This window comes from Agrococcus sp. Marseille-Q4369, assembly GCF_018308945.1.
Taxonomy (GTDB): Bacteria; Actinomycetota; Actinomycetes; order Actinomycetales; family Microbacteriaceae; genus Agrococcus.
Window position 1 is genome coordinate 611,718 of sequence record NZ_CP070501.1, and the last position, 55,405, is coordinate 667,122.

54 protein-coding genes and 1 tRNA gene (2 of these 55 only partly in view) are annotated in these 55,405 nt (G+C 71.4%); 17 read left to right on the forward strand and 38 right to left on the reverse strand.

Annotated elements, in window-relative coordinates:
- The 4 genes from JSQ78_RS03170 to JSQ78_RS03185 form a co-directional block, all read left to right on the forward strand.
- Nucleotides 1-115, forward strand: partial view of a class I SAM-dependent methyltransferase gene (locus JSQ78_RS03170; RefSeq protein WP_211449328.1) — the final stretch only. The gene continues 512 nt to the left of window position 1, outside the view; 115 of the gene's 627 nt are visible here — the last part of the coding sequence; its start codon lies beyond the left edge, outside the window; the stop codon is at nucleotides 113-115.
- 73 nt (nucleotides 116-188) lie between these two features.
- Complete coding sequence (locus tag JSQ78_RS03175) at nucleotides 189-1,034, forward strand: SMP-30/gluconolactonase/LRE family protein (RefSeq protein WP_211449330.1); 846 nt, start codon at nucleotides 189-191, stop codon at nucleotides 1,032-1,034.
- A 27-nt stretch (nucleotides 1,035-1,061) separates the two neighbouring features.
- The gene (locus JSQ78_RS03180; protein ID WP_211449332.1) at nucleotides 1,062-1,775 is read left to right on the forward strand and encodes a ZIP family metal transporter; all 714 of its coding nucleotides are present in this window, start codon (nucleotides 1,062-1,064) and stop codon (nucleotides 1,773-1,775) included.
- An 80-nt stretch (nucleotides 1,776-1,855) separates the two neighbouring features.
- Nucleotides 1,856-3,154 (forward strand): alpha-amylase family protein, encoded by a 1,299-nt coding sequence (locus JSQ78_RS03185; protein WP_211450484.1) that lies wholly within the window; start codon nucleotides 1,856-1,858, stop codon nucleotides 3,152-3,154.
- Nucleotides 3,155-3,162: 8 nt separating this feature from the next.
- Here JSQ78_RS03185 and JSQ78_RS03190 read toward each other — a convergent pair whose 3' ends face one another.
- Nucleotides 3,163-4,200 carry a zinc-dependent alcohol dehydrogenase family protein gene (locus tag JSQ78_RS03190; protein WP_211449334.1) on the reverse strand — a complete coding sequence of 346 codons (1,038 nt, stop codon included), beginning with the start codon at nucleotides 4,198-4,200 and terminating at the stop codon, nucleotides 3,163-3,165.
- Between the two features lie 53 nt (nucleotides 4,201-4,253).
- Here JSQ78_RS03190 and treS point away from each other — a divergent pair, with 53 nt between their 5' ends.
- Both treS and JSQ78_RS03200 read left to right on the forward strand, forming a co-directional pair.
- On the forward strand, nucleotides 4,254-6,476 hold the full coding sequence (gene treS / locus JSQ78_RS03195) for a maltose alpha-D-glucosyltransferase (protein WP_211449336.1): 2,223 nt from the start codon (nucleotides 4,254-4,256) through the stop codon (nucleotides 6,474-6,476).
- 93 nt (nucleotides 6,477-6,569) lie between these two features.
- On the forward strand, nucleotides 6,570-6,740 hold the full coding sequence (locus JSQ78_RS03200; RefSeq protein WP_156906033.1) for a hypothetical protein: 171 nt from the start codon (nucleotides 6,570-6,572) through the stop codon (nucleotides 6,738-6,740).
- Nucleotides 6,741-6,754: 14 nt separating this feature from the next.
- Here JSQ78_RS03200 and JSQ78_RS03205 read toward each other — a convergent pair whose 3' ends face one another.
- The 4 genes from JSQ78_RS03205 to JSQ78_RS03220 are packed head-to-tail and all read right to left on the reverse strand — an operon-like array spanning nucleotide 6,755 to nucleotide 9,366.
- On the reverse strand, nucleotides 6,755-7,219 hold the full coding sequence (locus tag JSQ78_RS03205) for a MarR family winged helix-turn-helix transcriptional regulator (protein ID WP_249295857.1): 465 nt from the start codon (nucleotides 7,217-7,219) through the stop codon (nucleotides 6,755-6,757).
- A 38-nt stretch (nucleotides 7,220-7,257) separates the two neighbouring features.
- On the reverse strand, nucleotides 7,258-7,821 hold the full coding sequence (locus JSQ78_RS03210) for a DUF7010 family protein (RefSeq protein WP_211449338.1): 564 nt from the start codon (nucleotides 7,819-7,821) through the stop codon (nucleotides 7,258-7,260).
- A 58-nt stretch (nucleotides 7,822-7,879) separates the two neighbouring features.
- The gene (locus tag JSQ78_RS03215) at nucleotides 7,880-8,734 is read right to left on the reverse strand and encodes a hypothetical protein (RefSeq protein WP_211449340.1); all 855 of its coding nucleotides are present in this window, start codon (nucleotides 8,732-8,734) and stop codon (nucleotides 7,880-7,882) included.
- Complete coding sequence (locus JSQ78_RS03220) at nucleotides 8,731-9,366, reverse strand: SatD family protein (protein ID WP_249295859.1); 636 nt, start codon at nucleotides 9,364-9,366, stop codon at nucleotides 8,731-8,733. The genes JSQ78_RS03215 and JSQ78_RS03220 overlap by 4 nt, the downstream gene beginning before the upstream one ends.
- Before the next feature lie 183 nt (nucleotides 9,367-9,549).
- Between JSQ78_RS03220 and JSQ78_RS03225 the strand changes: the two genes are divergently transcribed.
- The gene (locus JSQ78_RS03225; RefSeq protein ID WP_211449342.1) at nucleotides 9,550-10,395 is read left to right on the forward strand and encodes an alpha/beta fold hydrolase; all 846 of its coding nucleotides are present in this window, start codon (nucleotides 9,550-9,552) and stop codon (nucleotides 10,393-10,395) included.
- A gap of 7 nt (nucleotides 10,396-10,402) precedes the next feature.
- Here JSQ78_RS03225 and JSQ78_RS03230 read toward each other — a convergent pair whose 3' ends face one another.
- From JSQ78_RS03230 to JSQ78_RS03245, 4 genes are read right to left on the reverse strand one after another with little or no spacing between them, the layout of a single operon-like run.
- Nucleotides 10,403-11,479, reverse strand: coding sequence for an ABC transporter ATP-binding protein (locus JSQ78_RS03230; protein ID WP_211449344.1), 1,077 nt, complete (start codon nucleotides 11,477-11,479; stop codon nucleotides 10,403-10,405).
- 25 nt (nucleotides 11,480-11,504) lie between these two features.
- The gene (locus JSQ78_RS03235) at nucleotides 11,505-12,851 is read right to left on the reverse strand and encodes an ABC transporter substrate-binding protein (protein WP_211449346.1); all 1,347 of its coding nucleotides are present in this window, start codon (nucleotides 12,849-12,851) and stop codon (nucleotides 11,505-11,507) included.
- Between the two features lie 44 nt (nucleotides 12,852-12,895).
- Nucleotides 12,896-13,765, reverse strand: a complete 870-nt coding sequence (locus JSQ78_RS03240; protein WP_211449348.1) for a carbohydrate ABC transporter permease — start codon at nucleotides 13,763-13,765, stop codon at nucleotides 12,896-12,898.
- Nucleotides 13,762-14,661: a carbohydrate ABC transporter permease gene (locus JSQ78_RS03245; RefSeq protein WP_211449349.1), complete on the reverse strand. Its 900-nt coding sequence runs from the start codon at nucleotides 14,659-14,661 to the stop codon at nucleotides 13,762-13,764. Before JSQ78_RS03245 ends, JSQ78_RS03240 begins: the two co-directional genes overlap by 4 nt.
- A gap of 145 nt (nucleotides 14,662-14,806) precedes the next feature.
- On the opposite strand from JSQ78_RS03245, the gene JSQ78_RS03250 reads away from it, so the two are divergent.
- On the forward strand, nucleotides 14,807-15,535 hold the full coding sequence (locus JSQ78_RS03250; RefSeq protein ID WP_211449351.1) for an NYN domain-containing protein: 729 nt from the start codon (nucleotides 14,807-14,809) through the stop codon (nucleotides 15,533-15,535).
- 1,247 nt (nucleotides 15,536-16,782) lie between these two features.
- Here the strand turns inward: JSQ78_RS03250 and JSQ78_RS03255 are convergent.
- The 3 genes from JSQ78_RS03255 to JSQ78_RS03265 all read right to left on the reverse strand — a co-directional run bounded on the left by JSQ78_RS03255 (nucleotide 16,783) and on the right by JSQ78_RS03265 (nucleotide 22,036).
- Nucleotides 16,783-17,457, reverse strand: a complete 675-nt coding sequence (locus tag JSQ78_RS03255) for an HIRAN domain-containing protein (protein ID WP_211449353.1) — start codon at nucleotides 17,455-17,457, stop codon at nucleotides 16,783-16,785.
- Between the two features lie 1,025 nt (nucleotides 17,458-18,482).
- Nucleotides 18,483-21,035, reverse strand: coding sequence for a S8 family serine peptidase (locus JSQ78_RS03260; RefSeq protein WP_211449355.1), 2,553 nt, complete (start codon nucleotides 21,033-21,035; stop codon nucleotides 18,483-18,485).
- A 2-nt stretch (nucleotides 21,036-21,037) separates the two neighbouring features.
- Nucleotides 21,038-22,036, reverse strand: coding sequence for an AAA family ATPase (locus JSQ78_RS03265; RefSeq protein WP_211449357.1), 999 nt, complete (start codon nucleotides 22,034-22,036; stop codon nucleotides 21,038-21,040).
- Nucleotides 22,037-22,466: 430 nt separating this feature from the next.
- On the opposite strand from JSQ78_RS03265, the gene JSQ78_RS03270 reads away from it, so the two are divergent.
- A protein-coding gene (locus tag JSQ78_RS03270; RefSeq protein WP_211449359.1) for an IS3 family transposase occupies nucleotides 22,467-23,722 on the forward strand; the annotation gives its coding sequence in 2 pieces (ribosomal slippage) (nucleotides 22,467-22,737 and nucleotides 22,737-23,722; 1,257 coding nt in all).
- Nucleotides 23,723-23,746: 24 nt separating this feature from the next.
- On the opposite strand, the gene JSQ78_RS03275 is transcribed toward JSQ78_RS03270, so the two are convergent.
- The 3 genes from JSQ78_RS03275 to JSQ78_RS03285 form a co-directional block, all read right to left on the reverse strand.
- Nucleotides 23,747-24,424, reverse strand: coding sequence for a tyrosine-type recombinase/integrase (locus JSQ78_RS03275; protein ID WP_211449361.1), 678 nt, complete (start codon nucleotides 24,422-24,424; stop codon nucleotides 23,747-23,749).
- Nucleotides 24,425-24,470: 46 nt separating this feature from the next.
- Nucleotides 24,471-24,707 carry a helix-turn-helix transcriptional regulator gene (locus JSQ78_RS14055; RefSeq protein WP_349305131.1) on the reverse strand — a complete coding sequence of 79 codons (237 nt, stop codon included), beginning with the start codon at nucleotides 24,705-24,707 and terminating at the stop codon, nucleotides 24,471-24,473.
- A gap of 189 nt (nucleotides 24,708-24,896) precedes the next feature.
- Nucleotides 24,897-24,972: transfer RNA gene (locus JSQ78_RS03285), tRNA-Ala, on the reverse strand.
- Between the two features lie 38 nt (nucleotides 24,973-25,010).
- Here JSQ78_RS03285 and JSQ78_RS03290 point away from each other — a divergent pair.
- The gene (locus JSQ78_RS03290; protein ID WP_211449363.1) at nucleotides 25,011-25,325 is read left to right on the forward strand and encodes a FitA-like ribbon-helix-helix domain-containing protein; all 315 of its coding nucleotides are present in this window, start codon (nucleotides 25,011-25,013) and stop codon (nucleotides 25,323-25,325) included.
- Nucleotides 25,322-25,747, forward strand: a complete 426-nt coding sequence (locus JSQ78_RS03295) for a type II toxin-antitoxin system VapC family toxin (protein ID WP_211449365.1) — start codon at nucleotides 25,322-25,324, stop codon at nucleotides 25,745-25,747. Before JSQ78_RS03290 ends, JSQ78_RS03295 begins: the two co-directional genes overlap by 4 nt.
- 33 nt (nucleotides 25,748-25,780) lie before the next feature.
- Here JSQ78_RS03295 and JSQ78_RS03300 read toward each other — a convergent pair whose 3' ends face one another.
- The 7 genes from JSQ78_RS03300 to JSQ78_RS03330 are packed head-to-tail and all read right to left on the reverse strand — an operon-like array spanning nucleotide 25,781 to nucleotide 34,310.
- Complete coding sequence (locus JSQ78_RS03300; protein ID WP_283245037.1) at nucleotides 25,781-26,638, reverse strand: HpcH/HpaI aldolase/citrate lyase family protein; 858 nt, start codon at nucleotides 26,636-26,638, stop codon at nucleotides 25,781-25,783.
- 8 nt (nucleotides 26,639-26,646) lie between these two features.
- Entirely contained in the window at nucleotides 26,647-27,129 is a 483-nt protein-coding gene (locus JSQ78_RS03305) for a MaoC family dehydratase (protein WP_021011012.1), read from the reverse strand.
- Entirely contained in the window at nucleotides 27,126-29,126 is a 2,001-nt protein-coding gene (locus JSQ78_RS03310; RefSeq protein ID WP_249295861.1) for an acetyl/propionyl/methylcrotonyl-CoA carboxylase subunit alpha, read from the reverse strand. The genes JSQ78_RS03305 and JSQ78_RS03310 overlap by 4 nt, the downstream gene beginning before the upstream one ends.
- On the reverse strand, nucleotides 29,126-30,799 hold the full coding sequence (locus JSQ78_RS03315; protein ID WP_211449366.1) for a carboxyl transferase domain-containing protein: 1,674 nt from the start codon (nucleotides 30,797-30,799) through the stop codon (nucleotides 29,126-29,128). Before JSQ78_RS03315 ends, JSQ78_RS03310 begins: the two co-directional genes overlap by 1 nt.
- A 36-nt stretch (nucleotides 30,800-30,835) precedes the next feature.
- Nucleotides 30,836-32,161, reverse strand: a complete 1,326-nt coding sequence (locus JSQ78_RS03320) for a dihydrolipoamide acetyltransferase family protein (protein ID WP_211449368.1) — start codon at nucleotides 32,159-32,161, stop codon at nucleotides 30,836-30,838.
- Nucleotides 32,158-33,189: an alpha-ketoacid dehydrogenase subunit beta gene (locus JSQ78_RS03325; protein WP_211449370.1), complete on the reverse strand. Its 1,032-nt coding sequence runs from the start codon at nucleotides 33,187-33,189 to the stop codon at nucleotides 32,158-32,160. The genes JSQ78_RS03320 and JSQ78_RS03325 overlap by 4 nt, the downstream gene beginning before the upstream one ends.
- Nucleotides 33,186-34,310 carry a thiamine pyrophosphate-dependent enzyme gene (locus JSQ78_RS03330; protein ID WP_249295863.1) on the reverse strand — a complete coding sequence of 375 codons (1,125 nt, stop codon included), beginning with the start codon at nucleotides 34,308-34,310 and terminating at the stop codon, nucleotides 33,186-33,188. The genes JSQ78_RS03325 and JSQ78_RS03330 overlap by 4 nt, the downstream gene beginning before the upstream one ends.
- A gap of 176 nt (nucleotides 34,311-34,486) precedes the next feature.
- Between JSQ78_RS03330 and JSQ78_RS03335 the strand changes: the two genes are divergently transcribed.
- Nucleotides 34,487-34,960: an Lrp/AsnC family transcriptional regulator gene (locus JSQ78_RS03335; RefSeq protein ID WP_211449371.1), complete on the forward strand. Its 474-nt coding sequence runs from the start codon at nucleotides 34,487-34,489 to the stop codon at nucleotides 34,958-34,960.
- Between the two features lie 267 nt (nucleotides 34,961-35,227).
- Here the strand turns inward: JSQ78_RS03335 and JSQ78_RS03340 are convergent, their stop codons facing one another.
- Nucleotides 35,228-35,767: a cyclodeaminase/cyclohydrolase family protein gene (locus JSQ78_RS03340; RefSeq protein WP_211449373.1), complete on the reverse strand. Its 540-nt coding sequence runs from the start codon at nucleotides 35,765-35,767 to the stop codon at nucleotides 35,228-35,230.
- Nucleotides 35,768-35,851: 84 nt separating this feature from the next.
- On the opposite strand from JSQ78_RS03340, the gene JSQ78_RS03345 reads away from it, so the two are divergent.
- Nucleotides 35,852-36,730, forward strand: a complete 879-nt coding sequence (locus JSQ78_RS03345; RefSeq protein ID WP_249295865.1) for a VOC family protein — start codon at nucleotides 35,852-35,854, stop codon at nucleotides 36,728-36,730.
- A gap of 76 nt (nucleotides 36,731-36,806) precedes the next feature.
- On the opposite strand, the gene JSQ78_RS03350 is transcribed toward JSQ78_RS03345, so the two are convergent.
- From JSQ78_RS03350 to JSQ78_RS03360, 3 genes are all read right to left on the reverse strand, one after another.
- Nucleotides 36,807-38,366 carry an APC family permease gene (locus JSQ78_RS03350; RefSeq protein ID WP_211450492.1) on the reverse strand — a complete coding sequence of 520 codons (1,560 nt, stop codon included), beginning with the start codon at nucleotides 38,364-38,366 and terminating at the stop codon, nucleotides 36,807-36,809.
- A gap of 16 nt (nucleotides 38,367-38,382) precedes the next feature.
- Nucleotides 38,383-39,744: a flavin monoamine oxidase family protein gene (locus JSQ78_RS03355; protein ID WP_211449375.1), complete on the reverse strand. Its 1,362-nt coding sequence runs from the start codon at nucleotides 39,742-39,744 to the stop codon at nucleotides 38,383-38,385.
- Nucleotides 39,745-39,816: 72 nt separating this feature from the next.
- Nucleotides 39,817-40,443 (reverse strand): TetR/AcrR family transcriptional regulator, encoded by a 627-nt coding sequence (locus tag JSQ78_RS03360; RefSeq protein ID WP_211449377.1) that lies wholly within the window; start codon nucleotides 40,441-40,443, stop codon nucleotides 39,817-39,819.
- Between the two features lie 95 nt (nucleotides 40,444-40,538).
- On the opposite strand from JSQ78_RS03360, the gene JSQ78_RS03365 reads away from it, so the two are divergent.
- Together JSQ78_RS03365 and JSQ78_RS03370 are read left to right on the forward strand one after the other, a co-directional pair.
- Nucleotides 40,539-41,552 carry an agmatine deiminase family protein gene (locus tag JSQ78_RS03365; RefSeq protein WP_249295869.1) on the forward strand — a complete coding sequence of 338 codons (1,014 nt, stop codon included), beginning with the start codon at nucleotides 40,539-40,541 and terminating at the stop codon, nucleotides 41,550-41,552.
- Nucleotides 41,549-43,492 carry an amidase gene (locus JSQ78_RS03370; protein WP_249295871.1) on the forward strand — a complete coding sequence of 648 codons (1,944 nt, stop codon included), beginning with the start codon at nucleotides 41,549-41,551 and terminating at the stop codon, nucleotides 43,490-43,492. The genes JSQ78_RS03365 and JSQ78_RS03370 overlap by 4 nt, the downstream gene beginning before the upstream one ends.
- Before the next feature lie 218 nt (nucleotides 43,493-43,710).
- Here JSQ78_RS03370 and rsfS read toward each other — a convergent pair whose 3' ends face one another.
- From rsfS to rplU, 9 genes are all read right to left on the reverse strand, one after another.
- The gene (rsfS, locus tag JSQ78_RS03375; protein WP_211449381.1) at nucleotides 43,711-44,091 is read right to left on the reverse strand and encodes a ribosome silencing factor; all 381 of its coding nucleotides are present in this window, start codon (nucleotides 44,089-44,091) and stop codon (nucleotides 43,711-43,713) included.
- 16 nt (nucleotides 44,092-44,107) lie between these two features.
- The gene (locus JSQ78_RS03380; RefSeq protein ID WP_211449383.1) at nucleotides 44,108-45,313 is read right to left on the reverse strand and encodes a hypothetical protein; all 1,206 of its coding nucleotides are present in this window, start codon (nucleotides 45,311-45,313) and stop codon (nucleotides 44,108-44,110) included.
- Nucleotides 45,310-45,876 (reverse strand): nicotinate-nucleotide adenylyltransferase, encoded by a 567-nt coding sequence (gene nadD, locus JSQ78_RS03385; protein ID WP_021010996.1) that lies wholly within the window; start codon nucleotides 45,874-45,876, stop codon nucleotides 45,310-45,312. Before nadD ends, JSQ78_RS03380 begins: the two co-directional genes overlap by 4 nt.
- Nucleotides 45,877-45,915: 39 nt before the next feature.
- Complete coding sequence (locus JSQ78_RS03390; protein WP_211449385.1) at nucleotides 45,916-46,110, reverse strand: hypothetical protein; 195 nt, start codon at nucleotides 46,108-46,110, stop codon at nucleotides 45,916-45,918.
- 27 nt (nucleotides 46,111-46,137) lie between these two features.
- Nucleotides 46,138-47,385, reverse strand: a complete 1,248-nt coding sequence (locus tag JSQ78_RS03395) for a glutamate-5-semialdehyde dehydrogenase (RefSeq protein ID WP_211449387.1) — start codon at nucleotides 47,383-47,385, stop codon at nucleotides 46,138-46,140.
- A gap of 9 nt (nucleotides 47,386-47,394) precedes the next feature.
- Nucleotides 47,395-48,285: a glutamate 5-kinase gene (proB, locus tag JSQ78_RS03400; protein WP_211449389.1), complete on the reverse strand. Its 891-nt coding sequence runs from the start codon at nucleotides 48,283-48,285 to the stop codon at nucleotides 47,395-47,397.
- The gene (gene obgE, locus JSQ78_RS03405) at nucleotides 48,282-49,814 is read right to left on the reverse strand and encodes a GTPase ObgE (protein ID WP_211449390.1); all 1,533 of its coding nucleotides are present in this window, start codon (nucleotides 49,812-49,814) and stop codon (nucleotides 48,282-48,284) included. Before obgE ends, proB begins: the two co-directional genes overlap by 4 nt.
- A 68-nt stretch (nucleotides 49,815-49,882) precedes the next feature.
- Nucleotides 49,883-50,137, reverse strand: coding sequence for a 50S ribosomal protein L27 (gene rpmA, locus JSQ78_RS03410; RefSeq protein ID WP_211449392.1), 255 nt, complete (start codon nucleotides 50,135-50,137; stop codon nucleotides 49,883-49,885).
- A gap of 13 nt (nucleotides 50,138-50,150) precedes the next feature.
- Nucleotides 50,151-50,459 carry a 50S ribosomal protein L21 gene (gene rplU / locus JSQ78_RS03415; protein ID WP_021010989.1) on the reverse strand — a complete coding sequence of 103 codons (309 nt, stop codon included), beginning with the start codon at nucleotides 50,457-50,459 and terminating at the stop codon, nucleotides 50,151-50,153.
- 155 nt (nucleotides 50,460-50,614) lie between these two features.
- On the opposite strand from rplU, the gene JSQ78_RS03420 reads away from it, so the two are divergent.
- Nucleotides 50,615-50,881, forward strand: coding sequence for a DUF4031 domain-containing protein (locus tag JSQ78_RS03420; RefSeq protein ID WP_211449394.1), 267 nt, complete (start codon nucleotides 50,615-50,617; stop codon nucleotides 50,879-50,881).
- 24 nt (nucleotides 50,882-50,905) lie between these two features.
- Here JSQ78_RS03420 and JSQ78_RS03425 read toward each other — a convergent pair whose 3' ends face one another.
- Both JSQ78_RS03425 and leuE read right to left on the reverse strand, forming a co-directional pair.
- Entirely contained in the window at nucleotides 50,906-53,422 is a 2,517-nt protein-coding gene (locus tag JSQ78_RS03425; protein ID WP_211449396.1) for an Rne/Rng family ribonuclease, read from the reverse strand.
- A gap of 200 nt (nucleotides 53,423-53,622) precedes the next feature.
- Nucleotides 53,623-54,270: a leucine efflux protein LeuE gene (leuE, locus tag JSQ78_RS03430; RefSeq protein ID WP_211449398.1), complete on the reverse strand. Its 648-nt coding sequence runs from the start codon at nucleotides 54,268-54,270 to the stop codon at nucleotides 53,623-53,625.
- Between the two features lie 75 nt (nucleotides 54,271-54,345).
- Between leuE and JSQ78_RS03435 the strand changes: the two genes are divergently transcribed.
- Nucleotides 54,346-54,963 carry a vitamin K epoxide reductase family protein gene (locus JSQ78_RS03435; RefSeq protein ID WP_211449400.1) on the forward strand — a complete coding sequence of 206 codons (618 nt, stop codon included), beginning with the start codon at nucleotides 54,346-54,348 and terminating at the stop codon, nucleotides 54,961-54,963.
- A 75-nt stretch (nucleotides 54,964-55,038) separates the two neighbouring features.
- Here the strand turns inward: JSQ78_RS03435 and ndk are convergent, their stop codons facing one another.
- On the reverse strand, nucleotides 55,039-55,405 hold the 3' portion of the coding sequence (gene ndk, locus JSQ78_RS03440; protein WP_211449402.1) for a nucleoside-diphosphate kinase. It continues 44 nt past the right edge of the window; only the last 367 of its 411 coding nucleotides appear in the window; its start codon lies beyond the right edge, outside the window; the stop codon is at nucleotides 55,039-55,041.

A 55,405-nucleotide genomic window follows, 5' to 3' on the forward strand; every position in this document is an offset into this window, starting at 1 on the left:
CGAGCACTTCACGCGGCGGCAGCGGCCGCTCGTCGAGGCGGCAGGCTTCGAGGTCGTCGAGGCCGAGCGGCTGAAGGCAGGAACGGTCGAGCGGATCGCGGCGGTCAAGCGCTGACGGCGCCCCGCTCCTCCGCGGGCTCCCAGGTCGGCGCGCTTGGCTGGCTCCAGTCCCGAGCGAAGGAGAGCCGATGCGCGCCGAGCAGATCACCGACCCGATCGCGTACCACGGCGAGGGGCCCGTCTGGTCGGAGTGGTGGGGCGGGCTGCGCTGGCTCGACATGCTCGCCGGCGACATCCTCACGCTCACCGAGACCGGCATCGAGCGGCGGCACGTCGACGACATCGTCGCGTGCGTGCGCCCGCGGCGCGGCGGCGGCGCGGTCATCGGCGTCGAGCGGGGCTTCGCGCTCGAGGACCTCGACGGCACGCTCCACCGGCTGCCGGAGCTCTGGTCGTCGGGCGACATCCGCATGAACGAGGGCGGCTGCGATCCCGACGGGCGCTTCTACTGCGGCTCGATGGCCTACGACCAGTCCCCCGGCGCCGCATCCCTCCACCGCCTCGATCCCGACGGCGCGACGAGCACGGTGCTGACCGGCGTGACCGTCTCCAACGGCCTCGAGTGGAGCCCCGACAGCTCGCTCGCCTACTACGACGACACCCCGACGGGCGCCGTCGCGGTCTTCGACTACGCGCGCGAGACGGGGCTGACGAACCGGCGCGAGCTCGCCTCGCTCCCCGACGACGGCCACCCCGACGGGCTCACGGTCGATGCCGAGGGATGCGTGTGGGTCGCGGCCGTGAACCAGGGCGCGGTGCTGCGGTTCCGTCCCGACGGCACGCTCGACGGACGCGTCGAGGTGCCCGGCGTGACGAAGGTCACCGCGTGCGCGTTCGGCGGCGAGCGCCTCGACCGGCTCTTCATCACCACCTCACGCGAGGACCTCCCCGACGACGAGGAGCCGACCGCCGGCGCGCTCTTCGCCGTCGATCCCGGCGTCACGGGGCTGCCGGTGCGGGAGTTCGCGGGCTGAGCCGGGCTCTGGGCAGGAGGAGGAGCGGTGCCCGAGGCGCTGCTGTGGGGCGGGATCGCTGCCGGCTCCCTGCTCGCGGGGGCGCTGCTCGCCGTCGTCCGGCCGTGGTCCGACCGCACCGTCGGCGTCGTGCTCGCCTTCGGAGCGGGCGCGCTCATCGCCTCGGTCGCGTTCGAGCTCGCCGAGGCCGGCGTCGAGCAGGGCGGCCCCGTCGGGGTCGGGATCGGCCTCGCGCTCGGTGCGCTCGCCTACTTCGCCGCCGATCGCGCCGTCGAGCGCTGGTCGGGCCGGCGCGGCGGCGGCGCGGCCGGCTTCCCGCTCGCGGTCGGCGCGCTGCTCGACGGCATCCCCGAGCAAGCGGTGCTCGGGATCGGCCTGGCGGCGGGCGGCGGCGTGAGCGTGGCGCTGCTCGTCTCGATCTTCGTCTCCAACCTGCCCGAGTCGATCGGCGCATCCGCCGACATGCTGCGCGACGGTCGCTCGAGGCGCTTCGTGCTCGGGCTCTGGACCGCCGTCGCGGTCGTCTGCGCGCTCGCGGCCGTCGCCGGCCGACTGGTCGCGGACGCCGCATCCCCGGCGGTCGTCGGCACGATCGACGGCATCGCGGCCGGCGCGCTGCTCGTCATGCTCATCGACGCGATGATCCCCGAGGCGCGCGAGAAGGCGAAGTCGCTCGCGGGCCTCGCGACGGTCGTCGGCTTCGCGGTCGCGGCGGGCCTGTCGCTGCTCGGAGAGGCTTGACAGCGGGTTCGGTGCAGGATGGAGCGGTGACCGATCCTGCACCGCGACCGCACGCCGAGCCCGACTGGGTCCAGCACGTCATGTGGTGGCACGTCTACCCGCTCGGCTTCGTCGGCGCGCCCATCCGCCCCGACGCGCCGCCGGCCGAGACCGCGGTCGAGCATCGGCTCGGCCACCTCGAGGCGTGGCTCGACCACCTCGTCGCGCTCGGGCTCAACGGCTTGCAGCTCGGGCCGGTCTTCGCCTCCGCGACGCACGGCTACGACACGATCGACCACTTCCGCATCGATCCGCGGCTCGGCGACGAGGGCGACTTCGACCGGCTCGTCGCCGCGTGCCGCGAGCGCGGCATCCGCGTGCTGCTCGACGGCGTCTTCAACCACGTCGGCCGACCGCATCCCGCCTTCCTCGCACTCGAGGAGCAGGGGCGGGCGGCCGAGACCGCCGGCCTCTTCCGCGTCCACTGGGACAGCTGGTCGCCCGGCGAGCCGGTCCCCGCCGACGTGTTCGAGGGCCACGACCAGCTCGTCGCGCTCGACCACGACGCGGATGCGGTGGCCGACCTCGTCGTCGACGTCATGACCCACTGGCTCGAGCGCGGCATCGACGGCTGGCGGCTCGACGCGGCATACGCCGTGCCGCCTGCCTTCTGGGCTCGAGTGCTGCCGCGCGTGCGAGAGCGGTTCCCCGACGCCTACTTCACCGGGGAGGTCATCCACGGCGACGCCGCGGCGATCGTGCGCGAGTCGACGATGGACTCGTTGACGCAGTACGAGCTGTGGCAGGGCATCTGGCACGGCCTCGCCGATCGCAACTGCTTCGAGCTCGCGCACGCGATCGAGCGCCACAACGCCCTCGTGCGCGACTTCGTGCCCTCGACGTTCATCGGCAACCACGACGTGACGCGCATCGCGACCGCGGTCGGTCCGGAGCTCGTGCCGCATGCGATGGCCGTGCTCGCGACCGTCGCGGGCACCCCCTCCGTCTACGCGGGCGACGAGCTGAGCTTCGAGGCGCGCAAGGAGGAGCGGCTCGGCGGCGACGACGCCGTGCGGCCGGAGTTCCCCGCGGCGCCGCTGTCGCCCGACGCGCTCGAGCCGGCAGCCGCCCACGCGTACGGCGTGCACGCGTCGCTGCTCGCCCTCCGCCGTCGCCACGCGTGGCTGCACCGCGCGCAGACGGATGTCGTGCACCTCACCAACGAAGCGATCGTGCTGCGCACGGCGACCGACGCCGACCGCGTCATCACCGCGCTCAACCTCGCCGACGAGCCGGTCGAACTGCCGGCCGCCGACGCCTCGAGCGTCGAGGGGGGCGTCGCCGAGCTCGCAGACGGCGTCGTGCGACTCGGTGCGCGCGGCTGGGCGGTGCTCTCCTAGCGAGCGGCTCAGCGGCGCGGGTCGATCATCGTCACGCCAGCCGCGCTCGAGCGGTCGAAGCCGGGGAGCAGGGTCGCGGCCTCCTCGAGCGAGACCGTGCGCTCGATGAGCCGCTGCGGCTCGAGCACGCCGCGCTCGATGAGGGCGAGCATGCCCGGGTAGTCGGCCGCCGCCATGCCGTGGCTGCCGAGCACGTCGAGCTCCCACGCGATGACGCGGTCCATCGGCACGCGGGGGTGCCCGTCGACGGGCGGCAGGAGGCCGATCTGCACGTGGCGGCCGCGACGACGCAGGCCCAGCACCGCATCCGACGCCGTCTGCTCGCTCCCGACAGCGTCGACCGCCACGTGCGCGCCGCCGTCCGTGATCGCCGCGACCTCGGTCGGCACGTCGCGCCCGTCGGCGAGCACGGTGGCCTCCGCGCCGAGGGAGGCGGCGAGCTCGAGCGCCGCCGGGTTGCGGTCGACCGCCACGACGCGGGCGTCGAGCGCGCGGGCGATCATGACGGCGCTGAGGCCCACGCCGCCGGCACCGACGACCGCGACCCACTCCCCCGACCGCACGCGGGCACGCGCGACGAGTGCGCGGTAGGCGGTCGCGAAGCGGCAGCCGAGCGCCGCCGCCGTCGCGGCGTCGACGCCGTCGGGCACCCGGACGAGGTTCGCGTCGGCAGCGTGCAGCGCGACGCGCTCGGCGAAGGAGCCCCAGTGCGTGAAGCCCGGCTGCTGCTGCGCCGGGCACACCTGCGCGTCGCCCGCGAGGCACCAATCGCAGCGCCCGCAGCCGCACACGAACGGCACCGTCACGCGGTCGCCGACGCGCCACCGCTCGACGCCCTCGCCCACCTCGGCGACGATGCCCGCGAGCTCGTGGCCCGGCACGTGCGGGAAGGCGATGTCGTCGTGGCCGGCCCACGCGTGCCAGTCGCTGCGGCACAGGCCCGTCGCGTGCACCTCGACCACGACGCCTCCCGCAGGAGCGACCGGCGACGGCACGTCGCGCACGGCGGGAGTCGAGCGGACGGCGTCGATCAGGAGGGCACGCATGCCTCGATCCTGGCAGGACGGCACGCCCAACCGAGAGTGATAGACATGCAGGCGTGGATGAGCCCGACGAGCACGGCACCGAGATCACCTACGACGAGCAGCGATACCCCGCTCGTCCCCGCCGCCTGCGCCCGCGCGACCAGTTCCGCAGCGGCAGCGTGCGGCGGTTCCGCACCGACCCGCGCACCGCGAACGCATCCAACCCCTCCTACGTCGAGTGGCTCGTGCGCCAGTCGATGCTCAAGGACGCCGACGTGCTCAGCCGGCAGCTCTCGGGCCAGCCGTCGATGTGGCGCAACCCCTACGCCCGCCCCGACGCGCGGCGCGCGATCGGCGTCGCCGACGTGTGGTTCACCGCCTACCCGATCTCGCTCATCACCCGGCCGGGCCAGTCGTTCCTCGACGCGCTCGGCGAGGAAGCGCTCTGGGCGGCCTTCGAGCACATCGGCATCAACGGCCTGCACACGGGCCCCGTGAAGCGCGCCGGCGGCATCACCGACTGGATGGAGACGCCGAGCGTCGACGGCCACTTCGACCGCATCAGCACGCAGATCGATCCCGCCTTCGGCGACGAGGATGCGTTCCGTCGGCTCTCCGACGTGGCTGAGGAGCACAGCGGCTCGATCATCGACGACATCGTGCCCGGCCACACCGGCAAGGGCGCCGACTTCCGGCTCGCCGAGATGGCGTTCAAGGACTACCCCGGGATCTACCACATGGTCGAGATCCCGCCGGAGGACTGGCACCTGCTGCCCGAGGTGCCGGAGGGCCGCGACGCGGCCAACCTGGACGCGACCGCCGAGCGCGAGCTGAGCGACCGCGGCTACATCATCGGCGAGCTGCAGCGCGTCATCTTCTACATGCCCGGCGTGAAGGAGACGAACTGGAGCGCGACGCCGCCCGTGCTCGGCGTCGACGGCGTCGAGCGCCGCTGGGTCTACCTCCACTACTTCAAGCAGGGGCAGCCGTCGATCAACTGGCTCGACCCGACCTTCGCGGGCATGCGGCTCGTGATCGGCGACGCGCTCCACTCGCTCGGCGACCTCGGCACGAGCGCGCTGCGCCTCGACGCGAACGGCTTCCTCGGGGTCGAGAAGAGCGCGGAGGGCCTGCCCGCCTGGTCGGAGGGGCATCCGCTCTCCCACGCCGCGAACCACATCATCGCCGGCATGGTGCGGAAGGTGGGCGGCTTCACGTTCCAGGAGCTCAACCTCACGATCGAGGACATCCGCGACACGAGCGCGGTCGGCGCCGACCTCTCCTACGACTTCGTCAGCCGGCCCGGCTACCACCACGCGCTCGCGACCGGCGACACCGAGTTCCTGCGGCTCACGCTCATGTCGTCGCTCGAGCTCGGCGTCGAGCCGGTCGGGCTCGTGCACGGCCTGCAGAACCACGACGAGCTCACCTACGAGCTCGTGCACTGGGCGACGCGGCACCGCGACGAGGTCTACCCCTTCCGGCACAAGGAGATCACCGGCGGCGAGCTCGCCGAGCTCATCCGCGCCGAACTCACCGAGACGCTCACCGAGCAGGCCGACTGCAACCGCGTCTTCACGCAGAACGGCATCGCGTGCACGAGCGCGTCGCTCATCGCGGCGACGCAGGGCTTCGCGACGCTCGACGACATCACCGAGGACGCGGTGCCGGCGATCCGCGATGCGCACATCCTGCTCGCGAAGTACAACGCGTGGCAGCCGGGCGTCTTCGCGCTCTCGGGCTGGGATCTCACGGGCATGCTCACGCTCCCCGCCGACGACGTGCGCGAGCTCATCGACACGGGCGACACGCGCTGGATCGAGCGCGGCGCGCACGACCTGATCGACGCCGCGCCCGACGCGATGACGTCGTCGGCAGGCATGCCGCGCGGCCGCTCGCTCTACGGCTCGCTCCCCTCGCAGATCGAGGAGCCGGGATCGTTCGTGAACCGGCTCGCCGAGGTGCTGCAGATCCGCCGCGACCACGGCGTCGCGACCGCGACGCAGCTCGACGTGCCGCACGTCGCGCACCCCGCGATGCTCGTCCTCGTGCACCGGCTCGACGACGGCAAGCCCGACGCCGATGACGCGCCGATCCAGGTGACGGTGCTGAACTTCTCGGGCGAGGGCGTCGACGGCACGGTGCACTCCGAGGCGCTGCCGACCCAGCACGCGGTGATCGATGCCGCGACCGGCGAGGCCATCGGCCACGTCGACGACCTGCAGAGCTTCAGCGTGAGCCTGCCACCCTACGGCGGGCTGTTCCTGACGCTCGAGCCGGTCGCGCAGGAGGACTGAGCCGCCGCTCGCGCTGCTCGGTCCGGCGACGGCCGGATCGCCGATATGCTTAGTGCGCTAAGTATTCGGCGACCCGAGGAGACCGGTCCGATCATGCAGGAGCCGACCGCGCGCCACCAGGGCTGGCCCCACGACCGCGACCCGCAGAGCTTCACGCGAGGCGACATCCTCGCCTGGCGAGTCGTCGGCTACTGCGCGGCAGCCGTGACCGTCGTCGGCACGACGGCCGCGGTGATCGCGTTCGTGGTGCTCGCGAACGCCTGAGCGGGCTTCGCTCGTCAGGCGTCCGCGCCGTCGACCGCGGCGATGAGCCGCGTCATGAGGCGGTGCAGCTGCTCGAGCTCCTCGCGGTCGAGCCCGAGTCGCTGCATCATCTCCCCCGGCACGGCGAGCGCCCGCTCGCGCAGCTGCGCTCCGCGCTCGGTGAGCGTGATGTCGAGCGTGCGCACGTCGTCGGCGCGCCTCGCGCGAGCGACGAGCCCCGCGGCTTCGAGCCGCTTGACGAGCGGCGAGAGCGTCGCCGGCTCGAGGCGCAGCTGCTCGGCCAGCTGGCGCAGCGAGAGCGAGCGCGAGCCCCAGAGCGCGAGCATCACGAGGTATTGCGGGTGCGAGAGGCCGAGCGGCTCGAGCACGGGCCGGTAGGCGCCGACGACGCTGCGGGACGCCACCGACAGCGCGAAGCACACCTGGCGCTCGAGCGCCAGGTCGTCCCGCTCCTGCACGGGCAGCTCGTCGTGCGCCACGCGACGATCCTACGCGCGCACTCCCCCGCGGGTCGGCGCTAGGACGCGGCGAGGGATGACGGCACCGAGCGCTCGACCTGGGCCGATGCACGCAGGACGAAGGCGAACGCGACGAGCAGGAGTCCGTTGGCCCAGCCGGCGGCGGGCATCCAGGGCTCCTGCCACTGCGCGAAGGCGACGCCGCCGACGATCATGAGCCCGGCGAGCACCGCGAAGAGCCGCATCCCGTAGAGGAAGACGAACGGCAGGTAGTGGGCGCCCACGATCACCATGCTCGCGGGGAAGAACAGGTGCTCCCGACCGCCGATGAGCGCGATGACGACCAGCAGGCCGAGGGGCACGGTGAAGGCGATCTGGCTCGCGAGCCCCGCCATCGGGTGGCCGGCCGGGAGCGACCACGGGCGCCCGGACAGTCGGAGCGCGAGCGTCGTGAGCGTGAAGATCAGGATGCCGCCGAGGAAGAGCGCCGCGACGCCGGCCACGGGCGAGACCCAGGTCGCGACGGCCGCCGCGGCTAGCCACACCGCGCCGGAGACCAGCTGCCCGTAGAAGCCGTGCGCATACGTGCGCCGCACGTCTTGCTGTGCGTTCCCGATGTCCACGCTGGAAGTATGGCAGGGCGACGACGATCCGGTGGAACCGGGCACCGCCGGCGCCGCACTACGACCGAGCGACGACCGTGAGCACCGCGAGGCTCGCGAGCAGGAAGCTGCAGAGGGTTCCGACGAGGAACTCCTCCGCCTTCGTGCCGCCCGAGCGGTCGGCAGAGATCTCGGGGAAGCGCACGACGCCCTTCGCTGCGACGAGCCCCGCGATGACGACGGGCATCCCCGCGAGCAGCGACGCGAACACGAGCACGCGCTCGAGCGGTCCCACGATGCGCCCGCCGCGGAAGCCGCTCACGGTCGCCTCCGGCTCGTCCTTCCGCACGACGGCGAGCTCCCTGTCGCGGCGCAGCACGCGCCACGCCGTGCTCCTCTGCGGCGGCGCGTCGCTCGGCTCGTCCGTTCGACGGGCCGCGGCGACGATCGCGCGCACGAGTGCGTTGCTCGTCGGCCCGAGGAAGACCAGCGCTGCGATCGCGACGACGACGACGCTCGGCGCGAGAGCCTCCGCCTGCGCACTGTCGGCGAGCATGCGAGCGAGCGGCGCGTCCGCGTCGACCGCGGTGCCGTCGACCAGCACCGCGAGCGCGATCGCGGCAGCCGTCAGCACGAAGCCGGAGACCGCGGCGAGGCGCGCTCGAGCGGCGAGCAGCACGGTCGCGAGGGCGGAGACCACGAGCGCGACGACGGCGGACGCCCACGGCAGGCCGGTCGTGAGAACGAGCGCGACCGCAGCGATCACCCAGGCGGCGCCAGCCCACCCCCAGTCGGGGCCACGCAGCGCGAGGCGCGGTGCTCGCGATGCACCGGCGGTCCGCGTCTCGTCAGCTACGTGCCCCGTGGCGAGCGAACGGGCGCTCAGCGCGAGGTGCCCGAGCCCCATGACGAGCATGATCGCTGCCGCGGTCACGACCGGGCTCCCTCGAGCTGACGCAGCATCTCGACGACCGCCGCAGCGCCGGAACGGTGCCAGCTCTGCGAGACGGCCGACTGGCGGATGCCCTCAGCCTCGGCGGTGCGCGCTTGCGGCACCTCCTCCAGGCCCGCTAGCGCGATTCGGCGATCCCGCGGCCGCATGCCCGACACGACGTGGTCCCGCAGCAGCAGGAGGCCGCGAACGGCCTTCTCCTCGCTTCCGCCGTCGGGCACGAAGCCCGTCGTCGCACGGCTCCGCCCCGAGCGCTGCGCTTGCTTCACGTGATCGATCGCCTCCCGAGCGCGCCACCAGGCGCTGCCGTCTCGGATGGGGACCGTGCCAGTCGCGTCGACGACGCGGTCCTCGCCGACCCCGATGCCGAAGCGCAGCTCGAGCCCCTCGGGAAGCGACAGCCCGACGACGGTCGTCGCGACGACGGCGTGCTCGACGCTCGCGTAGACCGCCTGGAACTCATCCCCCACGGCCGCATACGCCGGTACCGCCGCCGGAGCGTGAACCTCAGCGCGTTCGAACGCATGCAGCACATGCTCCTGCGCCGCGCTGCGGTCAGCCAGGTCCCGGGACCCGACGATGTCGGCGATCACCGCCGCGGATGCTCTAGCCACGCAGATAAGTCTACAACTGATACCCCCGAACCATCACCTCTCCACTTATATTCTGGACGAATCAGCCTACGGCTGATCGGCGCCGCTCGCTGACCAGCCCGCACACCGCGCATCCGGGTCATGCCCAGGTCGGCCGCATGGCGCGTCGGCAGACTGGCGATCGAGCGAGCGATGAGGAGAGTCATGGCAGAGATCAGTGTGAACAAGCGGATGCTCGGGCTCAAGGACGTGCACGTCCACGTCGAGGAGCACGGCGCAGGGCGACCGGTCGTCCTCATCCACGGCTGGCCGCTCTCGGGCGCCTCATGGGAGGCGCAGGTGTCCGCCCTCGTCGACGCGGGCTACCGCGTCATCACCTACGACCGCCGTGGCTTCGGCCGGAGCGACAAGCCGAAGACCGGCTACGACTACGACACGCTCGCCGACGACCTCGCGGGTCTGCTCGACGCGCTCGACCTGCGCGACGTCACGCTCGTCGGCTTCTCGATGGGTGGCGGCGAGGTCGCCCGCTACATCGCCCGCCACGGCGAGGAGCGGCTGCGCAGCGTCGTCTTCGCCGCCGCGGTGCCGCCGCGCATGATGCGCTCGGCCGACAACCCGGAGGGCCCGCTCACGGCGGAGCAGGCGGGCGAGATGACGGCGCAGCTCACCGCCGACCGCGAGGCCTTCCTCGACGACTTCACGAAGCAGTTCTTCTCGCCGAACGCCGACGGCAACGTGCTCGTGAGCGAGCCGCAGCGGCAGCAAGCGATCGGGCTCGGCCTGCAGGCCGACAAGCTCGCGATGCTCGAGGCGATGCAGTCGTTCGGGCTGGCCGACTTCCGCGAGGACCTCACGAAGGTGACCGTGCCGACGCTCGTGCTGCACGGCGACGCCGACGGCATCGTGCCGTTCGAGGGGTCCGGCGCGCGCACGCACCGGGCGATCCCCGGGAGCGAGCTCGAGCTCATCGCGGGCGCGCCGCACGGCCTCAACGTGAGCCACGCATCCGAGTTCAACGCCGCGCTGCTGCGCTTCCTGGAGCGCTGAGCGCGCCTCAGCGCACGCGGTGCCCCGTCGAGGGCTCGAACGCGATGACGCTCGACGGGCGCACCGCGAACGCGAGCGCTTCGCCGATCGCGGGCCTGCTGCCCTTCGGCAGCCGTGCGGTCCAGCGCGCGCCGTGCCCGGTGCCGTAGACGAACGTGTCGGAGCCCAGCTCCTCGACGAGCTCGACCTCGATGCGCACGAGGCGCGCATCCGCTCCCGGGTGCGGCACGAGCTCGAGGTCCTCGGGGCGGATGCCGTAGGTCAGCGCGGGCGCGGAGTGCGGGGCGGCCGGGTGGAACGGCAGGGTGAGGTCGCCCACCCGGGCGCCCTCCGCATCCGACCAGGAGCCCTCGACGAGGTTCATCTGGGGCGAGCCGATGAAGCCCGCGACGAACAGCGTCTCGGGCTCGTCGTAGAGCTCGCGGGGCGAGCCGACCTGCTCGATGCGGCCCTGGTTCATGACCACCACGCGGTCGCCCATCGTCATCGCCTCGGTCTGGTCGTGCGTGACGTACACGGTCGTGACGTCGAGCGTGCGCTGCAGCGCCGCGATCTGGCCGCGCGTCTGCACCCGCAGCTTCGCGTCGAGGTTCGACAGCGGCTCGTCCATCAGGAAGACGGCCGGGCGGCGCACGATCGCGCGGCCCATCGCGACCCGCTGCCGCTGCCCGCCGGAGAGCTCGCGCGGCTTGCGGTCGAGCAGGTCGCCGAGCTCGAGCAGCTCGGCCGCCTCGGCGACGAGCCGCTGCCGCTCGGCGGCCGGCACCTTCGCGTTCTTCAGCGAGAACTCGATGTTGCCGGCCACCGTCATGTGCGGGTAGAGCGCATAGCTCTGGAACACCATGGCAACATCCCGCTGGCTGCCGTCGACGCCCGTGACGTCGCGGTCGCCGAACGCGATGCGGCCGGAGTCGGGGAACTCGAGTCCCGCGAGCGCGCGCAGCGTCGTCGACTTGCCGCACCCGGAGGGGCCGACGAGCACGAGGAGCTCGCCGTGCTCGATCTCGAGCTCGATCCCGTCGATCGATGGCCGCGAGGCGCCCGGGTAGGTGAGCGTGACGTCGTGCAGCGAGACGTTGACCATGGTGTGCTTCCTCCAGCGGTGTGCGTCAGCCCTCGAGCTGCGGCTTCAGGTCGTTCTCGTAGAGCCCCTCGAGCTCCGCCTGCATCGAGGCGAGCTCCTGCGCGACATCCCCGTCGGTGGTGAGGATGCGCTGCAGGCCGGTCGCGAGCACGAGGTCGCCGCCCGGCAGGAACACGCGCATGTAGTCCTGCGTGCGCGTGCGGGTGTTGAGCTGGTCGACCGCCACCTGGAAGTTCGGGTTCGCCTCGTAGAGCGAGCTCGCGTCGGCGTCGGCGCGCACCGGCACGTAGCCGGTCTCGGCGGAGAACGCGACGGTGCTCTCGGCGCTCGTGATGAAGTCGGCGAGCATCGCGGCGGCGAGCTGCTCCTGCGGGCTCGAGGCGGCGGCGATCGCGATCCCGGCGCCGCCGGTCGGCACCACGAGCTCCTGCTCGACCGGGCCGCCGGGCAGCATCGCGACGCCGACCTCGAAGGTGGCGGCCGCGGTCACGCCGCCGAGCGAGCCGGTCGAGCCGATGAACTGGCTCGTCGCGCCCGCCGCGAAGTCGTCGGCGGGCGAGTTGCTCGAGACGTTCGCCCACCCGTCCTGCACCGCGTCGCGGGCGAACTGCACGGCCTCGACGGTGCCGTCGCTCGTGATGAGGCTCGCGTCCCACTCGTCCGACCAGCCGCCGCCGTAGCCCCACACGAGGTTGTTCATCATCCAGGCCGGGTAGTCCTCGGCGGGCGGGAAGCTGAACGCGGTCTGCGTGATGCCGGCGTCGACGAGCGCCTGCGAGTTCGCCCGCACCTCGTCCCACGTCGTGGGCGCCTCGGCGATGCCGGCCGCCGCGTAGTGGTCCTTGTTGTAGTAGTAGATCGTCGTCGAGCGCGAGTACGGCACCGCGTAGTGGGCGCCCTCGTAGAGGTAGTCGTCGAAGAGCGTCGCGTTGTAGGTCGACGCGTCGCCGCCGGCTGCCTCGAGCACGTCGTCGAGGGCCAGGAGCGAGCCGTTCACGTAGTTCGTGAACCACGTCGCATCCGACATGATGACGAGGTCGCCGACGTCGCCGGAGGTCTGCGCGGTCTGGAAGCGCTGCGACACCTCCTCGTAGTTGGCGCCCGCGGTGACGATCTCGACCTCGATGCCGGTCTCCTCGGTGAACGCGTCGACGAGCTGCCGCTCGATCTCCTGTGAGCCGCCCGGGTGGTTGGTCCAGAAGGTGATCGACTCGGCGGGCTCGATCGAGGCCCAGTCGACCTCGGTCGCGGCGTCGGCGGAGCTCGCGCCGACGCTGGGGCCGCAGGCCGTCAGGGCGAGCGCGGCGACGCCCAGTGCGGCGATCGCGGTGGTGACGCGCCGGGTGCGCGCCGCGGGGATGCTCATGGACATGGTGCTCCTTCGGTGGATGAGCGGGTGGTGGTGGGGAGGAGGCGCTACTTGACGGCGCCCTGCGTGAGGCCGCTCACGATGAAGCGCTGCAGGGCGGCGAAGACGACCAGCACGGGCACGATGACGAGCACCGCGCCGGCCATGAGGTAGCCGTAGCTGCCGGTCTGGCCCTCGATCGACTGGAGGAGGTTGAGGCCGACGGGCAGGGTCATCGTGTCGACGGAGTCGGTGATGATGAGCGGCCACATGAAGCTGTTCCACTCGCCGACGATCGTGACGAGCGCGACGGTGGCGATCGTCGGGGCCGAGACCGGCACGATGATGCGCGAGAGCCGCTTGAGGTGGCCGGCGCCGTCGAGCCGTGCCGCCTCGACCAGGTCCTTCGGCAGCGTCTTGAAGTGCTGACGCAGCAGGAAGGTGCCGAAGGCGGTGCCGAGCCCGGGGAGGATAATGCCCCAGAGGGTGTTGCGTCCGCCGAGCGCCGAGATCGTCAGGTAGTTCGGCAGCAGTGCGGCCTCCGGCGGCACCATGAGCGCGACGAGCACCGCGATGAAGACCGCGTCCTTGAAGCGGAAGTCGACGAACACGAGCGCGTACGCGGTCGTGATGGCGAGCAGCACCTTGATGGCCGAGCCCACGACCGTGACGATCACGCTGTTGCGGAGCACGGTGAGCAGCGGCACGGTGTCGGCGACGTGGCGGTAGTTGTCGAGCGTCGGCTCCTGCGGCCACAGCGTCGGCTGCATCGTGATGATCTCCGACGCCGGCTTGAACGACGCGATCGCCATCAGGGCGAGCGGCAGCACGATGACCGCCGTCGCGAGCAGGATCGGCAAATAGCCGCCCAGGAGCGTCGACGCGAGGTTGCGGCGCGAGAACGCCTGCCGCCAGTCGCTCAGGTGGGTGGAGCTCATGCGTAGTGCACCCGCTTCTCGACGAACCGCATCTGGAAGGCGGTGATGGCGAAGAGCACGACGAACAGCACGACCGAGATCGCGGCGGCGTAGCCGGCGTTCTGGTACGGCCCGAAGCCCTGCAGGTAGAGCTCGAAGACGATCGTGTTCGTGCCGTTCCCCGACGGCGTCATGATCTTGAGGATGTCGAACGCCTGCATCGAGCTCAGGATGGTCGTGACCGTCAGGAAGAAGACCGTCGGCGACAGCAGCGGCAGCGTCAGCTTGACGAAGCGGGTGAGCGCGCCCGCCCGGTCGATCCGCGCCGCCTCGATGAGGTCCTTCGGGATCGACTGCAGGCCGGCGAGGAAGACGACGGCGCAGAAGCCAACGTTCTTCCAGACGTAGACGATCATCACCATCAGGAGCGCGAGGTCCCCGTCGAGGTACCACTCGGGCGAGCGAGCGCCGAGAGCGCGGAAGGCGTGGCCGAGCAGCCCCAGCTGCGGGTCGAAGATGAAGTTCCACACCATGCCGACCCCGACGCCCGAGAGCACGTAGGGCGAGAAGATCGCCGTCCTGCCGGCGGTGACGCCGGGGATGCGGTGGTTGAGCGCGAGGGCGACGAGGAGCCCGAGCACCATGGATGCGACGACGGTGACGAGCGTGAACGTGATCGTCACGCGCCACATCTCGGCGCCCTGCGGCGACGTGAAGAGCCGCACGTAGTTGTCGAAGCCGGCACTCGTCGCGCTGGTCGAGCCCATCCGCCAGTTGAGCGTCGAGTAGTAGGCGTTGCTCAGCAGCGGGAAGTAGATGAAGGTGCCGATGAGCAGCAGGTTCGGCCCGGCGAACGCGAGGAAGATCCACGCATCGCGGCGCCGCTGACGGCGGCGATGAGGGTTCTCGACGGGCACCCGCTGAGGCTCGCTGGCCGCGCTGAATCGTAACTGTCCTCACAGCGACCTGAAGGGGTGCTTCAGGTGAACTGGACGTTATCTGATCGAACCGCATGCAGCGCCGCCGCGCGGGATCGCTCGCCGCTCCTGCCATGCTTGCCGCGTGGCGCATCCCAACGACCTGCTCGCCGTCCTGATCGACGCCGACAACGTGCCGCCTTCGCGCGCCGCCGCGGTGCTCGCGGAGGTCGCACGCTTGGGCACCGCCTCCGTGAAGCGCGTCTACGGCGACTGGACCAAGCCGAACCTCGGAGGCTGGAAGAAGGTCGCGAGCGAGCACGTCATCCAGCCCATGCAGCAGTTCGCGAACACGGCGGGCAAGAACGCCACCGACAGCGCACTGATCATCGACGCGATGGATCTGCTCTACACGCGCCGGTTCCAGGGGTTCTGCATCGTCTCCTCCGACAGCGACTTCACGAGGCTCGCCTCGCGCATCCGCGAAGAAGGAGTGACGGTCTACGGCTTCGGCGAGCGCAAGACCCCCGAAGCCTTCCGCAACGCGTGCGATCGGTTCACCTACTTCGAGGTGCTCGACGTGCGAGACCAGCTCGTCGACGGGAGCGCCGCGGCTGTCGTACGCGATCGCGTGCCTGTGGCGCAGCTGCAGGCCGACTCCCGGCTCATCGCACAGCTGCGAGGCAGCGCGGCGACCGCGTCCGGCGAGGATGGCTGGGCGAACCTCGCGACCGTCGGATCGCTGCTGCGCAAGCAGCACCCCGATTTCGACTCTCGCAACTGGGGCTATGCGAAGCTCTCCGACTGGTGCGGGCAACGGAGCTGTTCGCGATCGAGCCACGCGCTGGCGGCGGCCTACAGCTCCAGCCGCTGAAGACGGCGACGAGTTGACTGCACGCGGCGAGGCCTCTCCACCCACACCGTCGACCCCGACCGCACCTACTGGCGCAACCAAGAAAGGAGCCCCGGCCGCTGGCCAGAGCTCCTCCCCGATATGAACGATGACGCGGAACATCTATGAACGATGTCCCGCGTCATCACATCGTGGATCTGGGGGGGACTCGAACCCCCGACCCCCTGACGAGCGCAACAGTACCCTTCATGCCCGGATTTCCGCTGTTGTCATGGTGTTTCGCACGCCACATGTCTACACGCATCACTGGGCATCTACTGGTTTTCCGGGCACAATTCCGGGCACTCGGCGTCACAGACCGCCGACAGCCCTTGCTCGATCGCCACGACGATTCGAGGACAAGCGGAGAATCAGCGGCGCTCGCCGAGCTCTCCGCCGGTCGTCTCGCGGCGGCGCGCCACAGCCCCCGATCGGCGCTTCGCATGGGCTCTCACCGCGGCACGGCATCGTGCAGAGAGCTTCTCGGGCCTAGACGGGCACCGAGTGACACCACCCGCTATGGAGCTCGTCAAGCACTGAACCGTCGCTGACTGCTCGCGCCTGAGCCTTGGTGCGATCGGCTATTGGCACCGGATTCATCCGCGCGTCGTGGGCCGCAGCAAGCCGACCTGGATAGGCAGAGGGAGTCTCGTAGAATCGCGCGTCACCCAGGAGGCGCTTCACGACCGGCGGGCTCGCGCCGAGTTCGCGAGCGATCTGAGCATGTGACAGACCCGTTCGTTGGAAGCTCAGAGCGGCGCGACAGCGATCGATTCGCCCCCTCATGGCAGCAAGCGCTTGATCCGACATGCCGCGTCGCTTCGCGGAGTCGCTCGGGGCGTTCCCTGCAATGTGTTGCGTCTCTGCCGCCGTGACACCCAACTGCGCTGCGACCTCCGCTGGAGCCGCTCCTTGGGTGGCCAAGGCTCGAAGTCGCGGCTCCAACAGCGCGGACCGCTGGCTCCTGAGGTGTGTCACTGACACACCCCGCTCTCTTCGCACGCTGTCTACAGTGCTCTTCGCGAGCCCGACAAGCCTGGCGATTTCGGCGCTGTCTAAGCCTTGCCTCGCCAGGTCCACGATTCGCGCCTTGCGCTTCTCACGAGCTCTGTCCTCCGCCTCCCGCGCTTCCCATCGCACCTCCTGCAGGAAGGTGTGCGCATAGAACGGCAGAGCATCGGCGACCGGTCGGGTCGGGATCGCGAGCTGAAGTTCGGGGCGGTTAGCTCTTAAGACTGCGGGCATCTCGTCATCGCTGAAGTGGAAGCCCCCGCCACCACAGCGGCGCGGACTTCCTCCGAGAGTTGCTGCCACAGCACGCCGAAGCGCTTCGTCATGGTGTCGATCGACGGCATATGCCGGCGGAGCACATGAAACGTAGGGAGAGCTACAAACATCTGCGCGCTTGCGGAAGTGGATTCGCTGCGGAAGAACGTGCCTGCGACGAGCACTCGGTGCCCGAGCACGTTCAGCTGCCGCACCATCCAATGAGCGTGCTCCGCGTAACTCGCCGGTGCATACCCGATCTGGTGCCCGTTGAGGTAGATAGCGACCGCCGTCGAGTCGTACGGATTCCCGGGTTGCGGCACCAGTTCGGCATAGACCTGGTGCGGCTCTCCTGAGCCGAGGCTGCTCCATGTCTCCGCCCGCCGGAACTCCGTGCCGCGAACCGCCCTCCAGATCGCAGGAAGGTCGTCGAAAGGGCGCTTGTCGTGCGGAGCCACAGTCGCAGCTGCGCTATGGTCGACGACCACGAGCTGGCCCGCGGGGGCGACGTACTCCCCTGGGCCACTGACATATTGCGCGTCCATCGCGCGTTCCCATGCGCGCAGTTCAGCACCGCTCTTCAGACCAGCGAGCTCTTCGAACTGGAACTGCGATCTGGGCTTCTTCGGGTCTTTCACGTGCTCAGGCTATGGCTTCCCGGTACCGCGCTTGGGTCAGCGACTCCTGCGTCCCGGGCGACTACGACGCGCCGCCATTGGGATCCGTCCCTCGTGTGGGCCCGGTGTGCGGGCCGGCAGTCCGACATGGCGCTTACGTTCCGGCGCTATTCGTACGACGCGGGGGTCACTGTCTCCGCGCCTAGAGGGTCGAGCGCCAGCTCTCACGGGCCGTCATCGGTGCCCTCAGGGGGTAGCTGAAACCCCGGACTTGGCACGAGGCGGTGTGCGCTGAAGAGCCATGCTCGCTCGGTACAGCAGGATGCCCTCGAGCTCACCGTCCGCCTACTCGATACGCAAGTCCAGGCTGTGCGCTTGCGGGAAGCCACGTGAGTGCGCCTGGGCTCGCTTATCGAGGAGATGACCGAGGCGCACGACGCACCCGACCATCTGCATGATGTCCCGGTGGTAAGTCCGGTCCGCTTCACTCGCATCGTGACTCGGCCTTACGTAGCGGTAAGCCGGACTCGCATGGCATGCCCCCTGCATGCCACGCTGCGCCGATAACGCTCGGAAATGGCCAATTCTGCCTCCCGCATCTACCCCCACGTACGCCTACGCGCTCGTTGCACTCTTGACCACACTCTTTACTCATCCCACATCAATCAGCGAAGGCCGAAAGTCATGCAAGTGTGTGAGAGCGCGCTGGCCTGGCAAGCACCGGTCGCCTGACTCACGGCACGTACGTTCCACATCCACGAAAGTAGTCCCCGGCCGCGCAAGCGCCTTTCGCATCTGCCGCATGACCTCGTAGACGTGGCATCGCGCACGATGGTTTCAGCACTTCACTTCGATGCGTGGTCTCACGCTCGACATGGTTCAGGGCCGGTCGGTCGGGCTGCGTACGCCCGAGCGAGGCTTAGGTTGCTCGCTCTGGAGTAGCTCCACCGCCCGCCAGCGAGCCTCCATTGCCGCAGCACGAGCCTCACGCGGCCTGGCCCGCGGGCCGCGTGCTGAAGAGGACGGGCGCGTCGGGCGTGCCATCGTCAGGTCGTGATCGCGATGCCGCCGCGCACCTGCTGATGAACGGGCGTCCACAGGTCGACCTCGACCTCGGGGGACTCGATGCTGATGATCAGCGAGTAGTCGACGCCCTGCTCGCTCTGGTCGTCCTTCGCGCGGTTTTTCCACCAGCCGGCCACCGGATAAACGGCGATCGCTCCCTTACTCGCGAGGGCTGCGGCGCTCCCGGACCAGATGTCGGTGTGAAGGGAGCCTGCGGCTTGCTGCTGGTTGCTGCCGAAAAGCCACCCCGACTCGGTGTCGAGGGTGGGTGGCTTCTCACCGTCGATGCGGGCGCGAGTGTTGATGCGTTGACGGAACGACTCCACGCTGTCCTCGGGGCGACGTGTCGCGAACCGGAGTCCGTGTGAGGGGTAAATGTAACGACCCGTCCAGCCGCGACTGGACGGGTTTGGCTCCACAAAGTAGGAGAGGGTGACCCGCATGCGGACTTGGGCAGCACCAAGTGCCTCGAGCTCCGCGATCGGCCACGGCAACTCGTGCAGGTTCATCTCACGGGTCTTGCCGGCGTTGCTCATCCCCTGGCGTTCGTACGGGCGGATCGTCGCCTCCGCAACGAGCGTGAGCGCATCGGCGGCGCTGTAGAGCGCGCGACTCGCATCGGGTACCCCCATCCCATAGCGACGCAGGAGCGCGGTCAGCGCGGTCTTATTGGAGCCTGCGTCGAGGCGGGCCCGCATGGCGTCGGTCCACTCCGCGGAGTGCACCACGAGCGCGCGGATCGTCTCGGGGCGGAGGTCGGGGTAGGCGGCATAGATGTCGGCGGCGATCGCGGCGACGGAGGCGGTGGCGGCGGACGTGTCGCGTGTCGTAGTGAAGAAGCCGTCCCCCGGCGTGCGAAAACGCGTCGTCAGCAGCGCGAGATTCTCCGGCGTGTCTGCCGTGGTCTTGTCGGGTGACGCGGCCACGTTGCCGCCGTCGGCGACCACGTCGGGCTTGAAGGGCCACTTCTTGCGATCGAACAGCACCGAGGTGCGGCTAACCGGGGAGAGCTCGCCGCGCGCGGCTATGGGCTGGTACCCGGCGAAGCTCGCGGGCGCGCCGGACATGTCGTCGTGTGCGGAGTAGGCCCCGACGGTGAGGGCGTTCCACGATTGGGCTGGATCCTCGACGGGTTCCAGGTCGCTGCGCTCAAGATGATCGTCCGTGACAGCGATATCGCGGATGTTGCCGGCTGAGACGACGAACAGCCGGGGCCGCCGTGGCTCGTCTCGGTCGAGATAGGTGAACTTGGGGTCGGTGTCGTCGATCGCGCGGCCGAACGCCAGCGCATCGATCGACGCTGACCAAGAGGTCGGCTTCCCCGCTTCGCGCGCCGCCGTAGCATCACCGTCGGCTCGCGGCGTCGGGTGCCGCGCGGTGATCGCGAGCATGAAAACCCGTGGTCGGTCCACGGCTTGGATCTCCGGCTGGTCGACCGCGCGGGCCGTGACAGCGCCATAGAGGTCTCGGTCGTTGTCTCCACGGTCTGGAAGAAACTTCACCGACTCTAGGCGATGGCGGAGGTCGATCACATCTGAACTCAGCACAGCGGCGTGGAGGTCGCCATAGAGCGCCAGCCCGGCCATCTCGGTGCCGTGACGGTTCACGGGCGGGAGCTGCCACAGCGGGTCTGCGACATGCAGATCCGGAGCGGCTATCGAATCGGCCAGTAGCGGATGCTCGTCTTGGACGCCCGTGTCCAGAATGCAAACGACGGGCGCACCGGGCGCTGCTGGGCGCAGACGCTGACGGAGCTCGTCGATCCAGTCGGCCTGTTCGGAGGCGGGCAGCTCACTGAGGAAGTTCGCGACGTCGTGGGGCTGCCGAAGCTCGGCGATGTCATCCAGCGAACGGAAGGCCTCGGCGAGCTGGTCCGCCGTCGCGTGAAGCAGCACGACAGTCCTGTCGCCGAAGCCCAAATAGTGATCGCTCGTTCGTAGTCCGTGGGCCTTCGCGAAGGCGGTGAAACGCTGCAGTTCGTGGCCATCGCGGTTACGCAACCAAACCTCCCACCATCGCGCTTGCAAAGGATCGGCAGGGTACGCGTCGTCCGCGTCCGTCCAGAGCTCGCGGACCGTCGCGCGCCGGATGGCCTGGATGCCCTCCACCAGAGTCGCGTTGCGCGCCTTGTCGTCCTGCGCGGTCTCCACGTACTGCGTGAGGCGCTTGAGGAAATACTCCTTCTTCCCGTCCGGGATGTAGACAGTCGCGATCTGGACTGCGCCATCGGCGGAGTCGTCCTCCCGCACCGCGACGAGCTCAGGTTGCTCACCGGCCCGCTGCACATCCAAACTCTCCAACGCGAGTTCGAGGCCCGGAAAGGAGACAAATGCGAGATATGTGCCTTCGACCGCCTGTGCATCCGGTGCAGCCGTCACCGCGTTCTCGTATTGCTGGACGAGCGCCGCGCCGTGGCGACGGCGATCTCCCGAGAAGCCCGGCTCGTCGCTGCCGCCGCCACCGGTGGGGGTGGTGAAGGGCTCGGAGTCTGGCCGAGTAGGCACGACGATGTGCGGACGGTCACGTTCAGCCATCCCTACGCGCTCCGGTCACCGAGGCCAGTCGACCGGGGCCGCTCCTCGAGGGCCGAGACCATGTCGCCCGTGAGGACCCGCATCCTGCCCGCAAGGACGCTGCGCTTCGCCGCGTTCTCCGCGCCCGTCGCGATCTCGGCATGGCTGAGTCCGCGGGCGGCCTCAAGTACGCGTGGCCAGCTGAGGTTGCTGATGTTGAACGTCGCGAGCCGGTTCCTGATGACCGCCTGGGCGCTGACGTCGTCGGGAAGCGTGAAGCTCATTACAGTGTCGAACCGTCGATACAGCGCATTATCCAGCAGCTGCGGATGGTTCGTTGCAGCGACGATCACGCTCTCCGAGGTGTCCTCTTCGAGGAACTGCAGGAACGAGTTCAGCACCCGACGTATCTCACCCACATCGTTAGCGGCGGCGCGGTCGCCAGCGAGGGCGTCCACCTCGTCGAACAGGTACACCCCACGGGTCTCGACTAGCGCGTCGAAGATCAGCCGCAGCTTCGCCGCCGTCTCCCCCATGAACTTCGTGATGACCGTATCCAGGCGGATCGCGAACAGCGGAAGGCCGAGCTCGGCCGCGAGTACGCGAGCCGTGGAGGTCTTCCCGGTGCCGGGGGGGCCTAAGAGCAGCAGCCGCCGCGCCGGACTGAGTCCATGCCGCGCAAGGGTGTCCCGCTGACGCTGCTCGAGCAGGACATGCCGCAGGCGCTCTCCGAGATCATCCGAAAGGACGAGATCGCCCAGTCTCGCGTCGGGATAGCTGACCGTGAGCAGCGAGCTCAGCTCGCCGCGAGGCTGCGTTACGGGGACCACCGATGCCACGCGTGAGGACACGGTGCCGCGCTGACGAAGATCCTCGACGAGGTCGCGGAGGTCCTGCGCGAACTTGGACTGACCTGACCGTGCTGCCTTCGCCGCGACCTGCATAGCGACCGCGTAAAACTGTGGGTCGTCGCCGTCGGCGTGACTCTTTACGAGAGCTCTGAGCTGATCGTTGGTTGCCACCGCCTGACCTCCTTGCGCGACGAGTACGGTCCTGACTGGGTCTGGCAGGCTGAAACCCGAGTGTAGCGATGAGCCCGGTGCCAGTCCGGACACCACGCCCCGGCCTGCGGCGACATCGCCCACTCACATGGACCGTGTCCACTCGCGCCGCACCATCCCGATGGAGAGCGTTGGATCCAAAGACGAACACCTCGTTTTCGCCCAGCTCATCGATTCACACGGACGCCCCTTTCGCCAACTCGACCAGTCCACACCAGGCAGACCCAAGCGCATCTTTCGTTGGCCGAGGCACGAGGCTCGCGAGCCGCACGGAACGAAGCGTTGATCCTCTTGCATAAGTCCGTCTTCACCCCAGCGAGCGCTCACCACATGGTGAACCGTCCCCGGTTTGATGCCGGTTCCTTTCGAGTCTGGAAGGAAGATAGTCATCATGCCGAAGCAGATCCCGGAGGAGACGAAGCAGCGAGCGGTCCGGCTCGTGCTCGACCATCTCGATGAGTACCCGAACCTGACGACCGCGTGCGAGACGGTCTCGAAACGGCTCGGCTTCGGTGCCGAGTCGCTGCGCCGCTGGGTGCGGCAGGCGCAGGTCGACGCCGGCGACCGGCACGGTGCCTCGACGAGCGAGTCGGAGCGGGTGCGGCGGCTGGAGCGGGAGAACCGTGAGCTGCGCGAGGCGAACGCGATCCTGCGGGACGCGGCGGTTTTCTTCGCCGGGGAACTCGACCCCCGACGCCGCTGATCGTCGGCTTCATCGACGGTCAGCGAGCCAAGGGCCGCGCGGTCGAGTCGATCTGCCAGGTCCTGCGTCAGCAGGGCGTGCGGGTCGCCGCGCGGACCTACCGGGCGTGGAAGCGCGCCGAGCCCAGCAGCCGAGACCTCGCCGACGCGGTCGTGATCGACGCGCTCCTGGCGACCGTGGGCACGCCGGAGGGCATGTACGGGCGGCGGAAGATGACGGCGCATCTGCGCCGGCAAGGCCACGACGTGTCCCAGCGGCGCGTGGACCGGCACATGCGGGATCTCGGCCTCAACGGCCGGGTCCGCGGACGCGGCGTGCGCACGACCGTCCCGGATCGGAACGCCGAGCGCGCGCCGGATCTGCTCGAGCGCGACTTCACCGCGCCGGCCCCCAACCAGCGCTGGGTGGCGGACTTCACCTACGTGCGCACCTGGGCCGGGTTCGTGTACGTGTCGTTCGTGATCGACTGCTTCTCGCGCGCGATCGTCGGCTGGCAGGCCGCGACCACGAAGACGACGCCGTTGGTGACCACCGCGCTGCGCATGGGCCTGTGGCGACGCGACCGGACCGGACGTGCGGCCGGCGACGGCTTGATCCATCACAGCGATGCCGGGTCCCAATTCACGTCCGTGAGCTTCGCCGAGACGCTCGCGCTCGAGGGCATCGCCGCCTCGATCGGGTCGATCGGCGACGCCTACGACAACGCGCTGGCCGAGTCGACGATCGGGCTGTTCAAGACCGAGGCGATCCGCGACGACTCGCCGTTCCGGACCGGGCCGCTCAAGCAGCTCGAGGACGTCGAATGGGTCACCGCCGAATGGGTCGACTGGTACAACGCCAGACGCCTGCACTCGACCCTCGGCGACGTCCCGCCCGAGGAGTTCGAGACCGCGTACTACGCTCACCTCGAAACGCCATCCCACCCGGTGCTGGCACCCGCATAGGAGCGGCAGAGAACCGGGGACGGTTCAGAGCGTTGGCATGGCGTCGTCGAGGTGCAGGTCGCAGTGGCGCAGTGCGAGCAGCTCTCCGATCCGGAGCCCCACGGCGAGCAGGACGTCGAGCATGTCCGCGACTCGTGGGTCGGGTTTGGGGCCGGGCTTGTCGCGCTTGCTGAGCCATTCGCGGTACGCCCCGCTCAGGATCGCTGCTTGTTCCGGGGCCAGCGTGTAGATCTCCGGCTTCGGGAGCCTAGGAGCCGCGAATGCTGCGAGCGGATTCGTCTTGCGCGCGTCGATCCGCACGGCATCGGCGAGCATCGCCTTCAGGGTCCTGTGCACTCGTCGGGCCAGCGGCGCGTCGCGCTTCGCGAGTGTCCGGATGATGGTCTCGCACCGGGCGATCGTCAGTTCACTCAGCCGCAACTGGCCGAAGTGCTCGACGACATGCTTGGCGTCGGTGGTGTAGTTCTCGAGCGTGCCGGCGGCGAGGGGGCCGAGTGAGCGCTTGCGGTCGAGCCACCAGAGCGCCAGTTCGTCGACGGTGGAGTGGTCGGAGACATAGGCGTCCTCCCGCGTGAGGAACGCCGTCCGAGCGCGCAGCGCCGCCTCTGCCGCTTCCGGCGTATCCCCGATCGCGCTCGGCCGGCGGTCGCGGCCGTCCAGCTCGCGGAAGTGCCCGCGCGCCTGGTAGCGACCGCCCGGCAACGGCGTGATGCTGACGACGCCCCAGGTGCCCGGCTCGAGTCGTGGCCTAGGCACGGTTCGCCTCGATCCACGCGACCACGTCACCGGCGTAGTACCGCACGTGCCTGCCCAACCGGACAAAGCGGGGACCCGTGCCGCGCTGCCGGTGGTGTTGGAGCGTCTTGACGCTGATGTGGAGGGCAGCAGCCACGTCGCGTTCGCGTAGGAGGACGCCCGGCGAGAGCTGGAGCAAGTCGATCGGCACGAGGTGGACTCCGGTGGGAGCGGATGGGGCGCTGGTCACGCTAACTGCATAGACGGCGCTCGGCGGGCCACTCCGGCGAAGTCGAGGAGCTACCGGTACTGGAGGGGCGTGGCCGGGACGTACCGGGACATCAGCGCGGGACCCGCGAAACCTGCCGTGAATCCTGACTTCAGGACGGCACCCGAGCAGGTGCTCTCAGGGAAAAACCCCCGGTCAGACGGGGGTTGTTGGTGGATCTGGGGGGACTCGAACCCCCGACCCCCTGCATGCCATGCAGGTGCGCTACCAGCTGCGCCACAGACCCGTGGTGTGCTCCTCGAAGCAACCTGAACAGCATACAGGATGCCCGGCTTCGAAGTCACATCGACCGAGGAGATGGCGCATCGTCAGGCACGATGCTATCGTCTAAGTGATATCAAGGGGGTCGAGGTGGAGCAGCTCCTGATCCGCAACCTGCCGGTCGGCACCAAGGCAGCGCTGCGCGCTCGCGCACAGCAGCACGGTCGATCGGTCGAAGCGGAAGCGCGCGAGCTCCTCGCGGCCGCGGTGCGCCAGCAGGGCCTGACGCTGGTCGACCTGCTCAGCGTCGACGAGGGCACCGACATCGAGGTCGAGCCCGTCCGCCTCGGTCTCAGCGCGCGAGCCGCCGAGCTGTGAGGTTCGTGCTCGACACGAACGTCGTCTCGGCGCTGCGCGTCCGGGGGCGCAACCCCGCCGTCGAGCGATGGGCGGCCTCGGTGCGCGTCAGCGACCAGTTCGTGACCGCGATGACGCTCGCGGAGCTCGAGCGCAACGTCGCGAAGATGGAGCGGCAGGATGCAGCGCAGGGTGCCATCCTGCGGCGCTGGTTCGACGAGCGCGTGCTGCCGGCCTTCGTGGGTCGCGTGCTCCCCTTCGATCTCTCTTCGGCCCGCGTGCTCGCGAGCTTCCGAGTTCCGGAACGAGCTCCGCTCGACGACGCGCTCATCGCTGCGATCGCTCATGCCCAGGGCATGGTCGTCGTGACTCGGAACATCGAGCACTTCGCACCGCTCGGCGTGCCGACGCTGAACCCGTGGGAGCCGCTCACCTCGGAGTGACGTCGGCGCGCCTCGGCCCCGAGAGGGGTCGGGTCAGTCCGGGCGCTCCTCCGCGCTCACCGCCGCCCGCGCGACGACGCTCCGCGCATGGCGCAGGATCGGCTCGTCGACCATCTGCCCCTCGAATGAGAAGACGCCCGGGTTGTGCATCGCCGCATCGAGGATGCGGCGCGCGCGGTCGAGCTCCTCGTCCGCAGGTGCGAAGGCGCGGCGGTACGGCTCGACGTGGCTCGGGTGGATCGCCGCCTTCGCGCCGAAGCCCGACGCGGCCGCGTCGACCGCCTCGGCGTGCGCGCCCTCGAGGTCCTGGATGTCGGCGCGGATCGCGTCGATCGCGGTGATGCCGAACGCGGCGGCGGCGAGCAGGATGCGGCTGCGCGCGTGCATCGCGACGTCGCGGTAGGCGCCGCTCTCGTCGCGGCTCGAGGTGCCGCCGATCGAGGCGACGAGATCCTCGGCGCCCCACATCATGCCGACGACCGCGTCGTGCGCCGCGAGCTGCTCGGCGGCGAGCACGCCGCGCGCCGTCTCGCACAGCACGACGACGCGCGCGCCCGGCACCGCAGCGACGACCCGGTCGACCTGCGCGGCCGACTCGGCCTTCGCGAGCATGACGGTGCGGAACTGCGACGCCGCGACCGCCGCGAGGTCGTCGTCGAAGCCGGGGGCGGATGCGTCCTGCACCCGCACGATCGTGCGCTCAGGGTCGAGGTCGGCGGCTCGCACCGCCTCGCGCGCCTCGGCCTTGGACTCGGCGCCGACGGCGTCCTCGAGGTCGAGGATGACCGCATCCGACCGCTCGGCCGCCTTCCGGAACCGGTCGGGCCGGTCGCCGGGGCAGAACAGCAGCGCGGGACCCATGCCCAAGGCAGACGAGCTCAGCGCCGCCATGCCGGCGCTCACGCCTCCGCCTCGGGCTTGCCCTGCATGAGCACCTTCCGCACGGCAGTCGCGACGACCTCGCCGTGCTGGTTGAGCGCCCGGTGCTCGAACGTCGCGATGCCCTGCCCCGGCCGCGACCTCGAGGCGCGCTTCTCGAGCACGCGCGTCTCGCAGTAGATCGTGTCGCCGTGGCGCACGGGCGCGGGGAACGTCACCTCGCTGAAGCCGAGGTTCGCGACGATCGTGCCCTGCGTGAGCTGCCCGACCGAGAGGCCCACCATGGTCGCGAGCGTGTGCATCGAGTTCATGAGCGGCTCGCCGAACTCGGTGCCCTCGCTCCAGGCGCGGTCGAGGTGCAGCGGCTGCGGGTTCATCGTGAGCGTCGTGAAGAGCACGTTGTCGGTCTCGGTCATCGTGCGGCCGGGACGGTGCTCGTAGACGACGCCCTCCTCGAGCTCGTCGAAGTAGAGGCCCCGCTGCGTGATTCGGCGCTCGCTCATGCGTCCTCCTGGCTCTCGGGCGTGACGGTCGCGAGCTCCTGCCCGCGCGTCACCTGCTCCCCCACCCTCGCATGCACGTGCACGGTGCCGGCGACGGGCGCGCGCAGCACGTGCTCCATCTTCATCGCCTCGACGCTCACGACGGCTTGGCCCTCCTCGACGCGATCACCGTCGGATGCGTGCACGGCGACGACCGTGCCGGGCATCGGTGAGGCGAGGGTCGGCTCGGCGGCTGCGCGGCCGCGGCGGGTGCGAGGCGGGGCCTCGACGAGCACGTCGCCGCCCTCGGTCCACACCCAGGTGCCCTCCGCCGTCTCGAGCACCGGGCGCTCGATCCTCAGCCGCTCCCAGCGCTCGGTCGAGCCGTCGGCGCGCCGCACCTCGATGTCGACGCCGCGCGACTCCTCGACGCGGTGCTCGTTCGGGTCGTCGATGCGCCGCACGCGCACGGTCGCGATCCCGTCGCCGTCGGCGAAGCGCGCGGCGCGCCCGACGGCGCCGCCGAGGCGCCAGCCGTCGGCTGCCCATGCACCCAGGAGGCCCGGCCCACGCTGCGCCCGCGACGCCGCCGCGATCGCGAACCGCTCCCCGTCGTCGGCGGGACGCGCGAGCCGCTCCCCCTCGCGGTCGATGAAGCCCGTGTCGAGCTCGCCCGCGCGCACGCTCGGCTCCTGCAGCAGCGCCCGGAGGAAGCCCCGGTTCGTCACGACGCCGAACAGGTGCATGCCGGCGAGCGCCCGGTCGAGCCGGTCGATCGCCTCCGCGCGCGAGTCGCCGTGCGCGATGACCTTCGCGATCATCGGGTCGTAGCTCGAGCCGACTGCGGTGCCGTGGCCGACGCCCGCGTCGACGCGCACGCGCGGCGGCACCGTCCCGTCGTAGTCGGCGTCGTCCCACGGCCACTCGACGTCGAGCACGGTGCCGCCGGTCGGCAGGAAGCCCGCCGCCGGGTCCTCGGCGTAGATGCGCGCCTCGATCGCGTGGCCCTCGAGCCGCACGTCGTCCTGCGCGATCGCGAGCGGCTCCCCCGCCGCGATGCGCAGCTGCTGCTCGACGAGGTCGATGCCCGTGACCATCTCGGTCACCGGGTGCTCGACCTGCAGGCGCGTGTTCATCTCCATGAAGAACGGCTCGTCGGGCCGATCGCCCGCGACGATGAACTCGACCGTGCCTGCGCCGACGTAGCCGACGGAGCGCGCGGTCTCGACGGCCGCCTGGCCGATCGCGGCGCGCTGCGCCTCGGTGAGGAGCGCGCTCGGCGCCTCCTCGATGACCTTCTGGTGGCGGCGCTGCAGCGAGCACTCGCGCTCGCCGAGGTGGATGACGTTGCCGTGCGTATCGGCGAGCACCTGCACCTCGATGTGGCGCGGGTTGGTCACGAACCGCTCGATGAAGAGCGTGTCGTCGCCGAACGCGCTCTTCGCCTCGCGGCGTGCGGCCTGCAGCGCGGCCGGCAGCTCGGCGGGGTCGTCGACGCGGTACATGCCCTTGCCGCCGCCGCCCGCCGCGGGCTTGATGAGCACGGGGTAGCCGACGCGCTCGGCGCCCGCGATGAGCGCCGCATCGTCGAGGCCCGGCTCCGCGATGCCCGGCACCGTCGCGACGCCGCGCGACTCGACGGCGTGCCTGGCTGAGATCTTGTCGCCCATCGTCTCGATGGCGAGAGCGCTCGGCCCGATGAAGACGATGCCCGCGTCCTCGCACGCGCGGGCGAAGGCGGCGTTCTCCGACAGGAAGCCGTAGCCGGGGTGGATGGCCTGCGCACCCGAGGTGCGCGCCGCATCCAGGATCTTGCTCGTCGAGAGGTAGGTGTCGCGCAGCGCCCCGCTGCCGAGCGAGACGGTCTCGTCGAAGTGCTCGGGGTGCGGCGAGGGATCGTCGTCGGCGCGCACGGCGACCGAGCGGATGCCGAGGTCGCGGAGCGTGCGCGCGATGCGGATGGCGATCTCGCCGCGGTTGGCGACGAGCACGGTGTCGAACAGGGAGGCCATCTGCATCACATCCGGAAGACGCCGAAGCGCGGCTCGGGCATCGGCACGGCGGTGACGACGTCGAGCGCCATGCCGAGGATGCGGCGGGTGTCGGCGGGGTCGATCACGCCGTCGTCCCAGAGCCTCGCGGACGAGTAGTAGGGGTTGCCCTGCTGCTCGTACTGCTCGCGCACGGGGCGCTCGAACTCGGCCTGCGCATCCGCCGACCACTCCTCGCCCGCGGCCTCGAGCTGCTCGCGCTTGACGGTCGAGAGCACCGACGCGGCCTGCGGGCCGCCCATGACGCTCACGCGCGCGTTGGGCCACAGCCACAGGAAGCGGGGGTCGTAGGCGCGGCCGCACATCGAGTAGGTGCCGGCGCCGAAGGAGCCGCCGACGACGACGGTGAGCTTCGGCACGCGCGTCGTCGCGACGGCGGTGACCATCTTGGCGCCGTGCTTGGCGATGCCGCCGCGCTCGGCCTCCGAGCCGACCATGAAGCCGGTGATGTTCTGCAGGAACACGAGCGGCACGCCCCGCTGGTCGCACAGCTCGATGAAGTGCGCGCCCTTCATCGCCGACTCCGAGAAGAGCACGCCGTTGTTCGCGACGATGCCGACGGTGTGGCCGTGCAGCTCGGCGAAGCCGGTCACGAGCGTGTCGCCGTAGCCGGCCTTGAACTCGTGGAACTCGCTGCGGTCGACGATGCGCGCGATGACCTCGCGCACGTCGTACGGCGTCTGGAGGTCGGGCGGGATGACGTCGTAGAGGGTGGATGGGTCGACGGCGGGCGCGCTCTCGTCGTCGAGCGCGCTGAGGGGCGCGTAGGCGAACCAGCCGAACGATTGCGCCTTCGCCGGCACGGCGCTCGCGGCGGCGCGGTCGCCCGGCGGGAGCGCCTCGACCATGTCGCGCACGATCTCGAGCGCGTGCTCGTCGTCGTCGGCGAGGTGGTCGACGACGCCAGAGACCTCGGCGTGCAGCTCGCCGCCGCCGAGCGACTCCGCGTCGACGACCTCGCCGGTCGCAGCCTTCACGAGCGGCGGTCCGCCGAGGAAGATCGTGCCCTGCTCACGCACGATGACGGTCTCGTCGCTCATCGCCGGCACGTAGGCGCCTCCCGCGGTCGACGAGCCCATCACGGCCGCCAGCTGCGGGATGCCCTGGGCCGAGAGCTGCGCCTGGTTGAAGAAGATGCGGCCGAAGTGCTCGCGGTCGGGGAACACCTCGTCCTGCATCGGCAGGAACGCGCCGCCGGAGTCGACGAGCGCGATGCACGGCAGCCGGTTCTCGCGCGCGATCTGCTGCGCGCGCAGGTGCTTCTTCACCGTGAGCGGGTAGTAGGTGCCGCCCTTGACGGTCGCGTCGTTCGCGATCACCATCACGTGCCGGCCGTGCACGAGGCCGATGCCCGCGACGATGCCGGCGCTCGGCGCATCCTGCCCGTCCTCCCCGTAGACCTCCCACGCCGCGAGCGGCGCGACCTCGAGGAACGGGCTGCCGGGGTCGAGCAGCTGGTCGATGCGGTCGCGGGCGAGCAGCTTGCCGCGCGCGACGTGCCGCTCGCGCGACTTCTCGGGTCCGCCGAGCGCCACTTGGGCGAGCCGCTCGCGCAGCTGCGAGACGAGCGCCTCCATCGCCGCGCGGTTGGCGCGAGCCTGCTCCCCCGCGAGGTCGACGCGGGTTTCGAGTCGGTGCATGGCCCTACCGTGCCATGCCGAGGCCGAGAGCCGGCATCAGCGCGCCAGCGCGAGCGCCGGGCGCTCGAGCACAGCGGCGATGTCGGCGAGGAAGCCCGCCGCCTCGCGGCCGTCGAGCACGCGGTGGTCGAACGAGACGGTCACGGTGCACACGTCGCGCAGCACGATCTCGCCCTCGTGCTCCCACGGCATCCGCCGCACGGCGCCGAGCGCGATGATCGCCGACTCCCCCGGGTTGAGGATCGGGATGCCGCCGTCGACGCCGAAGACGCCGACGTTCGAGATCGTGATGTTCGACGACGTGAGCTCGGCCATCGTGAGCGAGCCCTCGCGGGCGCGCGTCGCGCGGTCCTTGATCGCGGTCGTGAGCGCCGACGCATCCATCGACTCCGCCTCGTCGATCGAGGCGACCACGAGCCCGCGGTCGGTCGAGACGGCGATGCCGAGGTTGATGTGGGCGAAGCGCTCGAGCTCCATCGTGTCGGCGTGGAAGGCGGCCGTCACGTCGGGCCAGCGCTTCGCGGCGAGCAGGATCGCCCGGCTCGCGAGCGCGAGGAACGACGCGTCGCCCGAGCGGGCGAGCGCGAGCGTCTCGGTCACGTCGACCTGGTGGAACGTCGCGGCGTGCGGCACGGTGAGCGCCGATTGCGTCATCGCGGCGGCGGTGTGCTTGCGCAGCCCCGTGACCTTCTCGCGCGTCGACGCGGGCTGCGGCTGGGCCTGGGGGCCGGATGCGGTGCCTGCGGTCTCGAGGTCGGCGCGCGTGACGAGGCCGTCACGGCCCGAGGGCCGCACCGACTGCAGGTCGATGCCACGCTCCTTCGCGAGCTTGCGGACGGGCGGCATCGCGCGGTTGGGGCGGCCGCTCGGCCGCTCCTGCCGTGTGAAGGGCTCGACGTCCCACGCGCGGCGCTTCCTGGTGGGCTTGCCGCCGTGCACGGTGATGTGGCCGACGAGCACCGAGACCTTCTCGGGCTTCTCCTCCGGCGCCGGGGCGTCGCGCACCTCGGCGACAGTCTCGTCGGGCGTCGCGACCGGGCCGCCCGCGGGCGAGGGTGCTGGATCGTCGTGCGCCGACGCATCCGTGGCCGACGCATCCGACCCCGACGGCGCAGGCGCGTCATCGCCCGCGACATCGAAGTCGATGAGCGGCGCGCCGACGTCGACCGTCTCGCCCTCGGCGGCGTGGAGCTTCGCGATCGTGCCCTCGTAGGGGCTCGGCAGCTCGACGACGGCCTTCGCCGTCTCGATGTCGGCGAGCGGCTGGTTGAGCTCGACCGCGTCGCCCTCCTTGACGCGCCACGCGACGATCTCGCTGTCGGTGAGGCCCTCGCCCAGGTCGGGCAGCAGGAACGTCTTCATCGGGCGGCTCCCAGTGCGGTGACGGATGCGTAGTCGAGGTCGGTGCGCGAGTTGCGGCGGCCGAGGGTGCGGTCGACCGCGTCGAGCAGCCGGTCGAGGCTCGGCAGGTAGTCGTGCTCGACGGCCGACGGCGGGTAGGGCGTGTCGTAGCCCGTGACGCGCTCGGGCGGCGCCTCGAGGCTCGAGAAGGCGCGCTCGACGACGGAGGTGATGAGCTCGGAGGAGACCGACGACTCGGCGGGCGCCTCGTGCGTGACGACGAGCCGGCCGGTGCGGCGCACCGACTCGACGACCGTGTCGACGTCGAGCGGTGAGATCGAGCGGAGGTCGATCACCTCGACCTCGATGCCCTCGTCGGCGGCGGCGATCGCCGCGCGGAGCGCTGTCTCGACCGTCGGGCCGTAGGCGGCGATCGTCACGTCGCGACCGCTCGCGACGACGTTCGCCGTCTCGAGGTCGCGGACGACCGAGCGGTCGACCTCGCCCTTCGTGTAGTACTTGCCCTTCGGCTCGAAGAACAGCACGGGGTCGTCGCTCGCGATCGCGGCGCGCAGTGTCGAGTACGCCTCCTGCGGCGTCGACGCGGTCACGACGCGGAGGCCCGCGGTGTGGGCGAAGTACGACTCGGGGCTCTCGGAGTGGTGCTCGACCGAGCCGATCGCACCGCCGTAGGGCACGCGGATCGTGAGCGGCATCGTGACGCGGCCGCGCGAGCGGTAGCGGAGCTTCGCGACCTGCGCGACGATCTGGTCGAACGCGGGGTAGATGAAGCCGTCGAACTGGATCTCGGTCACGACGCGGAAGCCGCGGTAGCTCATGCCGATCGCGGTGCCGATGATCGCCGACTCCGCGAGCGGCGAGTCGATGACCCGTTGCGTGCCGAAGCGCGCCTGCAGGCCGTCGGTGACGCGGAAGACGCCGCCGAGCTGGCCGATGTCCTCGCCCATGAGCAGGACCCGGTCGTCGCCCTCGAGGGAGTCGGCGAGGGCCGCGTTGACGGCCTTCGCGAGCGTGAGCGTCTCGGTCACTCGGCCACCTCCGCGAGGCTCGCGACGAAGGCGAGGTGCTCGGCGCGCTGGCGCTCGAGCCGGCGGCTCGGCTGCGCGTAGACGTTGTCGAAGATCTCCTCGGCGGCGGGCGGCTCGGCGTGCTCCGCGGCGGCGCGGAACTCCTTCGCGAGCCGGTCGGCGCGCACCTTCGCCTCGGCGCGCACAGCATCCATGTCGACGCCGCAGCGAGCGAGCGCGCGCTCGACGCGGTCGATCGGGTCCTTCGCGACCCACTCCTCGACCTCCGCCTCGTCGCGGTAGCGCTTCGGGTCGTCGGTCGTCGTGTGGGGGCCTCGGCGGTAGGTGACGGCCTCGATGAACGTCGGGCCGCCACCCGAGCGCGCGCGCTCGACGGCGATGCGGCCGGCGGCGAGCATCGCGAGCACGTCGTTGCCGTCGACGCGCATCGACGGGATGCCGAAGCCGGTCGGGCGCAGCGCGAGCGGCAGACCGCCCGACTGCACGGCGACGGGCTCGGAGATCGCGTACTGGTTGTTCTGGCAGAGGAAGATCACGGGCGCCTGGAACGCGGATGCCCACACGAGCGCCTCGTTGACGTCGCCCTCGCTCGTGGCGCCGTCGCCGAACGCCGTGAGCGCGACCTCGTCCGACCCATCCATCTTCGCCGCCATCGCGTAGCCGACGCCGTGCAGGGACTGGGCGCCGATGATGATCTGCGACGGCGCCATGTTGATCTCGTGCGGGTCCCAGCCGGCGTGCGCGTAGGCCTTCCAGATGCGCGCGAACTCGGCCATGTCGGCGCCGCGCAGGAGCGCGAAGCCGTGCTCGCGGTAGGAGCCGAAGACCCAGTCGCGCTGCTCGAGCGAGCGGGCGGCGCCGACCTGGGCGGCCTCCTGGCCGAGCAGCGGCGGCCACAGCACGAGGTGGCCCTGGCGCGTGAGGGCGAACGCCTCGGTGTCGAGGCGTCGCACGCGCACCATGTCGAGGTAGAGGTCGGCGAGCGCCGACTCGTCGATGTCGCCGAGGTGGGCGTCGAGCAGCGGGTCGTGCAGGCGGGTGCCGTCGAGGTCGAGGACGCGCAGCGGGCAGTCGAGGCCGGCGGCGAGCGCGGGGTCGGGAGCGGGCACGGTGATCGACACGAGCGAACCTCCTTGTTCGAAGCGCCTCGTGGGCGCCGGTCGGATCGGCCAGGCTGGTGCGCCTCGTCGATCGTGGACCGACCGTACCGCCGGAAGTCACTCCGCGCAATCTGCGACACGCAGGCTGCGCGGTGCGCGCATTCCACGGGCGCATCGGCTGCGCTAGATTGCGCAGCATGCGCATCGTCGATGACACCGACCGCCGGATCCTGCTCGAGCTCACGCGGCATCCGCGGATCACGAACGCCGCGATCGCCGAGCAGCTCGGCCTCGCGCGCAACACGGTGCAGAACCGGGTGGCGGCGCTCGAGGCGTCGGATGCGCTGCAGGGCTTCGACCGCAGGTTCCACGCCGCGGCCCTCGGCTACCCCCTCACGGTGTTCATGGCGACGCACGTCGACCAGCCGCGCATCGACGAGGTCGTCGAGCAGCTGCGGCGGATCCCGGAGGTTGTGCAGGCGTTCGGGCTCTCGGGCCAGGCCGACGTGCTCGTGCGCGCGGTGTGCCGCGACGCGGAGGACCTCTACCGCATCAACAAGCTCGTGCTCGCGTGCGACGGCGTCGAGCGCACCGAGACGTGGCTGTCGATGGGCGAGCTCATCCCCTTCCGGCTCGCCCCCGTGCTCGAGCGGGACCTGCAGGCGCACTGAGCCTCGGCGCGCGCAGGCTGCGGCCGCCTCCGCGGACCCATGCTCGGCAGCGGGACCCGAGATCTCGGGTCCGCGCGCCGAAGAGGGGTCCGCTTCGCGTTTCGGCGGGCGACTCGACCGGCTCGCGCCGACTCGACCGGTTCCGGCAGCGACTCGACCCGCTCTCGCCGAGTCGACCTGCTGCAACGGCTCGGCTCGGCGAGAACGGGTCGCGTCGCCGCGGCAAGTCGATTGGCGCGGTTCCGGGTCGCGTCGCCGCTCAGCGGGCTACTCCGCCAGCCGCTGCCGGAGCGCGTCGAGGCGCTGCCGCAGCGCGGGTGCGTCGGCGGCGTCGCGGTCCTCGAGCGACGCCACGTTGAGCTCGGCCGCCCGCAGCGCGACCGTCGAGGCGCCGCGCACGAGGTCGGCGCCGCCCAGCACGTCGCTCTCGAGCGTCGGCTTCACGAGCGGCTCCGCCTCGCGAGCGAGCTCGAGCGCGTCGACGAAGGCTGCCGCGAGGTCGAGCGGCACGGCGGCGGCTCGGGCGAGCGCCCGCTCGGCGTCCGCACCACCGTCCGCGTCGATCACCTCGGCGAACGCTTCGACGTCCGCGTCGGCAGCCGCCACCACGCGCTCGACGAGGGCCTCTCCCCTCGCGCGCGCCGCAGCGCATCCGTCGTCGCCGGTGATCGTGAGCGCCTCGAGCACGAGCGCGATGCCGAGCGCGCCGGCGACCGCGGCCGCCGCGCCGCTGCCCGGCGTCGGCTCGGCCGAGGCCGTGCGCAGCAGCAGCTCGTCGGCACGGCCCGACCACACGCTCTCGCCCATGGAGCGCGACCATACCCGGCGGTTCCCGAGTGCCCGCCCGGAATGCCCGGCGGCGGGCGGCGTTGCCCTCTCGTGGAGGAACTCATGGACACCATCGACCTGCTGCCCGACGCCACCGACATGGGCCCGGTGATGCTCAAGACCGCGAAGCTCGCTCGGCTCGTGCACTGGTACACCGCCGGGGTCGGCCTCGAGCACATCGCCGAGCGCCCGGGCGTCGTCGAGCTCGGCGTGGGCGGCCGCACGATCCTCGTGCTCGAGGAGGCGCCCGACCTGCGCGGCCCGAACCCGGCCGACGCGGGCCTGTTCCACACCGCGATCCTCTACCCGACGCACGCCGCCCTCGCCGCCGCGGTCGTGCGGATGACGCAGATCCCCGGCATCCAGTTCGCCGGCACCGGCGACCACCACGTCTCCGAGGCGTTCTACTTCGCCGACCCCGACGGCAACGGCGTCGAGCTCTACGTCGACCGGCCGCGCGACCAGTGGCGCTGGGAGGGCGGCAAGGTCTACATGACGACCGAGTTCATCGACCCGAACCGCTTCGTCAGCGAGCACCTCGACCGCGGCTCGTTCGGGCAGTCGGCGACGGCGCCGGTCGGCGCCAAGGTCGGCCACGTGCACCTGCAGGTCGGCGACGTCGCGACCGCGCGCGACTTCTACGTCGGCGCGCTCGGCTTCGCCGAGACCGCCTCGCTCGGCAGCACGGCGCTCTTCGTGAGCGCGGGCGGCTACCACCACCACATGGCGATGAACGTGTGGAACTCGCGCGGCGCCGGGCGCCGCGCCGACACGCTCGGGCTCGGCCGCGTCGAGATCCGGGTGCCCGATGCGGATGCGCTCGGCTCGGCGCGCGAGCGGCTCGCGTCCGCGGGCGTCGCGGTCGCCGACGACGGCCAGAGCCTCCGCTTCGAGGACCCGTGGGCGAACGTCATCACGCTCACGCCCTCGCTCGCCCGCTAGGCAGGCAGGCAGCGCGGATGCGTCCGGCTCGGTCCGTGGGGACCCGAGCCGGACGCATCCGTCGTCGTGGACGCCGCTACTTGATGAAGAGCGCCTTCGTGTCGAGGTCGCCCCGGTTGAAGCCCATCGGGAGCACCTCGCCGCGGAAGAACGCCGGGCGCAGCTTGCGCATGATGAGCATGAGCACGACGCCGAGCAGCAGCATGCCGACGCCGAGGATGCCGACGAGGCCGACGCCGCCGATCTCGGAGCCCGAGCCGTAGGCCGGGTCGAGGCTGTCGACGAGCGTCTGCACGAAGAGCACCACGAGCATGATGCCGCCGAGCAGCGGCGCGAGCAGCTGCACCAGGAACGCCTTGACCCCCGACGACGTCGACGTCTTGCGGAAGTACCAGACCGCGCTCAGCGCCGTCAGGCCGTAGTAGAAGCACACCATCATGCCGAGCGCCGTGATGGTGTCCCACAGCACGTTCTCGCTCACGAAGCGCATGACCGCGTAGAAGCCGCTCGCGACGAGCGCCGAGACGACCGCCGCGAAGCCGGGCGTGCGGAAGCGCGGGTGCACGGTCGCGAAGCGTGCGGGCACGGCGCGGTAGTGCCCCATCGCGAGCAGCGTGCGCGCCGGTGAGAGCGCGGTCGACTGCAGCGACGCCGCCGACGACGTGAGCACCGCGAGCGAGATGAGCCAGGCGAGCGGCCCCATGATCGGGTCGGAGAGGAAGAACAGCACGTTCTCCTGGATGTCGGCGTTGCCGAGGCCGAGCCCGGTGTCGCCGACGCCGGCGAAGGCGAGCAGCGCGATCGCGAGCAGCAGGTAGAGGCCGAGCACGATGACGATCGTGATCGCGGCGGCGCGGCCGGGCGTGCGCGCCGGGTCCTTCGCCTCCTCGTTCATCGTCAGCACGACGTCCCAGCCCCAGAAGATGAAGATCGAGAGCGACAGGCCCGCGATGACCGCGCTGACCGACGGCGCCTGGAACACGCTGAACCACGACGGGTCGATCGGCGTGTGGTCGAGCGCCTCGCCGGAGGAAGCCCGCACGAGCGCGGTGATGCCGAAGGCGAGCAGCACGAGCACCTGGAAGGCGACGAGCGCCAGCTGCAGGCGCTGCGTGGTCTCGATGTCGCGGTACGAGATGAACGTCGCGGCCGCCATGAACGCGAGGCACGTGATGACGTTGATGAAGGGGTTCGCCGCGAGCTCGGCGATCGACTCGTTGCCCGTGATCTGCGCGAGCAGCAGGTAGAGGAAGTCGACCGCGATGCCCGCGAGGTTCGAGAGCACGAGCACGGTCGCGATCACGAGGCCCCAGCCGGCCATCCAGCCGACGTACGGGCCGAAGGCGCGCGTGGCCCACGTGAACGAGGTGCCGGCGTCGGGCATCGCGCGGTTGAGCTCGCGGTAGCCGAACGCCACGAGCAGCATGGGCACGAAGCCGAGCAGGATGATGGCGGGCACCTGCACGCCGACGGCGCTCACCGTCGGGCCGATCGCCGCGGTGAAGGTGTAGGCGGGCGCGATCGTCGAGACGCCGATCACGACGGCCCCGAGCACCCCGACGGTGCCGGGCGCGAGGCCCTTGTTCGAGACGGCGGCGTCGGCCGCTCGTGTTGCAGTCACCTTTGACTCCTCTATCCGGATCTGGCTCGGTCTAGTCGCCGAGCTCGTCGATGACCTCGTCGGCCGCGGCCCAGCCGCGACGGATCGCGCCGTCGACGTGCTGGTAGCCCTCGGCGGCGATGTCGCTGCACGCCCAGTGCAGGGGGCCGAGCGGCTCGCGCTGCATCGCGCCGTAGCGCGAGAGGCCGCCGATGTCGAAGCTCGCGGCGTAGGCGCCGCGCGTCCACTCCTCTGCGCCCCAGTCGGAGAGGTAGAAGACCTCGGGCTCGAGCGCGCGCGGGCCGAAGTACTCGGCGAGCTGCTCGAGGATCGCGGCGCGCTGCGCCTCCGGTCCGAGCCCGAACGACGCATCCGCCTGCAGGTCGGAGATGAAGGCGACGAGCGTGCCCCGCTCATCCTCGTGGTTCGTGTTGTCGTAGACCTCGTGCACGGGGCTGTGCGGGGCGAAGACCGTGCCCGAGAGCCCGTCCTCGCGCCAGAACGGCGAGGCGTAGACGGCGTGCACCTTGATGACGAGGCCGAGCGAGACGTGCTGGTGCATCTGCTGGTGCAGGCGCGGCAGCGGCGGCTGGAAGTCGATGCGCGAGTAGAGGTTCGGCGGCACCGCGACGACCGCGCGCTTGGCGCGGACGACCACGCCGCCGTCGGCGTGCGCGACGACCCCGTCGGCCGAGTGCTCGAGGCGACGCACGGGCGCGTTCAGCACGACCGAGTCGCCGAGCTGCTCGGCGAGCCGGAGCGAGACCTGCTGCATGCCGCCGACGACGCGGCGGTCGAGGATGAAGTCCTCGTCGACGAGGTTGGCGAAGCCGCCGGCCGAGGCCGCCATGAGCAGCGCCTGCAGCAGGCTGAACGAGTGCGCGGGCTTCGTGAGCATCGCCTCGGCGACGTAGATCGAGACGATCTCGCACGCGGATTCGTCGTCGGACTGGGTGCGGAGCCAGTGGTGCCACGAGATGGCGTCGAACTCCGCCGCCCGCGGGTGCGCCCAGGGCGCGGTCGCGCCGACCTCGGTCGCGAGCCCGTCGAGGATGCCGATCAGGCGCTCGATCTCGGCCTCGGTCTCGGCGCCGGCCGGGAAGATCTCACCCGTGTAGCGGTGGCGCTGCCCCTCGCGGTCGACGTAGATGCTCTCGCCCTCGCGGTAGCGCGCGTAGGTCTCGAGCCCGAGCCGGTCGAGCGTCTCGAGCAGCGCCTCCTGGTCGGGCGAGACCCACTGGCCGCCGATCTCGAGCACGGCGCCGTCGATCTCCCGAGTCCACGTGCGCCCGCCGACGCGGTCGCGCGCCTCGAGCACCGTGACCGTCAAGCCCGACTCGACGAGGCGCGTCGCTGCGCTGAGGCCAGCGGCCCCGGCGCCGATCACGAGGACGTCGCAAGCGCGTTCCAGCATGGTGTCGATCCCTCCGTCGTCGGCGCTGCTCCGCGCCGCGCGAGCGAGTGTCGCACACTATTGGCCAAATGATCAATAGGCGCCGCGCGCGAGCGCCGAGGTGGGGATGCCGAGCAGGCCCGCGACGGTGCGGGTGACGTAGCGCACCGTCTCCTCCTCATGCCCCGCCCACACCGTCGCCTGGGCGCTCAAGCCGTCGGTCGCACCGATGACGAAGCGCGCGAGCGCGAGGGAGTCGGGCGCGCGGAAGGCACCCGAGGCATCCCCCCGCTCGAAGACGCCGGCGACGAAGTCCTCCCACGCCCGCGCCTGGTCGACGAGCGTCGCGGCGAGCTCCTCGTTGCGTCGCGACAGGCTCCAGCCGTCGAGCCAGACGAGCGCGACGTCGCGTCGGTAGTCGCGGATGAGCCCGTGCAGCAGCGCGATCACGCGCTCGACGTCGCCGCCGTCGACGGCCTCGACGCTCGCCCGCACGCTCTCGAGCTCCTCTTGCGCGATGTCGCGGAAGACCTCGGCGACGAGGAGCTCCATGCGGTCGGCGTAGTGCGTCACGAGGCCGGGCGCGACGCCCGCGCGCTCGGCCACCGCGCGCTGCGTGACGGCGCTCAGGCCGGATTCGAGCGCGATCGCTCGCGCTGCGCCGTGCACGTCGGCACGCCGCTCCTCGGGACTCTTCCGGACTCGCTTCACTGGGGTCATTGCTTCCTCGCCGCGACCACAGTAACTTGTCGAGCCAGGCTATTGATCAACCGATCAATACCGATCGCGACGATGGGAGACGGATGTCCTGGCGCATGCCCGTGGAGTCGGACCCGCACGAGCGGCTGTGGATGGCGTTCCCGCACGGCCCGAACGCCGGCGACACGCCCGCTGAGGCCACGGCGGCGCACGAGGCGTGGGCCGCGGTCGCCAACGCCGCGAGCGAGTTCGAGCCCGTGACGATGATCGTCGACGCCGAGGAGGTGGGCGTCGCTCGGCGGCTGCTCTCGAGCGCCGTGACGCTCGTCGAGGCGCCGCTCGACGACGCGTGGATGCGCGACATCGGCCCCACGTTCGTGCTCGACGAGCACGGCAGGCTCGGCGCCGTCGACTGGGTCTTCAACGGCTGGGGCGCGCAGGACTGGGCGAGCTGGGAGCACGACTCGCGCATCGGCGCGATCGTCGCCGACCTCGCCGGCGCCGAGCGCATCCCCTCGGAGCTCGTGAACGAGGGCGGCGCCATCCACGTCGACGGCCGCGGCACCGTGCTGCTGACCGAGACGGTGCAGCGCGACCCGGGTCGGAACCCCGGCATCTCCCGCGCCGAGGTCGAGGCCGAGCTCGCGCGCACGATCGGCGCGACGCATCCCATCTGGCTCCCCCGCGGCCTCACGCGCGACTACGAGCGCTACGGCACGCGCGGCCACGTCGACATCGTCGCGTCGCTCGTCGGCGACGGGCGCGTGCTCGTGCACGAGCAGCGCTCCCCCGAGCATCCCGACCACGCCGTCTCGCGCGACACCGCGAAGCTGCTCGCCGAGGCGGTCGACGCGAGCGGCGCTCGGCTCGAGGTCGTGCCGCTGCCCGCGCCCGCGACCCTCCGCGACGACGAGGGCTGGGTCGACTGGTCGTACGTCAACCACGTGATCGTGAACGACGGCATCATCGTGTGCGGCTTCGGCGACCCAGCCGCCGACCAGGCCGCGCGCGAGGTGCTCGAGGCGGTCTACCCCGGGCGGCGCGCCGTGACGGTCGACGCCCGCGAGCTCTTCGCCCGCGGCGGCGGCATCCACTGCATCACGCAGCAGCAGCCGAGGAGCGCCGCGTGAGCGAGGCGGGCTCGGTGCGCGGAGCGCGGCTCGTCGAGGCGAGCGTGCGCTCGCTCCGGGCCGAGCTCGACGCGGGGCGGACGACCGCGACCGAGCTCGCGGCGCTCACGCTCGCGCGGATCGCCGCGTTCGACGTGGCCGGTCCGCGGCTGAACGCCGTGCCCGTGCTCGCGCCCGACGTCTTCGAGGCGGCCGCGGCCGCCGATGCGAGGATCCGCGCGGGCCGACCCGCGGGGCCGCTCGACGGCATCCCCTTCACCGCGAAGGAGAGCTACTCCGCGCGCGGCATGACCGTCTCGGCCGGCAGCCCGGCGTTCGAGCACCTCGTCGCGGGCGAGGACGCGTTCGCGATCGAGCGGATGCGCGAGGCGGGCGCGGTGCTCATCGGCCTCACGACGATGCCCCCGATGGCGAACGGCGGCATGCAGCGGGGCCTCCGCGGCCGCGCCGAGAGCCCCTACAGCGCCGCGTGGCTCACAAGCGCATTCGGCTCGGGGTCGTCCAACGGCTCCGGCAGCGCGACCGCCGCGTCGATCGGGGTCATCGGGCTCGGTGAGGAGACGTGGTCGTCGGGCCGCGCGCCGGCGAGCTGCAACGCGCTGTGCGCCTACACACCCTCCCGCGGCCTCATCTCGATGCGCGGCAACTGGGCGCTCGTGCCGACCATGGACGTCGTCGTGCCGCACACCCGCTCGATGGCCGACCTGCTCGCGGCGCTCGACGCGCTCGTCGTGCCGGACGAGCGCACCGACGGCGACTTCTGGCGGCAGCAGCCGTGGCTCGACGTGCCGGCCGTCGCCGACGTGCGCCCCGCATCCTTCGCCGCGCTCGAGCCCGCGCCGCTCGCGGGCCTCACGATCGCGGTGCCGCGCATGTACATCGGCGCCGACCCCGACCTCCGCGCCCCCATTCCGACGCGCGAGAGTGTGCTGGAGCTGTGGCGCGCGATGGCCGACGACCTCCGCGCCGCCGGCGCGACGGTCGTCGAGACCGACCTGCCGCTCGTGTCGAACTACGAGGGCGATCGCGACGGCGCCCCGCACCTCCTCGACCGCGGCATCGTGCCGCCGCGCTTCATCGAGAGCGAGCTGCGCGAGCTCGCGGTGTGGGCGTGGGAGGGCTTCCTGCAGCGCAACGGCGATCCCGCCCTGCCGCACCTGCGCGACGTCGACGGCGAGCGCATCTTCCCGCATCCGCCCGGTGCCCTCCCCGACCGCTTCGAGCGCAGCTCGCCCGCGTTCGAGCCTGCGGCGAGCATCGACCTCGCGGAGTTCCCGTCGCTGCCCGTGCCCGAGCTCGAGGACATCCCGGCGATGGCAGCCGGCATCGCGGGGCTCGAGGAGACGCGCCGCCTCGACTGGGACGAGTGGCTCGACGCGAACGGGATCGACGTCGTCGTGATGCCGACGCTCGCCGACGTCGCACCGGCCGACGCCGACACGAACCCGGCCTCGGCCGAGCTCGCGTGGCGGAACGGCACCTGGGTCGCGAACGGCAACCTCGTCTGGCGGCACTTCGGCATCCCGACCGTCACCGTGCCGATGGGCACGATGCACGACATCGGGATGCCCGTGGGACTCACGATCGCCGGCCGACCCTACGACGACGAGCGCCTGCTGCGCATCGGGCTCGCGATCGAGGCGCAGCGGCAGCGGCGCACGGTGCCGCCCAGGACGCCGGAGCTGCCGGCCACGCAGTGGACCGCGCTGCGGGGCACGGGCGACGCCGCCGCGAGCATCGAGCTGCGGGCGACCCGCGACGGCGACGAGCTCGTCGTCACCGGTCGCGCGGCGGGCGAGGCGATCGCGCTCTGGATGGACGGCGCCCAGGTGGAGCCGACGCTCGAGGGCGAGCGCTTCACCGCCCGCGGGCGCGGGCGCATGGTCGTCGCGCTCGTGCGCGCTCGGCGCGGCGACGCGGGCGCGTTCGCGCGGGCCTGAGCAGTCGGGAAGCTCCGCCTCTGAGCGGTCATCCTGGCGCGTGAGCGGTCACTTCGGCGTGTGAGCGGTCACTTCGGCGTGTGAGCGGTCACTTCGAGTGACCGTTCACGCGCGGATTTGACCGCTCACGCGCGGAGCTGACCGCTCACGCGCGGAGTCGACCGCTCACGTGCCGGTGCAGCGCGCGAGCGTGGAGGCGAGGTCAGCGCCGGCGGGCGCTACTCGGCGGTGGCGGGAGCCTCGGGAAGCTGCAGGTCGACGACCGGCGCATCGCGCCAGAGCCGCTCGAGCTGGTAGTAGGTGCGCTCCTCCTCGTGGAAGATGTGCACGACGATGTCGGAGAAGTCGAGCAGCACCCAGCGGCCGTCAGCGCGTCCCTCGCGGCGGATCGGCTTCGCGCCGTCGACGATGAGCGCATCCTCGATGTCGCGCGCGATCGCGCTCACCTGCCGCTCGTTGCGGCCGGTCGCGATGAGGAACACGTCGGTGAGGGGCAGCTGCCCCGAGACGTCGAGCGCCACCTGGTCGACGGCGAGCGCCTTGTCGGCGGCGCGCGCCGCGGCTCGGGCGAGTTCGATCGCCCGCTGATCGGCACTCATCGTGCACTCCTGATGTTCAGAGGATCCCCTGCGAGAGGGCCCAGACGATGACGCCGACGACGCCCGCGACGAACACGCCGGCGCCGGCGCCGATCGCGACCGGGACGACGTTCGTGCGCTGCTTCTGCGGCGCGATCTGCACGCGGGCGTTCGCGTAGGACGAGACGGCCTTCGAGGCGCGCACGGGCGCCGTCTCGGGGCTCGACACCTCACCCTCGGCGACCTCGGCGTCGACGTCGCTGCCGTCGATCGAGGCGCTGCCGCGACCGGACGACGCGAAGCCCTCGGGCACGTCGATCGAGCCGGTGACGAGCAGCCCGTCCTCGCCCTCGAGCTGGAAGTCGGGGCTGTCGGTGCCGGCGGGCAGCACGAGCGCGTTCGCGGTGAAAGACGAGGTGGAGGAGCCGCTGCCGCTCGTCGCGACGCCCTGGTCGCGGAGGTCGGCGATGTGGTGCTCGGACGTGTCGGAGACGACGTTGACGATGACCGGCAGTCGCTGCGACTGGCCGCGGCTCGGCCCCGTCGGGGTCGGCTCCTCCTCGGCCTCGGCGGCGCGCTTGTCCTCGAGCTGCGCGGGGGTCGACTCGGCGACGCGGTGCGCAGAGACCCGCGGCTGCTCGACGATGACCTCGTCGATCTCGAGGCTGTCGAGCTCGTGGTCGTCGACGGTGTCGAGGCCCTGCACGTCGTCGACCTGCACGCTCGAGCGGCGCGCCGACCAGGGTGCGGGCACGGATGCGGTGGGCTGCTGGGCGGGCGGGGCCGGCTCTATCTCGGCCTCGATGACCTCGGCGCGCTCGGCCTCGTCGGCGTCGACCCGATCCATCGCGACGGTCTCGGGCAGGTCGATGGGCGCCTGCTGTGCCGGGGCGGCCTTCTTGCGGCCGAAGAAGCGGCCGAGCGGCTTCGAGGGCTGCGGCGCGGGCTCGGGGGCGAGCTCAGGCTGCGGCGCGAGCTCGGGCTCGGGCTCGGGCTCGGGGGCAGGCTCGGCCTCGGGCGCGTCGACGGCGAGCTGCGCCTCGAGCGGCTGCATCTCCTCCGGCGCCGCCGGGACGCTCGGGGTGGAGTGGCGGCCGAGCCGCTCGGGCTCATCGCTCAGCTGCTCGTGCTCGGCTGCATCGGGAACCGGCGGGACTCCGCCGGTGCGGGCCAGCTCTGCAGCGCGCTCGAGCTCGCGAAGCTGACGCCGGGTGAGCGGGCGCCCCTCGTTCGCATCGGTCATGCTGTCAGTCTCCGGTACAGGTCGTGCTTGCTGATGTATTGAACCACTCCGTCGGGCACGAGGTACCAGACGGGATAGCCGGCGCGAACGCGCGCACGGCAATCGGTCGAGGATATCGCAAGGGCGGGAATCTCCAGCTCCGAGACACGCTCTCGCGGATAGTCCTGCACCGACAGGTGGTGGCCCGGGCGGGTGACGGCGACGAAGTGCGCGAGCTCCCAGAGCTCGTCGGCGTCCTTCCACTCCACGATCGAGGTGAACGCATCCGCCCCGGTGATGAAGAAGAGCTCGGCATCGGGATGCGCCGCACGCACGTCGCGGAGCGTGTCGATCGTGTAGGTGGGCCCGCCGCGGTCGATGTCGATGCGGCTGACGCGGAAGCGCGGGTTGGAGGCCGTCGCGATTACCGTCATGAGGTAGCGGTCCTCGCTGGGCGAGACGTTGCGCTTCTGGTAGGGCTCGCCGGTCGGCACGAAGACGACCTCGTCGAGCGCGAAGTGGTGCGCGACCTCGCTCGCGGCGACGAGGTGGCCGTTGTGGACGGGATCGAACGTGCCGCCCATGATGCCGAGGCGTCGGCGGCGCTCAGCCACGGAGGCGGATCAGGCGTTGCCGTGCACGTCGTGCCGCTCGGAGCGGTGCGCGACGTCGCGGAACGATCGCAGCACGATCGCCGAGATGATGAAGACAGCGGCGGTGATGCCCGCGGCGATGTAGGGCCCGAATGCCGAAGCGGAGTCGCCCTCGGCCTCGAGCGAGGCCTCGAGCAGGGCCGAGGTCAGCGTGATCAGCGTCATGGTGCAAGCCTATCGCGGTCGGATCGGTCAGGCCCGCACCTGGCCGGAGCCCCGCACGATCCACTTCGTGCTCGTGAGCTCCGGCAGGCCCATCGGGCCGCGCGCGTGCGCCTTCTGCGTCGAGATGCCCACCTCGGCGCCGAAGCCGAACTCGCCGCCGTCGGTGAACCGGGTGGATGCGTTGTGCATGACGACTGCGGAGTCGACCTCGGCGAGGAACCTGGCCGCCGCATCCGCGTCGTCGGTGATGATCGTGTCGGTGTGGTGCGTGCCGAAGGCGTTCACGTGCTCGATCGCGGCGTCGAGGTCGTCGACGACGCCGATCGCGACGTCCATCGAGAGGTGCTCGGTCGCCCAGCCGCCGTCGCGGAGCGGCTCGGCGCCGTCGACGCCCGGGAGCGCGCCGTCGGCGTGGATCGTGACGCCCGCCTGCTGCAGCGCGACCGCGATCGTCGGCACGGCGGTCTCGGCGATGTCGCGGTGCACGAGCACGGTCTCGAGCGCGTTGCAGACGCTCGTGCGCTGCGTCTTGGCGTTGAGCACGATGTCGAGCGCCATCGGGAGGTCGGCGGCGCGGTCGACGAAGGCGTGCACGACGCCGGCTCCGGTCTCGATGACGGGCACGGTCGACTCGGTCACGACGCGGTCGATCAGCGCGGCGCTCCCCCGCGGCACGAGCAGGTCGATGAGGCCGCGGGCGCGCATGAGTCGCCCGGCGCCGTCGCGGCCGAAGCGGTCGATCGTCTGCACGACCTCGCGCGGCAGTCCCTCGCCCGCCACCGCATCCTGGATCGCCTCGACGAGCGCGGCGTTCGTGCGCTCGGCGGCCGAGCCGCCGCGGAGCACGACGGCGTTGCCGGAGCCGAGCCCGATGCACGCGAGGTCGACCGTGACGTTCGGGCGCGCCTCGTAGATGACGCCGACGACGCCGAAGGGCACGCGCACCTCGGTGAGCTCGAGCCCGTTGGGCAGCGTGCGCTCCCGCAGCACCTCGCCGATCGGGTCGGGCAGCTCGGCGAGCGCGCGCGCGGCGGCGGCGAGCCCGGCGATGCGGCGCTCGTCGAGCAGGAGGCGGTCGAGCAGACCGTCGGCGAGGCCGCTCGCGCGGCCGCGCTCGAGGTCTTCGGCGTTGGCGGCGAGGATGCGGTCGGTCGCGCGCTCGATCGCGGTCGCGATCGCGCGGATCGCCTCGTGCCGCTGGCCCGCCGGCGCGACGCCGAGCGCGCGGGAGGCCTGCTTCGAGTCGGTCAGCAGCGCATCGAGGTCATCGGCCATGCCTCGATCCTAGGAGCCGCCGCGAGCTCGATCGGGCTGTGCGAGCGCTCTGCCGGTCCCGGAGCCCGGGACGGGCTCCGGCGCTGGGGTCGCGGCAGAGGCACGGACGTGCCTCGGCTCCGAGCTCCACCGCGCGGGGTTCGCCTCGAACTCGGTGCCGAGCCGCTCGCCCGAGAGCAGCCGGTCGAGCAGCGGCGTCGCGGTGACGGTGACCGTGACGCCCGCCTCGGCCGCGAGCCGCGCCGCGTCGACCTTCGTCATCGCGCCGCCCGAGCCGATGTGCGAGCCGGAGGCGCCGAGGCGCACGCCCTCGAGCGGGTCGCCGAAGGGCACGTGCTCGATCGGCTCGGAGCCGGCCTCGTCCGGCGGCGCGGTGCGGAGCGCCTCGATGTCCGAGAGCAGGATGAGCCGGTCGGCGCCGACGAGCCGCGCGACGAGCGCCGCGAGCCGGTCGTTGTCGCCGAACCGGATCTCGTGCGTCGCGACGGTGTCGTTCTCGTTGACGATCGGCAGCATCCGCAGCTCGAGCAGCCGCTCGAGCGCGTTGCGCGCGTTCACGCGGTGCGAGTCGAGCTCCATGTCGGAGGCCGTCAGCAGGATCTGCGCCGCGACGACCTCGTGCCGCGAGAGGCTCCGCTGGTAGCGGTTCATGAGCACGTTCTGCCCGACCGCGGCCGCCGCCTGCTGCATCGGCAGGTCGACGGGCCGCGATTCGAGCCCGAGGTAGGGCATCCCGGTCGAGATGGCGCCGGAGGAGACGAGGATGACCTCGGCCGAGCGGTGGAGCCGGGCGAGGGCGTCGACGAGCGGCTCGATCTGGCCGCGGCGCTCGCCCGAGATGGACGAGGAGCCGACCTTGACGACGACGCGCTCGCCGGCGGTGAGGTCGAGCCGCGTCATCCCTCGTCTTCCCAGCGCTGCACCTCGAAGCCCTCGTCGTCCGTCCACATGCCTGCGTCGCGCTCGGTGCCGAGCTCGTCGCGCGCGGCCTGCTTGGCGTCCATGCGGCGGTGGTACTCGTCGCGCCGCTCGGCGGTCGTGCGCCGGCCGCCCTGATCGAGACGCGGGTCGGTGCCGCGGTTGCCAACGAGCTCGGCGGCCGAGGCGATCGTCGGCTCCCAGTCGAAGACGATGCCGGCGCCCGGACCGATGACGACCGTCGCGCCGGGGACGGCGCCTGCCTTGAGCAGCGCCTCCTCGGTGCCGAGCTTCGCGAGCCGGTCGGCGAGGTAGCCGACGGCCTCGTCGTTCTGGAAGTCGGTCTGCTGCACCCAGCGCTCGGGCTTCGCGCCCAGGATGCGGTACACGGGCCCGGAGTGGGAGCCCTCGACCTTGACCTTGAAGCCGGCCTCGTCGATCGCGCGCGGCCGCAGCACGATCCGCTCGGGCGCGGGCTCGGCGGCCTTCGCCGCGCGGTCGGCCTCGACGATCTCGGCGAGCGCGAACGAGAGCTCGCGCAGGCCCTTGTGCGCGACGGTCGAGATCTCGAAGACCCGGAAGCCCATCGCCTCGATCTCCTCGCGCACGAAGGCGGCGAGCTCCGCGGCCTCGGGCACGTCGATCTTGTTGAGCGCGACGAGCTGCTGCCGCTCGAGCAGCGGAGTCTGGCCCTCGGGCACGGGGTAGGCGGCGAGCTCGCGCAGGATGACCTGCAGGTCGGTCACCGGGTCGCGGCCCGGCTCGAGCGTCGCGCAGTCGATGACGTGCAGGAGCGCCGAGCAGCGCTCGACGTGGCGCAGGAACTCGAGCCCGAGCCCCTTGCCCTCGCTCGCGCCCTCGATGAGGCCCGGCACGTCGGCGATCGTGTAGCGCGACTGGCCCGACTCGACGACCCCGAGGTTCGGGTGCAGCGTCGTGAAGGGGTAGTCGGCGATCTTCGGCCGCGCGGCCGACATCGCGGCGACGAGGCTCGACTTGCCGGCGCTCGGGAAGCCCACGAGCGCGACGTCGGCGACGGTCTTGAGCTCGAGCGTGATGTCGCCCTCGAAGCCCGGCGTGCCGAGCAGCGCGAAGCCGGGGGCGCGGCGCTTCTGGTTCGAGAGCGCGGCGTTGCCGAGTCCGCCCTGGCCGCCCTCGGCGACGACGATCCGCATGCCCGCTTGCGAGAGGTCCGCGAGCTGCTCGCCCGACGCATCCGACACCACCGTGCCGACCGGCACGGGGAGCACGAGGTCGGAGCCCGTCGTGCCCGAGCGGTGGTCGCCCATGCCGGGCTGGCCGTTCTCGCTCGCGCGGTGCGGGTTGCGGTGGTAGCCGAGCAGCGTCGTCACCTGGTTGTCGGCGACGAGCACGATGTCGCCGCCGTCGCCGCCGTTGCCGCCGTCGGGGCCGGCGAGCGGCTTGAACTTCTCGCGCTTGACGGAGACGCAGCCGTGGCCGCCGTTCCCTGCGCGCAGGTGCAGCGTGACCTGGTCGACGAATGTCGCCACGGAGGTCTCCTCTCGATGCGAGAACGGGGCGAGCCGAAGCCCGCCCCGTTCATCGGGTGTGTCTCGTGTCAGCCAGCGGCGACGATGTTGACGACCTTGCGGCCGCCCTTCGTGCCGAACTCGACCGAGCCCGCCTCGAGGGCGAACAGGGTGTCGTCGCCGCCACGACCGACGCCGGCGCCGGGGTGGAAGTGGGTGCCGCGCTGGCGGACGATGATCTCGCCGGCCTTGACGACCTGGCCGCCGAAGCGCTTGACGCCGAGGCGCTGCGCGTTCGAGTCACGGCCGTTGCGGGTGGACGATGCGCCCTTCTTGTGTGCCATGTCTGCGGCTCCCTTACTTGATGCCGGTGACCTTGAGGCGCGTGAGCTCCGAACGGTGGCCCATGCGGCGCTTGTAGCCGGTCTTGTTGCGGTAGTGCTGGATGCGGATCTTCGGGCCGCGCAGGTCGGTCACGACCTCGGCCGTCACCTTGACCTTGGCGAGCGCGTCGGCGTCGGTCGTGACCTTGTCGCCGTCGACGAGCAGCACGGGGGCCAGCTCGACGTTGCCGTTGTCGTCACCGGCGATGCGGTCGACGACGAGCACGGTGCCGACCTCGACCTTCTCCTGCCGGCCGCCGGCGCGCACGATTGCGTACACCACGTTGGATCCTCACTGTTGGAACGACTCCCGGCAGGGCCGGGACGAAGCTTGTAGCGCGCGCAAGGAATTGCGACGAGCGCCAGCGAACAACGATACACGCCGCGAGCCATGCCGGTCAACAGCGCCGCCCCGCGTGGCGGCGCTACCGTGAGCGCATGGCGATCCTGGTGGACGAGCCGCTCTGGCCGAACCACGGCACGATGTGGGCGCACCTCGTGAGCGACGCGTCGCTCGACGAGCTGCACGCGTTCGCGCGCGCGGCGGGGCTCCCGCGGCGCGGGTTCGACCACGATCACTACGACGTGCCCGCCGAGCGCATCGCGGAGCTCGTCGCGATGGGCGCCGAGCAGGTGCCGCCGAAGGTGCTCGTGAAGCGGCTCATCGCGAGCGGGCTGCGCGTCAAGGAGCGGGACCGGCCGTAGCCCGCCCCGCTCCCCGCGCGTCGACTACTTGTCGTCGGGCTTCGCCGTGATGACGCCCGACGAGGCGCGGCGCGAGCGGCGCGCGGCCTTGCCGGTGCCCGGCGCGGGCGCGGCGAGCGCGTCGAGCGCGCCGCCGAGCAGCCCGTCGAGGTCGCGCTCGCTCACCTTTTCGGCCGGCTGCTCCTGCTTGGGCTCGACCGGGATGTCGAGGATCGTCACGACCGGCTCGGCGGCGACCGCCTCGACCGCGGCCTTCGAGGGCTGCACCTTGCCGGAGGGGCGCTCGCGCCGGCCCTGCTCGCCCTTGGGCTGCTCGACGACAGGCTGCTCGACGACCGGCTGCTCGGCGGCCGGCTGCTCGGCGTCGACCGGCTTGCCCTTCGCCGCAGCCGCGATCTGGGACAGGCCCTTGCGCATGTCGTCCGTGATCGCGTGCGTGCCGCCGGTGCTGGCGCCCTGCTGCTGCTGGTGCTGCTCGGGTTGCTGCTCGCCCTGCTTGCCGCGGCCGCGACGGCGACCGCCGCCCTGGCCGCCGTTCTCCTGCTGCTGGCGCTGCGGCTTCGAGACGGGCTCGTGGTGCACGATGACGCCGCGGCCCGCGCAGATCTCGCACGGCTCGGAGTAGGTCTCGAGCAGTCCGAGGCCGAGCTTCTTGCGCGTCATCTGCACGAGGCCGAGGCTCGTGACCTCCGCCACCTGGTGCTTCGTGCGGTCGCGGCTCAAGCACTCGATGAGGCGCCGCTGCACGAGGTCGCGGTTCGACTCGAGCACCATGTCGATGAAGTCGATCACGATGATGCCGCCGATGTCGCGCAGCCGCAGCTGGCGCACGATCTCCTCGGCCGCCTCGAGGTTGTTCTTCGTGACCGTCTCCTCGAGGTTGCCGCCCGCGCCGACGAAGCGGCCGGTGTTGACGTCGACGACGGTCATCGCCTCGGTGCGGTCGATGACGAGCGAGCCGCCTGAGGGCAGCCACACCTTGCGGTCGAGCGCCTTGTCGATCTGCTCCGCGATGCGGAAGTGGTCGAAGGGGTCGTCGGTGCCGTCGTAGGCCTCGACCCGGTCGAGCAGGTCGGGCGCGATGGCTTCGAGGTACTCGCGGATCGTGGTGAGCGCCTCCGAGCCCTGGATGATGAGCTTCGAGAAGTCCTCGTTGAAGACGTCGCGGACGATCTTCACGAGCAGGTCGGGCTCGGCGTGCAGTCGCTGCGGCGCGGAGCCGTTCCGGAGCTGCTGGATGCGCTCCCACTGACGCGTGAGGCGCTCGACGTCGCGCGTCAGCTGCTCCTCGGTCGCGCCCTCCGCGGCCGTGCGCACGATGACGCCGACGCCCTCGGGCAGCACCTGCTTCAGGATCTTCTTCAAGCGAGCGCGCTCGGTGTCGGGCAGCTTTCGGGAGATGCCGTTCATCGAGCCGCCGGGCACCGAGACGAGGTAGCGGCCGGGCAGCGAGATCTGGCTCGTGAGCCGGGCGCCCTTGTGGCCGACCGGATCCTTCGTGACCTGCACGAGCACGGTGTCGCCGGGCTTGAGCGCGAGCTCGATCTTGCGCGGCTGGCCCTCGAGCTCGGCGGCGTCCCAGTCGACCTCGCCCGAGTAGAGCACCGCGTTGCGTCCGCGGCCGATGTCGACGAAGGCGGCCTCCATGCTCGGCAGCACGTTCTGCACGCGGCCGAGGTAGACGTTGCCGATGAGGCTCGACTCGCTCGCCTTCGCGACGTAGTGCTCGACGAGCACGCCGTCCTCGAGCACCGCGAGCTGCACGCGGTCGTGCTTCGAGCGCACGATCATCTGCCGCTCGACGGCCTCGCGGCGAGCGAGGAACTCGGTCTCGGTCACGACCGTGCGGCGACGACCGGCGTCGCGGCCCTCGCGCCGGCGCTGGCGCTTCGCCTCGAGCCGGGTCGAGCCGCGCACCTTCTGCGGCTCGGTGATGAGCGGCTTCTCGTCCTCGCTGCGGCGCGAGCGCGACCGCGAGCGCGAGCGGCGCGAGCGCCGGCCGTCCTGCTGGTCGTCGCCCTCGTCGTCCTCGTCGTCCTCGTCGTCGAGCTCCGCGCGCAGCGGCGGCAGCGTCGGGAGCCGCTCGAGGTCGGGGGCGTGGAAGAGCAGGCCGAAGGGCCCGGCGGGCAGCTCGGGCAGCGTGCGCGCGGCGGCGATGGGGTCGTCCTCGCTCGGCGCGTCCTGGGTCGCCTCCTCCGAGCCGGATGCGTCCGCGGGCTTGCCGGGGTCGGCGAGGCCGGGCTCGTGGCCGGGCTCCTGCTCCCCCGACTCGGTGAGCGAGTCGGGGGCCGGCGCCTCGGGCTGCTGCGCGGGCTCGGCGACCGCCGTCTGCTCGGGCGACGCGACCGTCTGCTCGGGCGACGCATCCGCCGTGTCCGTCGACGCATCCGCCGTCTCCGGGGACGCGGCCGCCTCGGGCGCCGCCTTGCGGCGCGTCGTGGCGCGCTTGCGCGGCGCCTTCTGCGCCTCGGGCGCGGTCGTCGCTGCTGCTCCCGTCGCCGTCGTCGGCTCTTCGGGGAGGGTCGTGTCGTTGTCCACCATCGCTGGCGCGCTCCTGCCACGACCGGCGCCGCCGGTCGTCATCTCTGTCGCGAACGGGGCGCGCCCCGGCGCGAATCCTTCCTTCCGCCCCCTCGCGGGGACGACCCGGGTCGGCGGTGCCGCCCGGAAAACCTGTGCGAGCGCCCGTCGGACGCTGCGGGAAGTCTAGCGCACGTGCTCCGCGGGACCGCTGCCGACGCTCAGGGCAGCACGACCCGCACCGCGAGCGCGAGGAAGCCGAGCGCGGCGACGAGGGTGCCGATGATGGCGAGCCAGCCGTGCGGCTGCACCCGGCGGCCGATGTTCGCGCCGATGAGCACGAGCACCGTGAGGTACGCCGCCGAGAGGCCCTCGATGATGAGCATGAGCACGAGCAGGTCGGCGAGGGGTGTCGGCGAAGCCGGGTCGATGAACTGCAGGAAGAACGAGGCGAAGAACAGGATCGCCTTCGGGTTCAGCAGGCTCGTCACGAGCGCGGTGCGGAACGGGCGCAGGCGCGGCTCGGCGATGATCGGGTTGGGCGCGGTCGGCGGGCTGATGGGGCTCTCGCTCGGCTCCGGCTCGGCGGTGCGCCGCAGCTTGGCGCGCAGGCGCACGAGCGCGCTGCGCACGAGGCCGAGCGCGAGCCAGCACAAGTAGAGGGCGCCGGCCCAGATGAGCACGGTGTAGACGACCGGGTTGGCGGAGAGCGCCTGCGCCGAGAGCACCGCGAGCACCATGAGGATCGCGTCGCCGAGGAAGACGCCGAGCATCGCGCGGAAGCCGGGCCCGCGACCGGCGCGCAGCGACGTGGTGGCGACGAAGAGGCTGTTCGCGCCCGGCAGCAGCACGATGGCGATCGCACCCAAGGTGAATGCTGTGAGAGTCGCCGCGTCGAAGCTCATCGCGCCCCCGGACTGACAGGATGCTGAGCAGGAGGCTCCATGTCAGACGCTCGACCCGCCCACATCGCCGCGCCCGTGTGGCTCGGCGTGCTGCTCATCGTTACCGGGCTCGCGGGGCTCGCGGGCGCGTTCGCGCTCTCGGTCGAGCGCATTGAGCTGCTGCTGCACCCGGAGGAGCTGCTCTCGTGCGACCTCAACCCGTTCCTGTCGTGCTCCGGCGCGATGGAGTCGGAGCAGGGCAGGCTGTTCGGCTTCCCGAACCCCTTCCTCGGGCTCATGGCGTTCCCGGCTCCGATCATCATGGGGGCGCTGACGCTCGGTCGCGTCGCGATGCCGCGGTGGGTGTGGACGGTCTTCTCGATCGGCGTGCTCGGCGGGCTCGTGTTCGTGCTGTGGCTCGCGCAGCAGTCGGTCTTCGTGCTGGGCTTCGTGTGCCCCTGGTGCTTCCTCGTCTGGATGGCGATGTACGCGATGGCGTTCCCGCTCTGGACGTGGGCGCTCGGCGCCGGCGCGCTCCCCGCGCCCGCGGGGCTGCGGCGCACCGCCGCCCGCTTCTCGAGCTGGGGCTGGGTGCTCTCGCTCGCGCTCGCCGTGATCGTCGTGCTGACGATCATGATCGTGCTGCCCGGCATCCCCCGGTTCCTCTTCGCCTTCTAGCGAGAGTGTCGAACTTCCCCGAACTGCGGGAGTCCGGTCGCGATCGTCGCGCTTGAGGGAAGTTCGATGAACGGGTCAGGCGAACCAGAGGGCGAGCTCGCGCTCGGCCGACTCCTCGGAGTCGGAGCCGTGCACGAGGTTCTGCTGCACCTTGAGGCCCCAGTCGCGGCCGAAGTCACCGCGGATCGTGCCGGGCGCGGCGGTCGTCGGGTCGGTCGTGCCGGCGAGCGAGCGGAAGCCCTCGATGACGCGGTCGCCCTCGAGGCGGATCGCGACGGACGGGCCCGAGAGCATGAACTCGACGAGCGGCTCGAAGAACGGCTTGCCGCGGTGCTCGTCGTAGTGCTCCTCGAGCAGCGCCCGCTCGGGCTGCACCATGCGCAGGTCGGCGACGACGTACCCCTTGGCCTCGATGCGCGCGAGGATCGCGCCGGTCAGCTGG

Coding starts and splice junctions, on each gene's coding strand:
- nadD (WP_021010996.1), bottom strand. CDS start 45,876: ATGGGCGGCACGTTCGATCCCGTCCACAACGGCCACCTCGTCGCCGCG.
- JSQ78_RS03435 (WP_211449400.1), top strand. CDS start 54,346: ATGTCAGACGCTCGACCCGCCCACATCGCCGCGCCCGTGTGGCTCGGC.
- JSQ78_RS03175 (WP_211449330.1), top strand. CDS start 189: ATGCGCGCCGAGCAGATCACCGACCCGATCGCGTACCACGGCGAGGGG.
- JSQ78_RS03305 (WP_021011012.1), bottom strand. CDS start 27,129: ATGAGCGAGCGCCGAATCACGCAGCGGGGCCTCTACTTCGACGAGCTC.
- JSQ78_RS03260 (WP_211449355.1), bottom strand. CDS start 21,035: ATGGCTGAACGTGACCGTCCGCACATCGTCGTGCCTACTCGGCCAGAC.
- JSQ78_RS03345 (WP_249295865.1), top strand. CDS start 35,852: ATGGACACCATCGACCTGCTGCCCGACGCCACCGACATGGGCCCGGTG.
- JSQ78_RS03360 (WP_211449377.1), bottom strand. CDS start 40,443: ATGACCCCAGTGAAGCGAGTCCGGAAGAGTCCCGAGGAGCGGCGTGCC.
- JSQ78_RS03340 (WP_211449373.1), bottom strand. CDS start 35,767: ATGGGCGAGAGCGTGTGGTCGGGCCGTGCCGACGAGCTGCTGCTGCGC.
- JSQ78_RS03200 (WP_156906033.1), top strand. CDS start 6,570: ATGCAGGAGCCGACCGCGCGCCACCAGGGCTGGCCCCACGACCGCGAC.
- JSQ78_RS03225 (WP_211449342.1), top strand. CDS start 9,550: ATGGCAGAGATCAGTGTGAACAAGCGGATGCTCGGGCTCAAGGACGTG.
- JSQ78_RS03365 (WP_249295869.1), top strand. CDS start 40,539: ATGCCCGTGGAGTCGGACCCGCACGAGCGGCTGTGGATGGCGTTCCCG.
- JSQ78_RS03310 (WP_249295861.1), bottom strand. CDS start 29,126: ATGCAGATGGCCTCCCTGTTCGACACCGTGCTCGTCGCCAACCGCGGC.
- JSQ78_RS03190 (WP_211449334.1), bottom strand. CDS start 4,200: ATGCGTGCCCTCCTGATCGACGCCGTCCGCTCGACTCCCGCCGTGCGC.
- JSQ78_RS03290 (WP_211449363.1), top strand. CDS start 25,011: ATGCCCGGCTTCGAAGTCACATCGACCGAGGAGATGGCGCATCGTCAG.
- JSQ78_RS03390 (WP_211449385.1), bottom strand. CDS start 46,110: ATGACGCTGATCACGCTGACCTCGGCCCTGCTCGAGGCCTCGCTCGAG.
- JSQ78_RS03420 (WP_211449394.1), top strand. CDS start 50,615: ATGGCGATCCTGGTGGACGAGCCGCTCTGGCCGAACCACGGCACGATG.
- JSQ78_RS03335 (WP_211449371.1), top strand. CDS start 34,487: ATGCGCATCGTCGATGACACCGACCGCCGGATCCTGCTCGAGCTCACG.
- JSQ78_RS03230 (WP_211449344.1), bottom strand. CDS start 11,479: ATGGTCAACGTCTCGCTGCACGACGTCACGCTCACCTACCCGGGCGCC.
- JSQ78_RS03320 (WP_211449368.1), bottom strand. CDS start 32,161: ATGAAGACGTTCCTGCTGCCCGACCTGGGCGAGGGCCTCACCGACAGC.
- JSQ78_RS03235 (WP_211449346.1), bottom strand. CDS start 12,851: ATGTCCATGAGCATCCCCGCGGCGCGCACCCGGCGCGTCACCACCGCG.
- JSQ78_RS03240 (WP_211449348.1), bottom strand. CDS start 13,765: ATGAGCTCCACCCACCTGAGCGACTGGCGGCAGGCGTTCTCGCGCCGC.
- JSQ78_RS03395 (WP_211449387.1), bottom strand. CDS start 47,385: ATGGCCGATGACCTCGATGCGCTGCTGACCGACTCGAAGCAGGCCTCC.
- JSQ78_RS03355 (WP_211449375.1), bottom strand. CDS start 39,744: ATGCTGGAACGCGCTTGCGACGTCCTCGTGATCGGCGCCGGGGCCGCT.
- JSQ78_RS03185 (WP_211450484.1), top strand. CDS start 1,856: ATGTGGTGGCACGTCTACCCGCTCGGCTTCGTCGGCGCGCCCATCCGC.
- proB (WP_211449389.1), bottom strand. CDS start 48,285: ATGACGCGGCTCGACCTCACCGCCGGCGAGCGCGTCGTCGTCAAGGTC.
- JSQ78_RS03315 (WP_211449366.1), bottom strand. CDS start 30,799: ATGCACCGACTCGAAACCCGCGTCGACCTCGCGGGGGAGCAGGCTCGC.
- JSQ78_RS03380 (WP_211449383.1), bottom strand. CDS start 45,313: ATGACCGATGCGAACGAGGGGCGCCCGCTCACCCGGCGTCAGCTTCGC.
- JSQ78_RS03300 (WP_283245037.1), bottom strand. CDS start 26,638: ATGGCGGCGCTGAGCTCGTCTGCCTTGGGCATGGGTCCCGCGCTGCTG.
- rpmA (WP_211449392.1), bottom strand. CDS start 50,137: ATGGCACACAAGAAGGGCGCATCGTCCACCCGCAACGGCCGTGACTCG.
- JSQ78_RS03425 (WP_211449396.1), bottom strand. CDS start 53,422: ATGGTGGACAACGACACGACCCTCCCCGAAGAGCCGACGACGGCGACG.
- rsfS (WP_211449381.1), bottom strand. CDS start 44,091: ATGAGTGCCGATCAGCGGGCGATCGAACTCGCCCGAGCCGCGGCGCGC.